General features: G+C 41.0%; 49 protein-coding genes, 2 tRNA genes and 4 pseudogenes (1 of these 55 running past the window's edge). 24 read left to right on the top strand and 31 right to left on the bottom strand.

Annotated elements, in window-relative coordinates; all coding sequences use genetic code 11:
- From EAE91_RS12490 to phoA, 5 genes and pseudogenes are all read left to right on the top strand, one after another.
- A pseudogene (locus tag EAE91_RS12490) lies at positions 1-454 on the top strand (nucleotidyl transferase AbiEii/AbiGii toxin family protein) (it extends 516 nt beyond the left edge of the window).
- Between the two features lie 791 nt (positions 455-1,245).
- The gene (locus tag EAE91_RS24220) at positions 1,246-1,404 is read left to right on the top strand and encodes a glutathione S-transferase family protein (protein WP_312150835.1); all 159 of its coding nucleotides are present in this window, start codon (positions 1,246-1,248) and stop codon (positions 1,402-1,404) included.
- A 256-nt stretch (positions 1,405-1,660) separates the two neighbouring features.
- On the top strand, positions 1,661-3,106 hold the full coding sequence (locus EAE91_RS12480; protein WP_214088775.1) for a 4-hydroxyphenylacetate 3-hydroxylase family protein: 1,446 nt from the start codon (positions 1,661-1,663) through the stop codon (positions 3,104-3,106).
- 325 nt (positions 3,107-3,431) lie between these two features.
- Entirely contained in the window at positions 3,432-5,000 is a 1,569-nt protein-coding gene (locus EAE91_RS12475) for an alpha/beta hydrolase-fold protein (protein ID WP_214088774.1), read from the top strand.
- 104 nt (positions 5,001-5,104) lie between these two features.
- Positions 5,105-6,547, top strand: coding sequence for an alkaline phosphatase (gene phoA, locus EAE91_RS12470; protein ID WP_214088773.1), 1,443 nt, complete (start codon positions 5,105-5,107; stop codon positions 6,545-6,547).
- Positions 6,548-7,399: 852 nt separating this feature from the next.
- Here the strand turns inward: phoA and EAE91_RS12465 are convergent.
- The 3 genes from EAE91_RS12465 to EAE91_RS12455 form a co-directional block, all read right to left on the bottom strand.
- Complete coding sequence (locus tag EAE91_RS12465; protein ID WP_040150420.1) at positions 7,400-7,627, bottom strand: phage major capsid protein; 228 nt, start codon at positions 7,625-7,627, stop codon at positions 7,400-7,402.
- A gap of 124 nt (positions 7,628-7,751) precedes the next feature.
- Positions 7,752-8,147: a DUF1240 domain-containing protein gene (locus tag EAE91_RS12460; RefSeq protein WP_214088772.1), complete on the bottom strand. Its 396-nt coding sequence runs from the start codon at positions 8,145-8,147 to the stop codon at positions 7,752-7,754.
- A complete protein-coding gene (locus tag EAE91_RS12455) occupies positions 8,144-8,323 on the bottom strand; it encodes a hypothetical protein (RefSeq protein ID WP_214088816.1) in 180 nt (59 codons plus the stop codon). The genes EAE91_RS12460 and EAE91_RS12455 overlap by 4 nt, the downstream gene beginning before the upstream one ends.
- A 590-nt stretch (positions 8,324-8,913) precedes the next feature.
- Here EAE91_RS12455 and EAE91_RS12450 point away from each other — a divergent pair.
- Positions 8,914-9,180, top strand: coding sequence for a DUF1435 family protein (locus EAE91_RS12450; RefSeq protein ID WP_214088771.1), 267 nt, complete (start codon positions 8,914-8,916; stop codon positions 9,178-9,180).
- Positions 9,181-9,242: 62 nt separating this feature from the next.
- Here EAE91_RS12450 and EAE91_RS12445 read toward each other — a convergent pair.
- The 3 genes from EAE91_RS12445 to rsmC all read right to left on the bottom strand — a co-directional run bounded on the left by EAE91_RS12445 (position 9,243) and on the right by rsmC (position 10,767).
- A tRNA-Leu gene (locus EAE91_RS12445) sits at positions 9,243-9,329 on the bottom strand.
- A gap of 69 nt (positions 9,330-9,398) precedes the next feature.
- A tRNA-Leu gene (locus EAE91_RS12440) sits at positions 9,399-9,485 on the bottom strand.
- 265 nt (positions 9,486-9,750) lie between these two features.
- Positions 9,751-10,767, bottom strand: a complete 1,017-nt coding sequence (gene rsmC / locus EAE91_RS12435) for a 16S rRNA (guanine(1207)-N(2))-methyltransferase RsmC (RefSeq protein WP_214088770.1) — start codon at positions 10,765-10,767, stop codon at positions 9,751-9,753.
- 127 nt (positions 10,768-10,894) lie between these two features.
- Here rsmC and EAE91_RS12430 point away from each other — a divergent pair, with 127 nt between their 5' ends.
- From EAE91_RS12430 to EAE91_RS12405, 6 genes are all read left to right on the top strand, one after another.
- Entirely contained in the window at positions 10,895-11,308 is a 414-nt protein-coding gene (locus EAE91_RS12430) for a DNA polymerase III subunit psi (RefSeq protein WP_214088769.1), read from the top strand.
- Positions 11,277-11,723, top strand: coding sequence for a ribosomal protein S18-alanine N-acetyltransferase (gene rimI / locus EAE91_RS12425; protein WP_214088768.1), 447 nt, complete (start codon positions 11,277-11,279; stop codon positions 11,721-11,723). The genes EAE91_RS12430 and rimI overlap by 32 nt, the downstream gene beginning before the upstream one ends.
- 156 nt (positions 11,724-11,879) lie before the next feature.
- Positions 11,880-13,469, top strand: a complete 1,590-nt coding sequence (gene prfC / locus EAE91_RS12420) for a peptide chain release factor 3 (RefSeq protein ID WP_214088767.1) — start codon at positions 11,880-11,882, stop codon at positions 13,467-13,469.
- Between the two features lie 322 nt (positions 13,470-13,791).
- On the top strand, positions 13,792-14,169 hold the full coding sequence (locus tag EAE91_RS12415) for a BON domain-containing protein (protein WP_214054008.1): 378 nt from the start codon (positions 13,792-13,794) through the stop codon (positions 14,167-14,169).
- A gap of 226 nt (positions 14,170-14,395) precedes the next feature.
- Positions 14,396-15,460 carry a patatin-like phospholipase family protein gene (locus EAE91_RS12410; protein WP_247983088.1) on the top strand — a complete coding sequence of 355 codons (1,065 nt, stop codon included), beginning with the start codon at positions 14,396-14,398 and terminating at the stop codon, positions 15,458-15,460.
- A gap of 4 nt (positions 15,461-15,464) precedes the next feature.
- Positions 15,465-16,238, top strand: coding sequence for a TatD family hydrolase (locus tag EAE91_RS12405; protein WP_214088766.1), 774 nt, complete (start codon positions 15,465-15,467; stop codon positions 16,236-16,238).
- A 145-nt stretch (positions 16,239-16,383) separates the two neighbouring features.
- On the opposite strand, the gene EAE91_RS12400 is transcribed toward EAE91_RS12405, so the two are convergent.
- The 9 genes from EAE91_RS12400 to EAE91_RS12360 form a co-directional block, all read right to left on the bottom strand.
- Positions 16,384-17,130 (bottom strand): SDR family oxidoreductase, encoded by a 747-nt coding sequence (locus EAE91_RS12400; RefSeq protein ID WP_214088765.1) that lies wholly within the window; start codon positions 17,128-17,130, stop codon positions 16,384-16,386.
- Between the two features lie 68 nt (positions 17,131-17,198).
- Complete coding sequence (locus EAE91_RS12395) at positions 17,199-17,651, bottom strand: cupin domain-containing protein (RefSeq protein ID WP_244868815.1); 453 nt, start codon at positions 17,649-17,651, stop codon at positions 17,199-17,201.
- A 72-nt stretch (positions 17,652-17,723) separates the two neighbouring features.
- Complete coding sequence (locus EAE91_RS12390) at positions 17,724-19,448, bottom strand: FAD-dependent oxidoreductase (RefSeq protein ID WP_214088764.1); 1,725 nt, start codon at positions 19,446-19,448, stop codon at positions 17,724-17,726.
- 57 nt (positions 19,449-19,505) lie between these two features.
- On the bottom strand, positions 19,506-21,167 hold the full coding sequence (locus tag EAE91_RS12385) for an FAD-dependent oxidoreductase (protein ID WP_214088763.1): 1,662 nt from the start codon (positions 21,165-21,167) through the stop codon (positions 19,506-19,508).
- 40 nt (positions 21,168-21,207) lie between these two features.
- On the bottom strand, positions 21,208-21,903 hold the full coding sequence (locus EAE91_RS12380) for a methyltransferase domain-containing protein (protein ID WP_214088762.1): 696 nt from the start codon (positions 21,901-21,903) through the stop codon (positions 21,208-21,210).
- Between the two features lie 27 nt (positions 21,904-21,930).
- Positions 21,931-24,366 (bottom strand): AMP-binding protein, encoded by a 2,436-nt coding sequence (locus EAE91_RS12375; RefSeq protein ID WP_214088760.1) that lies wholly within the window; start codon positions 24,364-24,366, stop codon positions 21,931-21,933.
- Between the two features lie 44 nt (positions 24,367-24,410).
- Complete coding sequence (locus tag EAE91_RS12370) at positions 24,411-25,199, bottom strand: class I fructose-bisphosphate aldolase (protein ID WP_214088759.1); 789 nt, start codon at positions 25,197-25,199, stop codon at positions 24,411-24,413.
- Between the two features lie 9 nt (positions 25,200-25,208).
- Positions 25,209-26,516 (bottom strand): 3-dehydroquinate synthase II domain-containing protein, encoded by a 1,308-nt coding sequence (locus EAE91_RS12365; RefSeq protein WP_214088758.1) that lies wholly within the window; start codon positions 26,514-26,516, stop codon positions 25,209-25,211.
- Positions 26,517-26,851: 335 nt separating this feature from the next.
- Positions 26,852-28,375 carry an MFS transporter gene (locus EAE91_RS12360; RefSeq protein WP_214088757.1) on the bottom strand — a complete coding sequence of 508 codons (1,524 nt, stop codon included), beginning with the start codon at positions 28,373-28,375 and terminating at the stop codon, positions 26,852-26,854.
- A 170-nt stretch (positions 28,376-28,545) separates the two neighbouring features.
- Between EAE91_RS12360 and EAE91_RS12355 the strand changes: the two genes are divergently transcribed.
- Positions 28,546-29,439: a LysR family transcriptional regulator gene (locus EAE91_RS12355; protein ID WP_214088756.1), complete on the top strand. Its 894-nt coding sequence runs from the start codon at positions 28,546-28,548 to the stop codon at positions 29,437-29,439.
- Between the two features lie 25 nt (positions 29,440-29,464).
- Here EAE91_RS12355 and EAE91_RS12350 read toward each other — a convergent pair whose 3' ends face one another.
- Complete coding sequence (locus tag EAE91_RS12350; RefSeq protein ID WP_214088755.1) at positions 29,465-30,121, bottom strand: phosphohydrolase; 657 nt, start codon at positions 30,119-30,121, stop codon at positions 29,465-29,467.
- Between the two features lie 355 nt (positions 30,122-30,476).
- On the opposite strand from EAE91_RS12350, the gene EAE91_RS12345 reads away from it, so the two are divergent.
- The 5 genes from EAE91_RS12345 (at position 30,477) to deoD (ending at position 36,633) form a co-directional block, all read left to right on the top strand.
- On the top strand, positions 30,477-31,742 hold the full coding sequence (locus EAE91_RS12345) for a NupC/NupG family nucleoside CNT transporter (protein ID WP_214088809.1): 1,266 nt from the start codon (positions 30,477-30,479) through the stop codon (positions 31,740-31,742).
- A 502-nt stretch (positions 31,743-32,244) separates the two neighbouring features.
- Complete coding sequence (gene deoC / locus EAE91_RS12340) at positions 32,245-33,024, top strand: deoxyribose-phosphate aldolase (protein WP_214088754.1); 780 nt, start codon at positions 32,245-32,247, stop codon at positions 33,022-33,024.
- Between the two features lie 73 nt (positions 33,025-33,097).
- The gene (gene deoA / locus EAE91_RS12335) at positions 33,098-34,420 is read left to right on the top strand and encodes a thymidine phosphorylase (RefSeq protein ID WP_214088753.1); all 1,323 of its coding nucleotides are present in this window, start codon (positions 33,098-33,100) and stop codon (positions 34,418-34,420) included.
- Between the two features lie 196 nt (positions 34,421-34,616).
- Positions 34,617-35,840, top strand: coding sequence for a phosphopentomutase (gene deoB / locus EAE91_RS12330; RefSeq protein ID WP_214088752.1), 1,224 nt, complete (start codon positions 34,617-34,619; stop codon positions 35,838-35,840).
- Positions 35,841-35,916: 76 nt separating this feature from the next.
- Positions 35,917-36,633, top strand: coding sequence for a purine-nucleoside phosphorylase (deoD, locus tag EAE91_RS12325; RefSeq protein ID WP_036811781.1), 717 nt, complete (start codon positions 35,917-35,919; stop codon positions 36,631-36,633).
- Positions 36,634-36,724: 91 nt separating this feature from the next.
- On the opposite strand, the gene EAE91_RS12320 is transcribed toward deoD, so the two are convergent.
- The 8 genes from EAE91_RS12320 to movA form a co-directional block, all read right to left on the bottom strand.
- Positions 36,725-37,879 carry a trans-sulfuration enzyme family protein gene (locus tag EAE91_RS12320; RefSeq protein ID WP_214088751.1) on the bottom strand — a complete coding sequence of 385 codons (1,155 nt, stop codon included), beginning with the start codon at positions 37,877-37,879 and terminating at the stop codon, positions 36,725-36,727.
- 18 nt (positions 37,880-37,897) lie between these two features.
- The gene (locus tag EAE91_RS12315; protein WP_214088750.1) at positions 37,898-39,265 is read right to left on the bottom strand and encodes a pyridoxal-phosphate dependent enzyme; all 1,368 of its coding nucleotides are present in this window, start codon (positions 39,263-39,265) and stop codon (positions 37,898-37,900) included.
- Positions 39,266-39,789: 524 nt separating this feature from the next.
- Positions 39,790-40,332 carry a GNAT family N-acetyltransferase gene (locus tag EAE91_RS12310; RefSeq protein WP_214088749.1) on the bottom strand — a complete coding sequence of 181 codons (543 nt, stop codon included), beginning with the start codon at positions 40,330-40,332 and terminating at the stop codon, positions 39,790-39,792.
- A complete protein-coding gene (locus tag EAE91_RS12305; protein WP_214088748.1) occupies positions 40,293-41,522 on the bottom strand; it encodes an MATE family efflux transporter in 1,230 nt (409 codons plus the stop codon). Before EAE91_RS12305 ends, EAE91_RS12310 begins: the two co-directional genes overlap by 40 nt.
- Positions 41,491-41,997 carry a hypothetical protein gene (locus EAE91_RS12300; protein ID WP_214088747.1) on the bottom strand — a complete coding sequence of 169 codons (507 nt, stop codon included), beginning with the start codon at positions 41,995-41,997 and terminating at the stop codon, positions 41,491-41,493. Before EAE91_RS12300 ends, EAE91_RS12305 begins: the two co-directional genes overlap by 32 nt.
- Positions 41,972-42,751: a multinuclear nonheme iron-dependent oxidase gene (locus EAE91_RS12295; RefSeq protein ID WP_214088746.1), complete on the bottom strand. Its 780-nt coding sequence runs from the start codon at positions 42,749-42,751 to the stop codon at positions 41,972-41,974. The genes EAE91_RS12300 and EAE91_RS12295 overlap by 26 nt, the downstream gene beginning before the upstream one ends.
- 3 nt (positions 42,752-42,754) lie before the next feature.
- Complete coding sequence (locus EAE91_RS12290; RefSeq protein ID WP_214088745.1) at positions 42,755-43,831, bottom strand: multinuclear nonheme iron-dependent oxidase; 1,077 nt, start codon at positions 43,829-43,831, stop codon at positions 42,755-42,757.
- 58 nt (positions 43,832-43,889) lie between these two features.
- Positions 43,890-43,967 (bottom strand): methanobactin-like peptide MovA, encoded by a 78-nt coding sequence (movA, locus tag EAE91_RS25230; RefSeq protein ID WP_434086436.1) that lies wholly within the window; start codon positions 43,965-43,967, stop codon positions 43,890-43,892.
- 219 nt (positions 43,968-44,186) lie between these two features.
- Here movA and EAE91_RS12285 point away from each other — a divergent pair.
- The 3 genes and pseudogenes from EAE91_RS12285 to EAE91_RS12275 all read left to right on the top strand — a co-directional run.
- Positions 44,187-44,701: pseudogene (locus EAE91_RS12285) on the top strand (transposase); the annotation flags it as partial.
- Between the two features lie 269 nt (positions 44,702-44,970).
- Positions 44,971-46,038 carry a hypothetical protein gene (locus EAE91_RS12280; protein ID WP_214088744.1) on the top strand — a complete coding sequence of 356 codons (1,068 nt, stop codon included), beginning with the start codon at positions 44,971-44,973 and terminating at the stop codon, positions 46,036-46,038.
- Positions 46,039-46,103: 65 nt separating this feature from the next.
- Positions 46,104-46,739 (top strand): hypothetical protein, encoded by a 636-nt coding sequence (locus EAE91_RS12275; RefSeq protein ID WP_214088743.1) that lies wholly within the window; start codon positions 46,104-46,106, stop codon positions 46,737-46,739.
- 95 nt (positions 46,740-46,834) lie between these two features.
- Here EAE91_RS12275 and EAE91_RS12270 read toward each other — a convergent pair whose 3' ends face one another.
- Positions 46,835-47,254, bottom strand: a complete 420-nt coding sequence (locus EAE91_RS12270; RefSeq protein WP_214088742.1) for a type II toxin-antitoxin system VapC family toxin — start codon at positions 47,252-47,254, stop codon at positions 46,835-46,837.
- The gene (locus EAE91_RS12265) at positions 47,251-47,505 is read right to left on the bottom strand and encodes a FitA-like ribbon-helix-helix domain-containing protein (RefSeq protein WP_214088741.1); all 255 of its coding nucleotides are present in this window, start codon (positions 47,503-47,505) and stop codon (positions 47,251-47,253) included. Before EAE91_RS12265 ends, EAE91_RS12270 begins: the two co-directional genes overlap by 4 nt.
- A 1,883-nt stretch (positions 47,506-49,388) precedes the next feature.
- On the opposite strand from EAE91_RS12265, the pseudogene EAE91_RS12260 reads away from it, so the two are divergent.
- From EAE91_RS12260 to EAE91_RS12250, 3 genes and pseudogenes are all read left to right on the top strand, one after another.
- A pseudogene (locus EAE91_RS12260) lies at positions 49,389-49,829 on the top strand (avidin/streptavidin family protein); the annotation flags it as partial.
- A gap of 335 nt (positions 49,830-50,164) precedes the next feature.
- Positions 50,165-50,629: an avidin/streptavidin family protein gene (locus tag EAE91_RS12255; protein ID WP_214088740.1), complete on the top strand. Its 465-nt coding sequence runs from the start codon at positions 50,165-50,167 to the stop codon at positions 50,627-50,629.
- Between the two features lie 109 nt (positions 50,630-50,738).
- Positions 50,739-50,930 carry a hypothetical protein gene (locus tag EAE91_RS12250; RefSeq protein WP_376744766.1) on the top strand — a complete coding sequence of 64 codons (192 nt, stop codon included), beginning with the start codon at positions 50,739-50,741 and terminating at the stop codon, positions 50,928-50,930.
- A 45-nt stretch (positions 50,931-50,975) separates the two neighbouring features.
- Here EAE91_RS12250 and EAE91_RS12245 read toward each other — a convergent pair whose 3' ends face one another.
- The 5 genes and pseudogenes from EAE91_RS12245 to EAE91_RS12225 all read right to left on the bottom strand — a co-directional run bounded on the left by EAE91_RS12245 (position 50,976) and on the right by EAE91_RS12225 (position 57,012).
- Positions 50,976-51,113: a hypothetical protein gene (locus EAE91_RS12245; RefSeq protein ID WP_214088739.1), complete on the bottom strand. Its 138-nt coding sequence runs from the start codon at positions 51,111-51,113 to the stop codon at positions 50,976-50,978.
- 79 nt (positions 51,114-51,192) lie between these two features.
- Entirely contained in the window at positions 51,193-51,684 is a 492-nt protein-coding gene (locus EAE91_RS12240) for a hypothetical protein (RefSeq protein ID WP_214088738.1), read from the bottom strand.
- 1,022 nt (positions 51,685-52,706) lie between these two features.
- Positions 52,707-55,226: pseudogene (locus EAE91_RS12235) on the bottom strand (hemagglutinin repeat-containing protein); the annotation flags it as partial.
- Positions 55,227-55,366: 140 nt separating this feature from the next.
- Positions 55,367-55,852 (bottom strand): hypothetical protein, encoded by a 486-nt coding sequence (locus EAE91_RS12230; RefSeq protein ID WP_214088737.1) that lies wholly within the window; start codon positions 55,850-55,852, stop codon positions 55,367-55,369.
- Positions 55,852-57,012 carry a hypothetical protein gene (locus tag EAE91_RS12225; protein ID WP_214088736.1) on the bottom strand — a complete coding sequence of 387 codons (1,161 nt, stop codon included), beginning with the start codon at positions 57,010-57,012 and terminating at the stop codon, positions 55,852-55,854. The genes EAE91_RS12230 and EAE91_RS12225 overlap by 1 nt, the downstream gene beginning before the upstream one ends.
- Positions 57,013-57,671 lie beyond the last annotated feature (659 nt).

Here is a 57,671-nt window from a genome sequence, read left to right as displayed (position 1 = left end):
GCAACTGACAGGAAAAGGACTGGCGGTTGAGGCGTTCCCCTGTGCGACGATTATCAGTACCCAAGCTGAAAAACTGGTAGCTATGTTGAGACGGACGGCTGCATTTATGCGTAATATTGATAGAAAAGATGACGAGTCATTGGTTCGCCATTTACATGATAACTACTGCATTGTGAATGCGAAAGGAACGGATATCCGTCAGCTTGCTAGTTTTGTACAGCAGACCATAGCGCAGGATATTCAGCGCTATGGCCGCCAATATCCTCAGTTCCAGATTTCATCGGTTAATGAACTGAGAGTTGGATTAGAAGAGTTGGGGAATAATCCTATCTATCGGCAACGTTATCAACAATTTGTGATCCCAATGGTCTTTGAACACAGTAGAATTCCCTGGGAAGAAGCTTACGATTGTTTTCGGCAGACGGCTTTATCTGTTCTGGATATGTTGAACTAAACTGGCTGATCGATGAACTTGTTTACATGGATATCGGTTATCGTTAGCAAAAAAGAGCTTTAAGAGATAAATTAGGTGTTTTTTGGTCAGCAATATAACCTGTTTCCCTATTCCCGGCAGACTAGTCAAAGAGATGCCCAAAAACGTATTAATCCTGTTTTCAGTGGATAAATTTAATGCCATTATCAGTAAGTAAAGTATGAATCGTAATTGGACTTACAAAACTACCGATCTTTATTCAAGAACTCGATGGTGATGTGAGTTAAATAGGTATTTATATTGTGATAGAATTTCTCGCCATATTTAAAGTATTGATAATCTGATCAATATCTGATTTGCTGGTTCTAAAACTGGATATACAAAGGCGCAGGGCTTTTGTATTGGAAAAGGTAGTAATCGAGATCCAGTATTTGTTCGTCTCTAATACTTTTTATAAAATTTTATTAACATCAAAATCCCCATTATCACGGATGCAAATAACAGATAGAGCAGAGGGATTAAATATCTGCCAATCATTTTCAGCAAGTTGTGATCTTAAATAATCAGCGAGATTGATCTGATAATCAATCATATTTCTAAATCCATTTAGGCCAAGAATAGCCAGAGGAATAAATAATTTTAATCTACCTAGTTAAATTATTAAATATTAGTATTGAAGGGAGATATAGAAAGATGATCTACTTATACACTGATAATTCTCCAAATGGATATAAAATCACATCATCGCCTAACGGAAGAGGCTTTCTCTACGCTGGAGTGATCGCCCCTTTTTAGCTGGAGAGGAATACTCCATTGCTGATATTGCCAATTTTGGCTGGCCCCATGTTACCAGAATTATTGACTTTGATTTTAGTCATCATAAATATTTAAGTACCTGGCATGATCGTATTGCTTCAAGGCCCGCAGTGCAGCGTGGGATTATGATACCTGAACCGGCAACCGGTCCTTAATCAGTTGATGGTTGAGATAGAGTAGTAGGAAGGTAAATCGTATACTTATTCATCAAATTAAGAGAGAGATCACAGATACTCAAGCAAATTTACTGAAATCTTTTATTGAATCATTGTGATTCAATCTATACTGGATACGTAGAAAATAATTAGATAGAAAAATTTAAATGGCAATGCCCGGCAATAGGGTAGGGAATTGCTATGCCTTTGAAGATCGATTTACCTAAAATTAATTCTATTTCGGAGGAAGTTGCTAATGTCTAAGACCGGTGAGGAATATATTGAAGGCTTGCGTGATGGAAGAACCATTTTTCTGAATGGAGAAAAGATCACTAATCACGTGGATCACCCTGCTTTTCGGAATGCAATTAGAACCGTAGCTTCACTTTATGATTATCAGGCAGCACACGCTGATCGGATGACGTTCGAAACACCTGGTGGTAAGCGTGTTGGTTTATGTTGGGAACTTCCTACTACCCGAGAGAAATTAATTGCCAGAGGTGAGGCTGCGTATGCCTGGGCAATGCAGAGTTGTGGCTGGCTAGGTAGAAGTCCAGATCATGTTTCTGCCGCTTTTACCGGAATAATGACTCATCTGGAAGTATTTGAGGAATATTCTAAGGATAGGGCTGAGGCATTGAAAAATTACTATTCATATGCCCGCGATAAAGATATTTATTTGGCTTTCACATTAATCAATCCACAAGGTGATCGTTCCAAAACGCCCAGTGAGCATATAAAAAACGAATTTCATACTCTTGGTGTATTGGAAGAAAAACCGCAAGGAATCATTGTTCGCGGGGCAAAGATGTTAGGAACAGCGGCCGTCCTTGCAGAGGAAGTGGTTGTTGGTGTGTTTAATCCACTTAAAGAGGGCGTTGATGATAAATATGCGGTGTCTTTTGCATTACCGCTGAATACTAAGGGAATAAAAATTCTTTCCAGAAAGTCCTATGAAATAGGCAGTAATAAATTTGACTCCCCTTTAGCACATCAATTTGACGAAAATGATGCGGTAATTTATTTCGACGATGTTTTTGTTCCGTGGGAAAGAGTTTTTGTGTATAAAAATACGGATATGTGTCGTCGGCAATTTCTGGCAACTGGCGCTGACGTTTTAATGGATGTTCAGGGTATGGCTCGGTATGCCGTTAAGCTACATTTCTTAACGGGTTTGGCCCATCAGCTTACCGAAGCTACTGGCGTCAATGAGTTTCCCGCTGTTCGTGAATCATTAGCTGAGCTGGCTTGCTATGCCACTAATATTGAAGGGTTGTTTCGTGGTTTGATTAGTAATCCTGATCGGCATAATGAATATTATATTCCCAATCGATTACAACTATATGCTTGCCAGGTTGCCTTACAATCAACTTATCCAAAGGTGATAGAAAGCATCAGAAAACTTTCTGGTGGTGGTGTGATTATGTTGCCGTCAAATTATATTGACTTAGCAAACCCGGAAATTCGTGACTTAATAGAAAAAACGCAATATTCAACCCTACTGGCACCCATTGAACGAGTTAAATTACTGAAATTAGTGTGGGATGCTATCGGTTCTGAGTTTGCATCACGTCATACTCAATATGAAATGTTTTATTCAGGGGCGCATTATGTTGCTTTGTCCCGTCTTTATGATGTATATGATTGGGATTTTGCTAAAAGTATGAGCCGGGGTATTTTAGATTCTATGGATGTTAGTTGAATTCTGTATTTAATTCTGATGCAACTAACCCGTTTTATTTTTATCAAATTTGAAGAGGCGGGATAGATTATATCCCGTTTTTTTGTTATTTAATCTTTTGAAAGATAGGATGGTGCGACTAATATCATATTAACATATTGAATTATTTATGTATCCACCCATAAATTATTTCGTCTTGTTAGAGAGTTGTTTTAATGAAAGTTAACACACAATTTATGCTATTAATAATAGTAATTGTTCTTATTATTAAATAAAAATTTAGTGCATGATTTGCCGTGTCAAAAAAATTGAATACCAACAATCAACAATTAAAGAAGAGAAAAAAATGAAAGTAAACATAATGATATGTGCTCTTATGGCTTCCTTTAATGTCTTTGCCTCTCAGTGTCATCAAATAAAATTTCAGCAAGATCAGCAAGCAATAGCCGGAAAATTTAATTCTCAAGGGGTAGCATGTATTGAGTTTAAAATTCAGGCTGAACATTATGTAAAAGGATTGACACTGGGTATGCAGAAATTGGTGGTGCAGAAGGGTAATCAACAACATATTCGTACGCTTCTCACTAATAGCCCGGTGGATGCTCGTCAGTCAATTGACTTTACTGTTCCTCAGGCAGGAAAATATCGATTGGCAGCCAAAGGTAAAGCAGGAGAGCCGTGGCAGCTTACATTGTCATTTCCACCTTATACTCCTAGGGATAATGATTATAGTCAGCCGCCAGAGAGTCCACGCCTGAAACAACTCCAAGTTGAAGTCGCGCAAGGAAAAGGTACCCATGCTTTCTGGCGAGAAATAACCCGTAAGGGTGCGCCGTTAATTGAAGATTATGATGATAAAAATAAGCGCGTCACTTTCCTGTGGCGTGGAGCGAAAGCGAATGTCTTTATTCTGGGTGCGCCGAGTGGCGATCACGATCCGATGTCACATTTGTCAGGTACTGATGTTTGGTTTCGCAGCTATATCGTTCCGTCAGATACCTTGATGCAATATAAATTGGCACCGGATTTGCCGCGAGTCGAAGGCACGGCTGACGAACAGCGTAGATCGATTTTGATTACGGCACAGGCCGATCCGTTGAATAAAAATGTAGTACCGGTTGTATCCGAAGACGTGTTTAACCATGATTCATTGCTGGCACTAAGACCAACTCTATGTGATATCGCACAATTTAAGCAATCGCCTTCTCATGGCGCGACTAAGCTTCATCAGCTTGAAAGTAAGATTCTGGGTAATAGCCGAGAGATTGCGATTTATCAACCGGTTACTCCGATGAAGCAACCCGCTATGTTGGTGCTGTTTGATGGGAAGATTTACCGTAAGCAGTACTACATTGATAGATTTTTCGATTCCCTGATTGAACAGGGCAAGATCCCTCCTATGTATGTGGTGTTTATTGATAGTCTGGATAGTGTACGCCGGAGCCAGGAATTGCCGCCCAATCCTAATTTTGCTGAATTTATGGCGAGTGAATTGATACCGTGGCTGGCCGGTCAAGGTATTAAAGCACCGGCAGAACGTACTATTATTTCAGGGTCCAGTTATGGTGGATTGGCATCTTCATGGGTGGCATTTAATCATCCTGAGTTGTTTGGCAATGTTCTTAGTATGTCTGGTTCATATTGGTGGGCTCCTCAGGGGGAAAAACCTGAATGGTTGATCCGTGAATTTGCCAAAGCAGAGAGAAAACCGCTGCGTTTCTATTTACAAGCGGGATTGTTTGAAACCCGTGTGGGGGAATTGGAGGGCATTTTATATAATAATCGTCGCCTGAAAGAGACGTTATTACAGAAAGGTTATCCAGTTGAATCCAGTGAAGTTTCTAGTGGTCATAATTATATTTCGTGGTGTGAAACCTTGTACCACGGAACCCGGTCGTTGGTAGCGAAATGGTGAGTTAATTCTATTTTCTTCACATAATTGTCACATAGTTTATTTAGTATCCCTTTATCAGATAACGATGATTTTTATTCCGATTGCGTTTTAATAAGGAAACCTTAATGTCGAACAAGTATACGAAAAGTTTGGTTGCAGTCGTGGTCTCAGCCTTAATTTCAGGTGTCAGCTTACCGGTATTGGCGGCTGATGATCAAAGTGCTAATCAAATTATGGCGGAAAGTCGGGCGGTAAAAGGTAATATTACGGAATTTGGTGGTGCTCGCCGTATGACTCAAAACCAGACTGAGGCATTAAAAGCAGCGATAAATAACCATAAAGCTAAGAACGTTATTTTGTTTATTGGTGATGGTATGGGGGATTCTGAAATTACTATTGCTCGTAACTATGCGGAAGGCGCGGGTGGATTTTTCAAAGGAATTGATGCCTTGCCATTTACCGGCCAGTACACTCACTATTCTCTGGATAAAAAGAGTCATAAACCCAACTATGCGACTGATTCAGCCGCTTCTGCCACAGCTTGGGCTACTGGTGTAAAAACCTATAATGGCGCGTTGGGTGTCGATGTATTTGGTAAAGATCATCAAACTCTGCTTGAGCTGGCAAAAGTGAATGGTAAAGCAACAGGTAACGTAACGACGGCAAGGATACAGGATGCAACGCCAGCAGCACTGTATGCGCATATCACTGATCGTGACTGTTATGGTCCACAAGAGACGATAAAAAAATGTCCAACTGATGCGCTAGAAAATGGCGGGCGTGGTTCCATCACCGAGCAATTATTAGTGGCTCGTGCTGATATCACATTAGGTGGAGGTGCCAAGTTTTTCGCTCAGAAATCGGTTGCCGGTGCTGGCAAGGATAAAACGCTGGAACAGCAGGCACAGGAGCAGGGTTATCAGATAGCTAAGGATGCTAAGTCACTGGCATCCGTGACTAGAGCGGATCAGAAAAAACCGCTGTTGGGCCTGTTCCATGAAGACAATATGGACATTTCTTGGGAAGGACCTAAAGCCGTTTATCACGGTAATATTGATAATCCCCCAGTGACTTGTAAAGTCAACTCGAAACGCAATCCTGATGCGCCGACGTTGGCTCAGATGACGGAGAAAGCCATTGATCTGTTAAAAGAGAATAGGAAAGGTTTCTTCCTACAAGTGGAGAGCGCTTCTATTGATAAACAGGATCACAAAGCTAATCCTTGTGGACAGATTGGTGAAACTGTCGCATTGGATGAAGCGGTACAAGTTGGCTTGAAATATGCGCGTAAACACGGTGATACATTAGTTATCGTCACCGCTGATCATGCTCACTCCAGCCAAATTATTGAAGCTCATATAAAAGCTCCGGGGCTGACTCAGGCGTTAATCACTAAAGATGGTGGAGTGATGGCGGTTAGCTACGGTACTTCTGAGGGTAAGGAACAAGAGCATACTGGCACTCAACTCCGAGTGGCCGCTTACGGCCCTCAGGCAGCCAATGTTGTGGGGCTGACTGACCAGACAGATCTGTTCTTCACGATACGTGATGCGATGCAGTTAAAGTAATTCGGTCAGATGATGTTTTGAGTAGTTGAGGAATAAAGAGTTAGGCCGGATATTATCCGGCCTTGATTTTTTTCTTTTTAATATATATTTTTCTCTCATTCTACCAGTGGAAAAATACGACTGCGAACTCAACAACGTTATTTAGAGATATAGTCTAGATTTGATGAATAAAGTAGTGATATGGAAAAAGCCATTAAAATCAGCGATGCAATTTTAAAGAAATAATTAGGTTGTATATAGCTACTTTGCATGTGTGCAAAATGTAAAGCCTTGCCTAATAGTGCCCATAAGCAGGAAACTGGATATAGAGTTAAAAGTAAAATTACCATTGAGGGTAAGTATATAGTTGGTAATTCGAAAGCATAAGAGGGAATAATATAAGAAGCCAGTACGAATGCTTTTGGGCTAAGTAATGTTGTTATAAATATGTCTTTGAGAGTTATTTCATCTGAGCAATCAGTGGTTAATGAGGATTTCCAAATTTTTATTGATAAAAAGGCAATGTAAATTGCAGATAAAATTTTTAGCAAAACATTAATCCAAGGGAAATATGAATAAATAAATGTTAATGTGAAACCTAAGATACTAACGGAAATTAAATATCCTAACATTACAATAATTATTGTTTTTTGTAATTTTTTCCAGTTTATCTTCAATCCAAAAGATAATAGGGAGAGCGTAAAAAAGTGTGGGGCATTTATGTAGCAAAGCAACTAAAGAAGCCACTTTAACGTATAAGTATTCATGGTCCGATAATGGGTAATAGTCCGGTTGAGTTGCCCACTTTACCGCTAAATAACTCAAGTGCCCCAGACTTTTTTATGCTCTCCTAGTTCGTCATTGCTGAGTTTTTTACTGGTCGGCTGGGTTTTTACCCGCCTGACTGCGTTCTTCATCAAACAAGGCTTCATAGCGGGCAATTTCTGTATTGAGCGTATCGGATTGGCTGCGCAATTCGTCGAACTGTTTGGCTTCCTCGGCAGTCAGTGAGCGCTTTTCGTCTTCGGCTTTGGTAAGCAACGAGCGCATTTGTTGGGTTAAATCGGTTTTATGTTGGTGTAATTCGAGTAGTTTTTTCATGGTGTTTTTGGAATAGTTATTTTCTTTAAAACACTATTTAACACCGTGAAAAATAATAAAAAAGCCTCTGTGATTTAGAGGCTAAACAAGGGGAAACATGAAGACAAAATATTTACAAAATTTTTCATTTACAAAGTAATAAATTTTTTACGTAGGTTGTTGGTGACATCCACGATATTTTATCACATGTCAAATAACCATCATTTTTTAACTTATAATCAACATAAAAAGAGATAGGTAAGCTAATGACAAATGATGTAATCATCAATCTACTCAGGTACTTAACAAGTATCTTGTTGTATTTAGGTAATCTATCAAATATAAAGAAAAAAATAGAACCTGATAAAGAGTAAAATATTATAGGGAAAGATAGAATACTTATAATAACTGCGCTGGAGAATGTTATTTCATCTTTCATTAATACTAATGAAACAGCAGATTTAATAATGAAGCACATCAGAAATGTAAGGAATAACAACAATATTACTCCACCCAAGGCTTTTAAATATTTGCTATTCACCTAATTCTTCCCATCGTATTAAAAAAATATTGTAAGTCTGCTTCCGGTGTTCTTGGCTTTCTCTTCATTTCTTCTTTAAATTCATGCTGGGGTTTTAGCTGATTAATCCCTACATTGCCCCTTAAAAAATCGCCCATATAACCATCCCAAGTGGGATTATATTTTTTATGTGTCATTCCTCAATTCTCCGTAGCACTCAATATCAAATTAATAATTGATTGACTTGTGTCAAGATTTCCGACGTAGCATCAATTAAGCAGGATATAACAACAATGCTTACCCATTCCAGCATGGAAAAGATCCACCTTTAAATTTGTGATGAATCTCTATTCTTAAGCAAAATCAGACAATTACTTAATTTTAATTTCAGTCTTACCATAATAAAAAAATTATGCACTAAATTTATTATCCCAGACTCATCCGGCTTTTATTTGCCTGCCAGAAATACCCCCTAAAAATCTTTTTCGCCTCCTTCGCTGTGCACCCTCTGCATAATTCACTGAACGCCTTGCTACATCTGGGTTTGCCGCAATTAATATGATATTCATTGACTGTAGGAGCTCTCCTATTAAGTGCTTGAGTTAGTGCTTTGTAATATTTTCGAACCACGATTTTTCAACTCTGTAGTATGTTGAATCGGAATAGTTTGAACTGGTGTCACAGGATATTGATTTGATCTGCCAGATTAGCAATTGCAACTGGCTTGTACTTCACACTTTTTTGTATATGATATTGGTAATCATTATCATTTGACTGGGTGCAAGTTATGGTCAGAATTAAAGACAGAGAGAGATCGCTTTTCTGGCAGGGCATTACCAGCTTGTGGGGCATAGGTTTATCTAGCCTGGCTGGCATGTTGTTCGTCATCGTTAATCCTGGAATTGAGCAGTTCAAAATTGGGGTGGTATTAGCGATGTTGCTGACGCTATTTATGTTGCTAAACCAGAAGTCACGTCATTTTCTGTTGATACCATCAGGGTTTGCTGTGTTGTGTGCTTTATTGGCTGGCATGCACCGGTTTGGCTGTTTTTGATGTTTTATCGCAGAAAGAATGGATGAGCAGTGCGATTATAGAAATATAGAAAATGAACAGATTGGTGCGAAAGGAGGGACTTGAACCCTCACGTCCGTAAGGACACTAACACCTGAAGCTAGCGCGTCTACCAATTCCGCCACCCTCGCAGGTACTGTCATTTAACTTTTTATTGCCTAACTTAATATTGGCCGAATTTAATCAGCGGTTGTCTGATTTGGTGCGAAGGGGGGGACTTGAACCCCCACGTCCGTAAGAACACTAACACCTGAAGCTAGCGCGTCTACCAATTCCGCCACCCTCGCAAATTCAGACACTATCAATCTGTTGATTGATAGCATGGAGGCGCATTTTAGAGGTTTTGTAGTCGGCGTCAATCATTATTTATTATATACCCGTCATCTTTCAAGTTGCCTCTTTGTTGGCTGCACTCACTCACCCCGGTCACATAGTTACCTATGCTCCCGGGGATTCGCTCCCTTGCCGCCGCGATGCATCTTGAAATCCATAGGGTATACTATGTTTTTATCAAAGATAACCTGTCCTTGAATCAAGGACAGGCTGAGTCAATTAGAATTTTTTTGTTGCTTGATAAACCTTGAATTTCCCTGTCTGAGCAATGACTTCATGAGTGCCAAAAGTTTTATCCAGTAAATCGGGATAAGGCAGGAAGGCATTGGCCACAATCCGTAATTTTCCTCCGGGTTTGAGGTGGTTGGGGGCTTGGCGGATTAGATCATCGGCTGCCAGTAAACTGGTTTTTAATCCATCATGGAAAGGAGGATTAGAGATAATCCAGTCGAATTTATCTTCAATATTGGAATAAACGTTACTGACAACCACATGACCTTCCAGTTTATTAGCTTTTAAGGTTGCTTTACTGGATGCAATGGCTGCGGCATTAACATCACTGAGAGTCAGTGCTAACTCAGGATTTTTCTTACCCAATACCGCGGCCAGAACGCCCGCACCACAGGCGATATCCAGTAACTTGCCAGAGAGAGGTTTGTCAAAGGTAGAAAGCAATAAACGGCTACCAACGTCCAGCTCATCCTGGCTAAATACACCCGGCAATGTATTCACTATGACGTTTTCCACTTGATAACTGTTCCACCAGTTATCTTGTTCGAACAGCACTTCGTGTTCTAACTGGCCGTAGAACAGGCTGCAACGACGGGCGCTGTCGATTTTTCGAAACGTCGCCATGCCTTCCATCAGTTTGTCTACACTGCGTACTCCGCTACGGTTTTCTCCGACAATAAAAATATTGATACCTTTTGGCAAAATAGAGAACAGGCTGCGTAATTGAAAGCGAGCTTCCTGCTTACTTTTAGGCCAATAGTAGATCAGGGTGTCACAACCCTGAGTAAATGCTTTTTCGGCTACCAGTCCAAACCAGGCATGATCACCTAGAGTGCGGATCAGTGATTGCCAGTGATGATATTGGTTAGTGTGCACTCGCACACTGGCAGCATCAATTTGGGTTGCCAATGTGTCCTGAATATCACCGGCGAAGAGCAGATGATGAGAGCTAAGTTGCTCACGGTGACGCAAAATAACTTCACTGGCGGGGGTTAACGCAGACATTTGTCTATAAGCTCCTTCATGTTCTGTGTCCAAGTATCAGGAATGATAAATCTAACACCTAATATTGGCGCAGATCGTGGCCTCTGATAACATATTACCGATTGTTTTTTACAGCAGGTAAATAGATATGGTAACCCGGCGCGACAGGTTATTAGCTCAACTGGGGATTACCCAATGGACCTTACGTAACCCAGCGGTTTTACAAGGTGAATTAGCTGTTCACTTACCTGACACCACCCGCCTGCTGATTATTACCAATGACCACATTGATTTAACTAATTCATTATTAATAGATATTTTCACCGCTATGGGGTTGGATAAATCCTCTGTTTACTGCATTACAGCAAATAATGTCGCAATGTTAGCGGAACAGGTTAAGTGCCCATATTGGTTGTTAGGTGTGGATATTACACTATCATGGCAGGGAATTTCTTTGAGAAGCCCGGCATTAAATGATTTATATTGTGATGGACAGGCAAAACGTTCTCTCTGGCAACAAATTTTTCAACATGAACAACATTTCTCTATTAACTCCCGCTGATCTCCCGTCCGCTTTTCTGGTTGAGAAAGCCAGTCATGCGTTTCCGTGGAGTGAGAAAACATTTTTCAGTAATCAGGGTGAGCGGTATTTGAATTATAAAATAGTGATTAATGAACAACTTATTGGCTTTGCGATAACCCAAATGGTATTAGATGAAGCAACCTTATTTAATATTGCTATTCACCCTGACTACCAAGGTAAGGGTTATGGTAAAGCATTATTAGCGTATTTAATATCAATTCTGCCGGGTAAAGGGGCGAATACCTTATGGCTTGAAGTTAGACAATCGAATCATTCCGCTATTAGGTTATATGAACAATCAGGGTTTAACCAAGTCTCTGTTCGTAAGCGTTACTATCCTACTGCGACAGGTAAAGAAGATGCCATCATCATGGCGTTGCCGCTGTTTGTCTAATAAGTGCTATAAAATTGATTGATTGTTTATAACACCAATTTCAGCGAAAATGAGCGTCAATTTTTCATTCACCCACGGGTTTGGCAACTGTTTTCCTTGCGGGGAAGCGTCTGATGTTGAATACAAGCCCGTATATAAAGCAGAAGATTGTTATTGATGTCAAATTCCCCTTTTCAGCAGGAAGTCGCTAAACGGCGAACTTTTGCTATCATTTCTCACCCTGACGCAGGGAAAACAACGATTACTGAAAAAGTGTTGCTGTTTGGACAGGCGATTCAGAAAGCTGGCACGGTGAAAGGTCGTGGCTCAAACCAGCACGCGAAATCTGACTGGATGGAAATGGAGAAACAGCGTGGTATTTCCATTACCACTTCTGTGATGCAGTTTCCTTATCAAGATTGTCTGGTTAACCTGTTGGATACGCCAGGGCATGAAGATTTCTCCGAAGATACTTATCGTACATTGACAGCGGTTGACTGTTGCTTGATGGTCATTGATGCCGCTAAAGGGGTTGAGGATCGGACACGTAAATTGATGGAAGTGACCCGTCTGCGCGATACCCCGATTTTAACATTCATGAACAAGCTTGACCGCGATATCCGTGATCCAATGGAACTGATGGATGAAGTGGAAAATGAGTTGAATATCGCTTGTTCTCCGATTACCTGGCCGATTGGGTGTGGTAAGTCTTTTAAAGGGGTTTATCACCTTTATCTTGATGAAACTTACCTGTATCAAACCGGAAAGGGCCACACGATTCAGGAAGTCCGCGCAATTAAGGGGCTGAATAATCCTGAACTGGATGCCGCGATTGGTGAAGATTTGGCTGAACAATTGCGTCAGGAACTGGAATTGGTGCAGGGTGCTTCCCATGAATTTGATCATGAGGCATTTTTGCAAGGTGAACTGACACCAGTATTTTTCGGTACTGCGCTGGGTAACTTCGGCGTTAATCACATGCTGGATGGTTTAGTGAAATGGGCACCTGCGCCGATGCCGCGTCAGACAGATGTTCGCGCAGTCTCCGCTCAGGAAGATAAATTTACCGGATTTATCTTTAAGATCCAGGCCAATATGGACCCTAAACACCGTGACCGCGTGGCTTTCTTGCGTGTCGTGTCAGGTAAATATGAAAAAGGCATGAAACTGCATCAAGTAAGAATTAAGAAAGATGTGGTGATTTCTGATGCGCTGACATTTATGGCGGGTGATCGCTCTCATGTGGATCATGCCTATCCGGGAGATATTATCGGTCTGCATAACCACGGGACAATTCAGATTGGTGATACCTTTACTCAAGGGGAAGATCTGAAATTTACCGGTATTCCTAACTTTGCTCCGGAATTGTTCCGTCGTATTCGTTTGCGTGATCCTCTGAAACAGAAACAACTGCTGAAAGGATTGGTTCAATTATCTGAGGAAGGTGCTGTACAGGTATTCCGTCCACTGACAAATAACGATTTGATTGTGGGAGCTGTTGGTATTCTCCAGTTTGATGTGGTTGTTGCCCGTTTAAAAAGCGAATACAACGTTGAAGCTTTATATGAACAGGTAAACGTCTCAACGGCACGTTGGGTTGAGTGTCATGACGCTAAGAAGCTGGAAGAGTTTAAGCGTAAGAATGAGCAAAATCTGGCGCTCGATGGTGGTGACAACCTGACCTATATTGCCCCAACGATGGTTAACCTAAATTTGACGGGTGAACGTTATCCTGACGTCAATTTCCGCAAGACGCGGGAACATTAATATTTTTAAGGCTAACAATGAGTTAGCCTTTTTCTTTACAAAAATATATGTAACACAAGAATAATTTATAATTTAGTCGGCAAGATCCGTCTTACTTTTATAGCGCTTTGCTTTATTTTCCTGTTATTATTTCCCCGGTCTTTACTGGATTGACGTTTTTATTTTCCGATTTTATTGGAAGTAATAACCTATTTTTTAATGCTAATGAGGATTGTGATTCTGTTTAGCTTACTTAGGTTATGTTGTGTAAAGAGATGTGTAAAGACAGCTTGAATGGCTTTATAGATTCAGAAATCTAACCGACAATTAAGGAAGGTATAGAATGAAGAATGTTAAATTGGCTCACTTGTTAGTGGCTATTGCCTTGGGTACCACTCTAGTTAGCAATAGTGTACTGGCGGAGGAGTCTTTTAAAAATAAAGCGACACAAGCACTCGACAGTGCTGGTCAGAAAATCGATGATTCAATGAAAAGCATCGATGGTTATATGGGTGATAGTGCTACCACAGCAAAGATTAAAAGTGAGTTGTTGGCAGCAAAAGGGATCAACAGTAGTGATATTTCGGTAAAAACAGAGGGGAGAATCGTTTATATTTCTGGTTTTGTGAAAAGCGAGAAACAATCCAGAGAAATTATAGAGATTATCGCTAAAGTGAAAGGGGTCAAGTCGATTCAAAACGGTCTGACTATAAAAAAATAATATATTTTGTTAATCGAATGGTTGTTTTCCATTCAGATAATTTTACGTTGTACTAAACCGAATAGTACTAAACCGGATAGCACTGACCGGATAGTACTAACCAGATATGCGCCCTCACCAGGGGTACTTTTACTAAAATATTGACCACGTAGCACCATAATATGATGACGGATAATAACTTTCCAAGTTATGCTCTCTATCCGTCATTTATTTTCTTGGGGGCTGTGTGGGGAAACGTATACCGATAACGTTGGGAAATATTGATCTGTTATCCTATAAATATAAGTCGTCTATTAAATCTGGAAAGGTTGCGCTTGTTTGTGAAGGTGGAGGGCAACGCGGCATTTTTACCGCAGGTGTGTTGGATGAATTTATGCGTGTCGGATTCAACCCGTTTGATCTACTGCTTGGCACTTCGGCAGGCGCTCAGAACCTTTCAGCTTATATTTGTGGGCAGCGTGGATATGCCCGGCGTGCTATTAGTCGCTATACAACTAATCCAGCTTTCTTTAACCCTTTACGTTTTGTACGTGGAGGTCATTTAGTTGATTTAGATTGGTTTGTGCAGACCGCTTTTCAGGACCTGCCACTGGATATCCCGGCAGCTTTACGTAAATTTGCGGCTGGATGTGAATTTTATACGTGTGCATGTCGTTCAGATAATTTTGAACCTACCTATTTTCAGCCTGATGAGCACAACTGGCTGGAAGTGATTAAGGCATCAAGCGCCATTCCTGGGTTTTATCGCAATGGTGTGACGATCAATGATGTTGTTTATTATGATGGTGGCATCAGTGACGCTATTCCGGTAGAAGAGGCGTATCGGCGTGGTGCTGATACTATCGTAGTGATCCGCACAGTCCCTTCACAGCTCTATTACACGCCTGATTGGGTACAACGAATGGAACGTTGGTTGGGAGATAGTGGTCTGCAAAAGATGGTACGGATGCTACAACAACATGCGAAAAGCTACTACCGCATCCAGAAATTTATTGAAAATCCACCTGATGATGTACAGATTTTTGAGATCTATCCGCCTGCGCCCTTAACTAGCAGTGCATTAGGTAGCCGTTTGCCGGCGTTGAATCGGGATTATCACCTTGGGCGTCGTTGTGGGCGCTATTTCCTGGAAACAGTTGGTCACTTATTTATTGGTAATAAATTTAGTTTTGCTAAGGATAACAACGATCATTTAAGCGGTAGCACCTTGTGCCAGAATGAAGAAAATAGCACGTTGGTTACGTTGCCGACTGACTTAGCTGCATTGTCAGAACAGATTGATAACGGATAGTTTGATGTTTATTGATACCCACTGCCATTTTGATTTCCCTCCGTTTTGTAGTGATGAACAGCAGAGCTTGCAACGGGCAGCACAGGTTGGTGTGGATAAAATTATTGTCCCTGCTATCAGTAGGGCAAATTTGCAACGGGTATCTGAGCTGGCTCATTCTTATCCAGCGATTTATGCCGCATTGGGTTTGCATCCTCTTTATATCGAACAACATCAGGAGGCGCATCTTGCGGATCTGGAACAATTTCTGAAACAGAAACATGAAAAGCTGGTGGCGGTTGGGGAGATAGGGCTTGATCTCTATATGACTGAACCGCAGTTTGAAAAGCAGAAAGCGTTGTTATCTGCTCAATTACGGTTAGCAAAACAGTATGAATTACCGGTTATCCTCCATTCCCGCAAAAGCCATGATCAACTGGCAGCGATCTTAAGGAGAATCAACCTTTGCCGTACCGGAGTAGTACACGGATTTGCGGGTAGTTTATCGCAGGCGGAGGCTTTTATCCGTTTGGGATATTACATTGGGGTAGGGGGGACCATTACTTATGAAAGAGCACAGAAAACACGTCGCGTAATGGCTGAACTCCCGTTAACGTCTCTTGTGTTGGAAACCGATGCCCCGGATATGCCACTTTTCGGCTTTCAGGGAGAACCTAACCGACCGGAAAGAGTTGCCGAAGTTTTTGCTTCGTTATGTGAGATTCGTCACGAATCTCCTGATGAAATTGCTAACCAGCTTTATCATAACAGTGTTGAACTATTTGGATTGGTTATATGATTGAGAGATTAAAAAAACGGTACCCCAACTGTGAGATTTAGTTCCCAATATTTGAGGTGCCGCTCATTTGCTAAGTAATCTTGAAAAATTTTATCCGTGTATTGCACAAACCAACGATACAGTTATTCGTAAAATCTGCTTTTATTTAAATATTAACCATACCGCCATCGATAATAATATCAGTTCCCAACAAAAACTTAGATTCATCTGACGCGAGGAAAACGGCTACATCTGCGACATCAGCCGGGGTTCCTAGATGCCCAGTTGGAATCATCGCGCTCACTTCCTGATATACACGTTGAGTATTATTTATCCCTAGTTTGTCGAATGCCGGAGTCATGATTGGGCCGGGGCTAATACTATTAACCCGAATCTGACGATCGACAAATTCCGCAGCCAAAGCACGTCCCATCGCTAATAAAGCTCCCTTGCTTGCTGAATAAGTCGCACTTGTGCCACTTTTACCAATATGACCACTCACTGAGCCGGATAAAATGACGGAAGATGGTCTCGCGAGAAGAGGGAGCAGAGATTGTAAGAGGAAAAACGGCCCTTTTAAATTAATCGACATCAGGCGATCAAAACCTTCTTCACTTTCTTCTTCTAATTTATGGCTCGTCACAATTCCGGCATTTAGGAACAGAGCATCAATCTGCGGCCAACGCTCTTTAATTGTATCCCTTAAGATGACTTGTGATGCCAAAGACCCTGCGTCACTGGGTATAACCCAAACATCCTTGCCAAAGAATCTCTGGGCAAAATCTAATGTCTCTGGATTGTTTCCAGTAATTGCAACATGAGCTCCTTCGGCATGAAATTTTTTTGCCGTTTCGAAACCAATACCGGTTGTTCCTCCGGTAATTAATGTATATTTCCCCGATAGTCTAAACATGATTGCTTCATTCCTCTTAGAAAATGCCTACTGGGATAGGCTTTTAATTGATGTATATCCTGCTAAATTCAAAGTTCTTCACGAACGGCAAGGCCCCAGTTTTGCAACATGGGGGCATTCTCACATGCAATATAAAGAGCCTCATCAGTGACACTGCTATTTGTATGTTGATGCCATGCCCACACAGGCACATATATCGCGTCACCGGCTTTCCATGAAACATGTTGCTCGCCAATTGATGAATATCCTTCGCCATTCACGATATAGATTATCGTTTCATAGCTATGTCGGTGTTTACGAGTGGATTCTCCAGGTTGTAATCCTCCTAATGTCATACTCAAAACTTTACTGGGTAAATTAACCATAGCTACTTTATGACGTCTTTCATTTGAGAAATTCAAATCTTGGCTAACGTCAGAATTCAATACATTTTCATGAATTAATTGCGTTGGTTTATCTTCAATTAATTCACCGGGAACTTTATTAAAGTCTCCAGAGGAGAAATAACTCTTTTTCACCATAATTACCTCTGATATCATCTCTTATGCCAAAATTTTTATTTTTTACTATTTTGAAATAACGTTAAAAACACTTTATTTTAAAAGTAACTTAGTCATATTTTCTGCCAGGCGCTTATCATGCTCTCTATTATCTCGGCAATACCATGCGATATGTCCATCAGGTCTGACAAGAACACAGGAGTTTTCATCAAAATGACAGCGACCATAAAAATCACCATAAATATCGTCAATTTCCTCGCCAGGACCAATAATATATGCATTTATTTTGCCAGCATGTTCTTGGTTATATTTTTCTACTGCTGAAATCCATTTCTTCCCCGCTATTCCGGTGAACAATGAAAATTTCCCATGACCAACTAAATTAATTGAGGATATAATTTTTCCCTTTTGGCTTAACCAAACATGTGGAATTCGTGCACCAGGTGTAAATGTAGAGTGATACATGAAAAATAGATCATCACTTTTTTCTTCTTCGTTAGAAATTTTTTCGTTCAAAATAGCTGCCGATCTATAGCGCTGATTTAGCTCAGCTCCGTGTCCATTAAGCTCATAATTCTTCAATCTTAATGCTTTATAAAATCTATTTCTTCTCGCTATACCAATATCATCATCAGCGGAAAGAAATTCTGCGGTAGAAATGGTAGGTTTATCCAGCCCCAATGAAAGACTCAGTTCTTGGCTTTCACTTATACTTTGCATTGCCCGGGCAACAACCGCTTTTCCTACTGGAACTCTCTCTTGACTATAAGTTTCTAACAATTCCGGTCCCGCATAGTGTTTAAGAACATAGGCAAGTTTCCAACATAAATTATAAGAATCTTGAATAGAGGTATTAGATCCCAACCCATTATTTGGTGGATGCCGATGAACAGCATCGCCAACACAAAATATACGTTGATTAGAATACTCTTCCGCATACATATTATTTACCGTCCAGGTCGATATCGACTTAATATCTATATCCACATCATAATCACCGATAAGCTTTTTAAGAATATTGACCGCATCATTCTCTGTAATTATGGGCGGTGGTTTAGCGATGTCGTAATTCCACACCCCTAACCACTCTTTCCACGGACGCACCATCCTTAATGCACCCAAGCCAATGCCACCAGAAATAGCCTCATTATTGAAAATGAGAAATAACGCTCCGGGCCGATGAGAAACTAAAGCAGATAGATCAGCGTCAAAGAAAATATTTATACAGCCAGCAAGATTCAATTCGCCTTTCATAGGCAATTGTGCATCGGAACAAACGTTACTTCTGGCACCGTCAGCGCCAATAAGATATTTAGCCCGTATTTTATATTCCCGTTTTTCTAAACGATCAAAAGCCGTTACCGTAATCCCCTGTTTATCTTGTGTAGCCTGTATATATTCTGACGAAAATTTAACATGTGCTCCATTTTTAATAGCTCGGCCAATCAATATCGGCTCAAGATAAGTTTGCGGTATATCACAGATACTAAATGGGCTCGCTATTTTATAGTCACCCAAACGTTCTGGATGCGCTCCCCATGATTTTATTCTCGCAATTTCGTTTCCTGCTAGCGTCTCGCAGAATATACTATTGCCCATCACCTCATTTAGTACCGAGCTCGCCATTAATTCATCACCAACACCAAACTCTGATAATATTTCTATTGTTCTCTGATTTGTTATATGCGCACGAGGTGTATTAGCCAACCACCGATGTTTGGTGATGACCATTGTATTAATCCCATAAGTACTCAGAAACAAAGCTGCTGCGGAGCCAGAAGGACCGCTACCTACGATAAGAACATCTGTCTCAATCATAATATTGTGTTCCGTATTTAATTCATGTTAATACTCATATCCCCGGAAAATCATTTCTTAATTACCTATAATCTTATCCAGTATTGAACCTATATTGTGCGGCACCTCATCGCCTTTCCAGGCAATATATTGGTCAGGACGTACCAAAAGGAGCCTTGCTTGATACAATTGCCAGGCATCACTACCGGAAAGATCAATAATCTTGATCGGAATTTTACGTTGATATGCCTGATCTAATAGTTCGGATACTGCTGGAAAATAGGCCCCTACCCGAAGTAAGCTAAATCCAGTGCCTAAAATATCGAATAGCGATATTCTTGTTCCTGGAGCGGGTGTGAGCCACAGGTGCGGTAATCGGCCTCCTGGCACATGACTTGGCTGATAATGAATAAAGTCATCATCCGGTATTGGCGCGCTATTAATAATATGAGGAGAGTGGTCATATCGGGCACCAAGTTCAACACCGATAGAAGAAAATTGATTGCGGAATGCACTTAGCTCAATTCCCATTTTTTTACGGGCCAAATTCCCTGCGAAATCTGCATCTTCTAGATTTGTCGGTATGGATAACGATGAGACCCGCTGAGTTAAAAAACGTGCGGCAGCGGTATTTCTCAATGCAATTGGACGGCGCTCGCTTTCATAAGAATCCATTAATGCATTACCTGCCCAACCCTTGAGAGACGCAGCAATTTTCCAGGCTAAATTGCTTGTGTCGTCGATTCCAGTATTCATGCCAAAACCACCGGTAGGAGAAAATAGATGAGCGGAGTCGCCCGCCAAATATATTTTGCCGTCAGAAAATCTTTCAGCGACAAGTGCCACGCCACCTTTCCATACCGAATTACTCAGAACGGATACTTCAATATCTGAGCCTATTCCTGCCTGAGCTATACGAATTAATTCCGACTCATTGATAGACTTTCCATGTTCACTCTGAGTCATAAGTAAAAATTCATCTTTGCCATCCAGGCTGATAAATAACATTCTCAACGTGGGCGAAATAATATTGTACATCCAAGACTTTTGGTCTTTTAATATCCCTTGGTGAAGTTCAGGGATACGGATATAACTGGATATCATGCCGCCAGTCAGAAAACCTATTTTGGCTTCAACTGTTCCTTCATATGCGATACCAAGCTTGGAACGAACAAAACTTTGCCCACCATCACAACCGATCATATAGCTGGTGTGCCAGACCTCATCGGAATGTTTTCCCTTAATACACTCCGCATAAAGTTTTACTTGATCTTTAAACTGGATAAAATCTTTAACGCGCCAGCCATATCTCATAGTGATATTTGGACGACTACGGGCATGCTGTAGTAAAAATTTTTCAACATACATTTGGTTGACCCGCATTAATGGCTCTGGAACGGGATCGGTTGAAACAGCATGTTTGAGTCTGGATATTTTCTGCATTCCCGACGGCATATTGATACGGGCGAGTTCCCATCCATTAAGCCGGGTAAAATATGATACATCCAAAGGAAACTCTTTTGGCAACCCTAATGCCCGAATAGACTGAGATATTCCTAAACGACGATAATGTTCCATCGTGCGAGCATTATGGGTATTACCCTTAGGGTGCCATCGAGTTTCCTCGTCCAAATTGAAAATAACGGAACGAATACCGTATAAATCCAGAAATAAAGCCAGCATTAAGCCAACGGGTCCGCCGCCGACGATGGCTACTGGTGATTCATTTTCTAAAGTCAAAATTAACCCTCCTTAACCATGACCCGTGGCAATAAACCGATTAGATTAAAGATGTCAGTTGGAAGATTTTATATATCTGTGCATTTTCACCTTTTCCTTTTTCCTCGTATAAAACAACATAGTTGTAGCCATGCTCTGAGAGTAACTCACTAAATGCGGCTTCATTGCCCTGGCTGCTAAACCCGATAAGTATCTTGCCCTGAGGATTAAGATATTTTCTCGCTTCCTGAAGAAAGCGTTTATGGGTTATATATCCTGGGTCGTAAAATGCATGATAAATTTCCTCGTTAAAAGAATAATTTTCAGGAACAAATAAAAAATTAGAGTTCCAGAAAATAATATCAAAACTTTCACCGTCTTTTAATATGTCAAATAAATCTCCATGCCTGACAGAAATTAAATTATTTACCCGGTGCCGAGTCACATTAAATAAGGTGTTTTTCACTGCCTCCTCGCTAATATCGGAAGCAACAACTGGGTAACACCCTTCTAGTGCTGCGGTAATAGCGGTCACTCCCGCACCACAGCCTAATTCTAAAAAAGAGCTATTTCGCACATAAGGAATATGCCGGGTAAAAATACCGGTGGACTGGAAATGAGTGGGAGGGAACACATTTTTATGAATGTTAAATAGCTTTCCCATACATTCAAACTCAGAAATACCGGAGGATTCAGCAAGAATCAGTTTTTGTTTTATAGTGTCGATAACCGGTTTTTCATAAAGATCTTCATTCACTGTAATTTACCTTCTCTATTATTAATGTTAATTAGTGGGTATGTAGCGAGTGATTTTTAAAATTCCATTTGGAATTTCTTTACTTGTTTCATATTCCTCAAGAATTTTAGGCAGAAGATCCCTTAATCTGCGTTTCAAAACCTTACCGGTTACGCCAATAGGAATTTGCTCGAAACTATTAACAACAATAACAATATATTCTCCAATAGAGTTCCCGATTCCATTCTTTTCCTGCATGAGTTGAAGAATTTTTTCTGCAACAATATCGACATCCTCAGCTAATTTCTTACTCAATAGAATCAATGCAACTAATGTTATTTTTCCATTTTCAGCACAAGGTAAATTCAATCCTATAATTGTTGCATCATATACACTTTCGATTGTCTGTATCGCCTCTTCCAGTTGAAGGGTATACAACGGGCCGTCAGGGGTATGAACAACATCAACCACACGATCAATCTGATAAAAAACATTGTCTTTGCAATATCCGACATCTCCGGTCAATAAATATCCATTTCGCCATGCATCAGCGGTTTTCTGGTGCTGTTTCCAATAGCCAGAAGTAATTGTTGGTGAACATACCGCGAGCGCTCCGACACTTCCTGGCGACATCTCATCACCAGAAGTCATGTCCACTATTTTGGCTGTGACGATATCAACAGGACGTCCAATTGAACGAGACGGTGCAATTTGATCTGCCGTGGATACACTTTGAAACAGAGCCATACCAAGTTCCGAACTGCCAAACGCATCGATAAAACGCGCCCCCGGCGAACCTACCAGTAAACGGCTAATATGACTCTGATGGGCTGCATCACCCATGCTAAACCAGCGTCGTACTGACGGGAATTCCGCATACGATACTTCGTGTTCCAGCAAAGAAACGTAGCTTTTGGGAAACGCAACAACCGTTGTAGGAGAAAAATCTTTTATCGCTTCTCTTACCGGTTCACCCTCTTGGCTACTAAGTACATAAGTTGGGAGACCATGCAATATAGCCGTTTCAAGGTGACTAATAGCAGAGGAGTGAGACTGCGGCAAAACAGTTAGCAAACGCTCGTCTGGTGATTCGATAAAACGTCCAAGCCTTGCACGTTTTCCCATAAAGAATTGACGATGTTCAAATTTTACCGCTTTAGGAACGCCTGTCGTACCAGAAGTATGGCTCAACATCAGTAATGTTGTATCCGCAGGAATATACGGCCACCAGGAAGGCAAGTTATATTCCACCTCGGTATTGAAATTTGAAATATTGAGAATTTCACATATATCACCGGCATTCCGTAAACTCTTTATCAGTGAATTATGATTAACAGAAAATTCATCGGTGACGAGTTTATTAAAACCGTTCTCTTTGATATAAGAGATGCCAATATCCGACGGCATCGCCGGATTAATTAACGCAATTGTGGCACCAATACTCGTGATTGCAATGTAATGCAGAAATGGGCCAATTCCATCTTGCAGACAAACAGCAACGACATCCCCGGTTTTAATCCCATTAGCCAAATACCAACCTGCCAGTTCACGTCTAATATTTGCCAAGGTATCCAGGCTGAATTGTTGGATATTACGTTGACTCGCTATGGTTATAGGTTTATCTGTAAAAATAAAATCCACATTCGGGGTACTACTTAGCGATAAACAGCGGTCAAGAAAATTACCGCTACCTAACATGTTATCATTACGCAAACAGAATAAATCACGTTCAGATAAAAGGGTCGTTACATTCGGATCTATCCCAACACTACTTTGATATATCTCATTTAGCATCGTCATCCGAAAACGTATTACTTCTGCACCAAAAGCCATCACTTCTGCCTTGCCGCGGGGGTTTCCTTCAATCATGCGATCAATAATTTTCCTCATCACTATGGCATGTTCTTCATCCTCCTCAACATGGATTTTGAAGAAATGCAATGCGTCATCAGGCGCTTTCATTGTTCGCAATGCATCTAAAACTGGACCATAAATCAAAGGCACGATTGCCTCGGCACCCAAACATAGAGCAGCGAGTCCCCTTAAAGAATTATCACTTCGGCAATGCTCAAACATAATATTAATCAATTGCTGAGTACTTTTAAGCATCGGATAACTTTTAGGAACCGCATTAATTGCCGCCATCGCCTTTTTATATAATTCTACGTGAGATATCTTTGCCGCATCAGTTCCTGTTAGCTCTTCCAGCAAATTATGCGAAAGAAGCGTAAAATCATTTTGATCAATTAAATTTCCCATCAACGAGCACAGATATCGGGTGAAATATTGTGAATAGTACTGGTGCTGGATCATGAATTTTCTGAGTAAATTCTGGTTGGCTTTCCCAGAACGGCAAGCCACCAAAAATACATTGGTATTAATTTCTTCCAATAACTCTTTAGAAAAAATGTCTTCCCATAATGGTGATAAAGAATAGCCTGTTTCTTTTTTAGGTTCGTTTTGAGTATTGATAGCGAGTTCCATGATAAACCCTTTTAGTCATATTCAACTGCGTGAAATCTATGATATCAAGCCAAAGATATTGATTCTGAATTTATACATTCATATAAATGGTGAAGCAGGGATTGTGGGTTGAGATTTTGAAAAATATTTCTACCAACACATAATCCGCAAGCTCCGGACGAAATAGCGGCTTTGGTATTATTAATCAGTATTTCGTCAGACGTTTTTTCTCCCCCGGCGAAGAAAATTTTAATATCAGAACCATGAAGTTCCACGATTTCTGCAATAGCGGATTCTGAGTCAGGAAAACCTATTTTTATTGCATCAGATCCCAGTTCGGTGACAATCCTGATAAGATGATGAAGCCTTTCCATCTTTATTTCTGACGACGCGGAAATAACTTTGTCATATAGCATTGTGAGTACAGGCAGCCCTGCTTCATGTGCGATATCTGTGACAGAGCCCAATATAGATAAATTGTGTTCGAAATTTGTTTCGGTGAAATTTACCTGTATAGAAACGGCATCTACACCGAGTTGAAGAGCGGCTTCTATACTCGCCACTAATATCTTCGTATCCGGTGATTCTGATATCGATGGCATGCCACTCATATGAAGAATAATACCTGTCGAAGGGCGCAACATTCCACGCAGAATGAGCTTTTCCAATACTCCTTTATGGGCCAGAACAGCGCTCACATAGTTGCTATTAATCCACGATTCAACCGCATAAACACTTTGTAAACCAGAGATGGGCCCCAGAGTTAACCCATGATCAATCGGCACTATTAATCCGCGGTTTGATTTGGGAAATAACAATCTGCTTTCTCTTAATTTTCTTCCGACGTATCCCATAATCATCACCTACTTTTCAATAATAGATTCATTAATCTTAATGCCAACATGACGACCAGGCTCGGTAATATAACCAAGCACCTTGTCTCCAGGTTTAAGTTCAGAGATGTTTAAAGGTTTTGCTTCGCTAGAGAAAATTCTCACATGCCAATCATCTTGCATCAAAACATTCACCCGTTTGTTCCCTGGAAACTCTGCTTCAATTAACCGAAGAGGGCGTTGTTCTATTTTGACGCGCCCAACCGTTATATGCCGTACTTCACCCTTCGAATTAACCGCCATTACCGATGAGCCGGCTTTTAATTCGCTCATATAATCTGTTCGGTTATTAAAGTTATATACATAGGAGTGTATCGCTCCGGCATTAATACGGAATGGTCTCAGTTCCATATAAGGTAGAAAGAATACTTCCGGGCAGCACAACAGGGCACCTTGGGAGGTACTACCTACCAGCATGCCTTCGTTCTCGCTGAATAACGTGGATGTATCAATACAAGCTCGATATCCCATACCGACAGGACGACTTTCTGTAATGATTCCGACTTGCAGTTGCAGTGATTCTTTTTTGTTATATGATAAACGATCGATAAAGTCGCTCATAACATCATGTTTATTGGGTGAGAAAATAACACCTTCAGCACCATATTCCATCACACCATAAGAGACTATTGCATCATCAACATCATCAGGATCGCTAATTTCTTTTAATAAAATAGTCCCGGTAGACTGTAATGATGCAATTACCAGCTCAAGAGGAATATTGGTTGGATCACGAAAAAGAATCCAAAGAAAATTGAATTCCATTCCTTCATTGATTGTTTTAAGCAGACTATCTTGATCATCAACATAACTTTCATAGCAGGTCGCAATAGACTCTGCTTTAAGTTTCTTCAAAGTGGCTATGTCGTTGGAGCAAATACATTTATTCGAGTTGGTATCAGAAGATTTAAATAAAGCAAAATGTTCGCTCTCTTTAAATTTATTAAGCTCTTCAAGTGTTCTCACTTTCAGAACTATTTGCATTCTTTTGGGTATTGCATTGATGAAAGTTGAAATATTATTTGGATATAAAACTATACCACTATAAAGAGAATTTATCACCCTGATGAAAATAGTATCGTCTGGCCTCTGGGCTGACAATTTTGCAGTATCAAACCAAATGACTGGCCCATTTAAATCTTCACGCTTGGAATTATACTCTTTGCCTGGACTATTTAATCTTATAGATGCCCTTTTGGCAATTATTTCAGACGTTTCAAAATTTTCAGACGTGATACTAACTGCCTCCTTTGGTACGCTAACGATATTTTTGCTCATATTCAAAATCCCCCGTAAAATATAAGATAATTTCTTCAATTGGTAATTTTTTTAATAAATAATAATAAATTGTTATCATATCTTCGGTTTTTCTCATGTCGATAAACACCCAAACTTTAAATTTTTATTTAATAATATTAAAAAGGTGTGTAATTATATTCTCCTGAATATGTTATTTATTGTTTTTCCAATGTGGGAAAATGTGTAGAAAAGTTTCACTCTGTGTTTAAGGGTATATAGATAGTGTCGGCATTTCTCCTGATGATAAAAGACAGTTTCTCAAATTACAGAATAATTAACATTTGTGATTTTATTATTAATATCAATTGTTTTTTCTATTTACTTTCACCGTGGGATTTTACTTTACCCAATAAAATAAACACTAACATTGCGGTAATTGCTGCCGCTACTGCAAGTGCAATGAATTGATATCGAAATGCTTCTTCGTATACCTTATGGAGCAATGACTTATCTAATGAAGGGGAAATAGCAACAGCATTACTTAAATCGCTCATTGCAAGACGTGTAGATATTTCAGATAAAATATCAGCCGGAATATTGCTTAATGTACTTAAACCCGAAGATATATGAGCAGAGAGAATCGCGCCTACCACCGCTAAGGCGATACCATCTCCCGCTAAACGGACAGCATTGAAAATTCCAGTCGCCATACCCGCTCGCTCTTTAGGTACGACACTCACCGCCAAACCGTCCATCAATCCCCAAGGCAGGCCAATTCCGATGCCGATAACCAACATTGGCCATAATCTTTCAGCCGTCGTATTGCCAGAGATCCCATAACCTAGCCAGAATAGGCCACCAGCAGCGATGAGAAGCCCCATACCTGAAATGACACCGACATTAATCCAGCGAGCTAATTGACCGGCAATAAAGGGGACTATTAGCAACGGCGCGGACAAGGTAATCATCATTTGGCCGGCTTCGAATGCGCTGTACCCTTCGACACCAATAAAACGTGCCGGCAATATAACGAGCAAGACAACATAAGCATAGGCTGGCGCGATGGCGAGAAGTTGCACACCGACAAAGCGCGCATTGGCAAATAACGAGAGATCTAACATGGGCCTTGAACGTTGTCGTTCAATAATAATAAATATGATGAAAATAATAATGGAACAGATCAGTGTTGCAAGCACCGTACTGTTTCCCCATCCTTTTTCCGGAGCCAGAATGATTCCATAGGTAAAAGCAGCTAAAGATGAGGTAAATGTTATTGCGCCGGGCCAATCCAGCCCTTCTGCGTCGGGATCGCGTGTTTCTCGTGCATAAATACTCACCAATATACTGGCAACTAATGCCACCAAAGCAGGTAGCCAAAAAACCCAAGGCCATCCTAACGAATCAATAAGTAGCCCGGCCAAAAAAGGACCAAAAGCTGCTCCTGCCCCAAATGTTGTGCCAATCAGGCTGAAAATGTGTGTACGTTGATGACCCTCAAATTCCTGAGTCAACGCTGCCATTGAACCCGCAAAGGCCGCCGCCGCTCCCAACCCCTGTATGAGCCGTAAAATATCAACCCAAAACACGGACGGCATATAAGGTATCGCCGCAGTAACAACAGCAAAGAGAAATAAACCGAATAGCCAGAGTTTCTTGCGCCCATGAGTATCGGCTAAGCTACCCGCAGCCATTGTTGCACTGCCATAAGTAAGAATGTAAGCGTTAATGACCCAACTCAGTTCTACCGCACTTCCACCAAGCGCTTTGTTGATCGAAGGCACCACGACGGCAGGTCCTGCAATGCTCAAAGGAATCACCGCGGCGGTAAGACAGGCAGTCAAGACCAGCGGCCCTTTATTTGCGCTTGATCCAATATTTACTTGAGATTTCATCACCATTTCGATTTTCTGCCCTGAGTACGTATGGCTTGTCGCTGTATAGCAGCTAGAGCAAGAGATATTTTATTTCATACTACAGATTCACTAATGGCAGATAAATAGGTCTATAATCATTTCTGAAGTGACTATTTTGTCATTAATCGTGATCTAAAAAAGCCCAGGAAATCCAGATGAATAGTTTGAGTAGATTCATGATTTTCATTCGTGTAGCCGAAGCTCGTAGTTTCACAGCCGTGGCCAATCAACTTGGGTTATCCCCTTCGTCCATCAGTAAAAGCATCTCCCGGTTGGAAGAGAAATTGGGGGTACGCCTGCTCCAACGTAGCACTCGCAGCGTCAGTTTAACGACAGAAGGCACTCTATTCCTTGAACGTTGCAAGCGCATCTTGGACGAAATCACCTCGGCAGAAAATGAATTATTGAGTTCTATCTCTGCACCTCAAGGCCGTTTGCGGGTGAGCCTGCCATTAGTCAGCAGCCTGATGCTGCCCGTATTGTCAGCCTTTACTGTACGTTATCCACAGATAGAATTGGATTTGGACTTTAGTGATCGACTCGTTGATGTCATTGATGAAGGGTTTGATGCTGTGGTGCGAACAGGAGAACTCAATGATTCACGATTGATGAACAAACGTATCGGATCTAGCCGTTTTTTATACGTTGGCGCTCCCAGTTACTTTGCACAATATGGTAAGCCATCACAACCTAAAGACTTACTCCATCACGCCTGCTTGATGCACCGGTTTCCAACAACCAATCTTTTGGAGAAATGGCCGCTATGCTTAGGAGAGTCTGGAGGGGATATACATCTTCAAGCAAAGATGACCTGCAATCATGTCGAAACACTACTTTACATGACACTGCAAGGTCACGGCATTGCCTGTTTGCCTGATTTTACCGTTAAGCAAGCATTGGCTAACGGTACATTATTAACCGTGTTGGATAAATGGTCTGATACTTCGAGTACTTTCCGTGTTCTATGGCCATCTAACCGCTGGGTACTTCCCAAAGTCAAAGTTTTTGTTGATTTCATGGTAGATAACTTATTCCCACAGGAGCGATAGGAATATTGATCAAAAAATTAATCCATTAAATTAAATCGCCTTTAATCTCGCTCGATAATTTACTCAAAAAGTCAACCAAATATTGGGCATTCGATTGTGCGATCTTCTTGCCCTCTGTGGTATTCATCTTTTCAGGGAGCTTCAATAATTTTGTCTGAAAATGATCGATTGTATAGGATTTGTCATCCAACGGGCGATTAAGCGCAAAGGGATCATCATGATGAAAAAGCCCCTGGCCGAGCATACCCGCTATGTAAAATACTCTAGCGATCCCAATGGCTCCTAACGCATCTAATCGGTCTGCATCTTGGAGTATCTTCGCTTCTATTGTTTTAGGCGGTAAGTTTGCACTGTAGCTATGGGTTAGAATGGCATGCTCTACCGAACTATAAAACTCTTTTGGGAACTCTGGAAATTCAATAGATAGAATTTCTACGGCTTCCTGTGCTGCAAGCTTTGAGGACTGTTTTTTCTCTGGATGATTCTTTGGTAATGACACGATGTCATGTAAATAACTTGAGGCAATGATGATTAAAGGCTCACCTCCTTCTTTCTCCATGATTCTTTTCGCATTATTTGCGACACGGATCAGATGCCCAATATCATGAGCATTATCATTAGAGTTTGCGAGTCGATATTTTAAAAACGCTCTTAAGCGCTCTTCTAATATATTGGCTTTCATTATTTTCACTTACTCAAAGATACAATATGTTATCTGTCTTCTGTCTTCTGTCTTCTGTTATCTGTTTCCTATCCTTTAATTACGCTTACCTGATAATTATTCCTTAATTGTCGATTATTTTGCCATTCCTAGATTAGATTATTCATTGCAGATTATTTTTGTAATTTGTGTGATTTGCATCACATTTATCATTTTTTTATCGCTTTTTTCAGTAGATATTTGTGATGTCAATAGCTTGTTCATTCTGATGACTGAGTATAATCAGCGCCGACTCATCGTCAGTGAATGATTTACGTTCAACTGGCATATTTAATTTATTATTAAGTGAACAGGGATTCTTCCAATGCAACTCCTTATGAGCCTGGTCGGGATGGCAGTGCTGATCTTGATCGCAGTACTCTTTTCCAGTAATTATCGTGCTATTAAACTTCGTACTGTTCTTGGTGCCTTTTTGATTCAGGTCGCTATCGGTGCTTTCGTACTTTATGTTCCCGCAGGTAAGAAGATATTAATAGGGATGTCTGAGGGAGTTTCCAGTGTTATCCAGTATGGTCAGAAAGGAATGGATTTTATTTTTGGTGGATTAGTTTCCCCCAAAATGTTTGAACTGTTTGGTGGCGGGGGATTTGTTTTCGCCCTGCGTGTACTGCCTATTATTGTTTTCTTCTCTTCATTGATTGCTGTGTTGTACTACATTGGCGTTATGCAGCTAGTTATCAAAATATTGGGTGGTGGTCTGCAAAAAATTCTCGGAACTTCTCGTACAGAATCTTTGTCTGCGACAGCGAATATTTTCGTGGGCCAAACTGAGGCACCACTGGTTGTTCGCCCTTATATTGCGACCATGACTCAATCTGAACTGTTTGCGGTAATGTGTGGTGGTCTGGCATCCGTTGCGGGTTCGGTACTGGCGGGTTATGCATCAATGGGTGTTCCTTTGGAATATCTGATTGCGGCTTCCTTTATGGCGGCACCAGGTGGCCTGTTGTTCGCGAAATTGATGGTGCCTGAAACTGAAAAGCCACGCGATACTGTTGATGCGATGTCACTGGTCGCTGAAGAGGAGCGTCCTGCTAACATTATTGATGCAGCCGCTTCTGGTGCCGCTTCTGGTATGCAATTGGCATTGAACGTCGGTGCAATGTTATTGGCGTTTGTGGCTCTGATTGCATTGTTAAATGGTATTCTCGGTGGTATCGGTGGTTTGTTTAAATATCCACAACTTTCTCTTGAACTGATGTTGGGTTGGATTTGTGCACCGATTGCTTACCTGATTGGTGTTCCGTGGAATGAAGCAACCGTTGCGGGTTCTTTCATCGGTCAAAAACTGGTTGTGAACGAATTTGTTGCCTTTATGAATTTCGGTGAGTATTTGAAACCGGATGATGTGGTTGCGGCTGCTGGTTTGCAGGTGCTGTCAGATCACACCAAAGCAATTATTTCCTTCGCATTGTGTGGCTTCGCTAACCTTTCTTCCGTTGCTATCCTGCTAGGTGGTCTGGGCGGTATGGCACCGAGCCGCCGCGGAGATGTTGCTCGTTTGGGAATGAAAGCCATAATAGCGGGCACATTATCTAACTTAATGAGTGCAACTATCGCAGGCTTCTTCCTGGCTCTGTAACGTTGTTGAAATAGGCAGGTGGGATAATCCCGCCTGCAATCTATTTTCCTACCGGTTTATCTTTAATTCGTGATGAAAAAGCCGCGCCTTCATACTCTTTGTTTATTAGACGTGAGTTATATTTTTTGTCGTGTATTATTTGATGATAAGTAAGTTGGATTTGCCGGTAAATCCCATGATAAATATAGTTTTATGTGATAAAAATCACATTTGAAATTATTATCTTGCAAATTACATGTAGTTAGTGTGATTGTTAGCACAATTTTTTGAACGTTGAAATGTTCAAATATAAGATATGCCAAATTTCAAGGATCAAGGCGAGGCTCGCATTAAGGACCATAAGCCGAAGAGAGCATAGTGCGGTGAAAAGGAATTCAATCGTCGTGGTAGGCATATTATCGCGACATCTTTAGGGAACAAGTCCGCTCGCCAACAAACAATCGTTTAACAGCATGTGTGGCTCTAGCAGAAGCTAGCCGCGATAATAACGTTGGAGAGTTTTATGACCGATTTAACCGCAGCAGCGCAGCGTGCGCTAAGTTTGATGGATTTAACGACACTCAATGATAATGATACCGATGAAAAAGTGACGGCGCTTTGCCATCAGGCGAAAAGCCCGGTGGGTAATACTGCGGCTATCTGTATCTACCCTCGTTTTATTCCTTTGGCACGTAAGGTATTACGTGAACAGGGCACGCCTGAAATCCGTATTGCAACAGTAACAAACTTCCCACATGGTAATGACGATATTGATATCGCTTTAGCCGAAACTCGTGCTGCTATCGCTTATGGCGCTGATGAGGTCGATGTGGTTTTCCCATACCGTGCATTGATGGCCGGTAATGAACAAGTCGGTTTTGACATGGTAAAAGCGTGTAAAGCTGCCTGCGCGGAAGCGGGTGTGCTGCTAAAAGTTATTATTGAAAGCGGTGAACTGAAAGAAGCCTCTCTGATCCGTAAAGCATCTGAAATTTCAATTAACGCGGGTGCTGATTTTATCAAAACGTCTACAGGTAAAGTGCCGGTTAACGCCACACTGGCAAGTGCTGAAATCATGATGAAGGTGATTCATGAGATGGGCGTGGGTGAAACGGTTGGCTTCAAACCGGCTGGTGGCGTGCGTACCGCTGAAGAGGCTGCCCAATATCTGGCATTAGCTGGTCATATCATGGGTGACAAATGGGCCGATGCCCGTCATTTTCGTTTTGGGGCTTCCAGCTTGTTGGGCAGTTTGCTAACCACTCTGGGGCATCAGAATCAAGAGCAAAGCAGCAATTACTGAGAATTGAGCACTGTATCAGTTACTGTATAACTGTCGAATTTTTCCCGATTTTAATCATGATTAGGAGAATGCTTTGTTTCTGGCACAGGAAATTATCCGTAAAAAACGTGATGGGTATCCACTGAGTGAAGAAGAGATCCGTTTCTTCATTAATGGCGTGCGTGACAATACCGTTTCCGAAGGACAAATTGCTGCGCTGGCGATGGCTATCCACTTCCAGGATATGGTGATGGAAGAACGTGTTGCTCTGACGTTGGCTATGCGTGACTCCGGTACCGTATTGAACTGGCAAAGCCTGAATCTGAATGGCCCGATTGTGGATAAACACTCAACCGGTGGGGTTGGTGATGTGACCTCCCTGATGCTTGGCCCGATGGTGGCGGCCTGCGGCGGTTATGTTCCAATGATTTCCGGCCGTGGTTTAGGTCATACCGGGGGGACGCTGGACAAGCTGGAGGCGATTCCGGGGTTTGATATTTTTCCTGATGAGCGGCGTTTCCGTGACATTATTCAGGATGTTGGTGTGGCGATTATTGGTCAGACCGATTCGCTGGCCCCGGCAGACAAACGCTTCTATGCAACTCGCGATATTACCGCGACGGTGGATTCTATTCCTTTGATCACCGCTTCTATCCTTGGCAAAAAACTGGCTGAGGGGCTGGATGCATTGGTAATGGATGTCAAAGTGGGTTCTGGTGCGTTTATGTCAACGTATGAAGCGTCACAGCAACTGGCGGAATCAATTGTTAGCGTGGCTAATGGAGCAGGTTGTAAAACGACCGCGTTGTTGACGGATATGAATCAGGTTCTGGCATCCAGCGCGGGTAATGCGCTTGAAGTTCGTGAAGCTGTTCGCTTTCTGACGGGGGAAAATCGTAATCCACGTTTACTCGAAGTGACAATCGCACTGGGTGTTGAAATGTTGGTATCCGGCCATTTGGCAACAGACCGTGAAGACGCACGCAATAAACTCCAGTCTGTCTTAGATAACGGTAAAGCAGCCGAAATCTTTGGTCGCATGGTCGCAGCCCAACAAGGCCCGACGGATTTCGTTGAGCGTTATGACAGTTACTTGCCAACCGCAGTTTTTAGCAAACCCGTATTGGCTGAACAGCATGGATTTATTGCGCATATGGATACCCGTGCTTTAGGCATGTCTGTCGTTTCCCTTGGTGGAGGGCGTCGTAAGGCAACAGATCGCATTGATTATAGTGTTGGGCTGAGCAATATCGTTGCTCTGGGTTCAGAAGTTAATGTCGGTACACCCTTAGCTATTATTCATGCCAACAATGAGAATGAATGGCAGGAAGCGGCAAAGGCAGTACGTAACGCTATCGTTCTGGGTACAGAAGCCAAACCAGCCACACCGATGGTTTATCGCCGAATTGGCGAATAATAACCCTACTTATTATTAGATAATGGTGACATTTTCGCATGGTTATACCCTATGGATTTCAAGATGTATCACGACGGCAAGGGAGTGGCTCCCCGGGAGCATAGCGAACTATGTGATCGGGGTGAGCGAATGCAGCCAACAAAGAAGCAACTTGAAAGATAACGGGTATAGCGTGATTTGACGCAGGAGAAAATTTATGAAACGAACATTCATCATGGTATTGGATTCTTTTGGCATTGGAGCCAGTGAAGATGCCGAAAAATTTGGTGATAAAGGATCTAACACCTTGGGGCACATTGCAGAAGCGTGTGCTCGTGGTGATGCTGATGTCGGTCGCAAAGGGCCTCTGTATTTGCCGAACTTAAGCCGTTTAGGTTTGGGGAAAGCGACTGAGGAATCCTGTGGAACTTTCCCTGTAGGCTTGGATAAAGACGCGGACATTATTGGTGCTTACGCTTACGCCAGTGAACTCTCTTCTGGTAAAGATACACCGTCAGGTCACTGGGAAATTGCCGGTGTCCCGGTGCTGTTTGACTGGGGTTACTTCAAAGATGAACAAAACAGCTTTCCGCAGGCATTGTTGGATAAACTGGTAGAACGCGCAAATCTGCCAGGTTATCTCGGTAACTGCCACTCTTCTGGCACGGTTATTCTGGATAAACTGGGTGAAGAGCATATGAAAACGGGTAAACCGATTTTCTATACCTCTGCTGACTCGGTATTCCAGATTGCTTGTCACGAAGAGACTTTTGGTTTAGATCGTCTGTACGAGCTGTGCGAAATCGCCCGTGAAGAACTGACTGATGGTGGTTACAATATCGGTCGGGTGATTGCGCGCCCATTTGTTGGAGACAAGGCGGGTAACTTCCAGCGTACCGGTAATCGTCACGACTTAGCTGTAGAGCCACCTGCTCCTACCGTGCTGAAAAAATTAGTCGATGAGAAAAATGGTGAAGTCGTTTCTATCGGTAAAATTGCCGACATCTATGCGAATGTCGGCATTACGCAAAAAGTAAAAGCGACTGGCATTGATGCACTGTTTGATGCAACGCTGGTGGAAATGGAAAAAGCGGGTGACAACACCATCGTATTTACTAACTTTGTCGATTTCGACTCTTCTTATGGTCATCGTCGTGATGTTCCGGGTTATGCGGCGGCATTGGAACTGTTTGACCGCCGTCTGCCTGAAATGCTGAAACGGGTGAAAGATGATGACATTTTAATCCTGACTGCCGACCACGGTTGTGATCCAACGTGGGCTGGTACTGATCATACTCGTGAGCACATTCCGGTGCTGATCTATGGACCAAAAGTACAACCTGGTTCATTGGGGCACCGCGAAACTTTTGCTGATATTGGACAGACAGTCGCTAAATATTTTGCACTGTCACCAATGGAATATGGCAAATCAATGCTCTGAACCTACTGACTGGCTGCTTTCGAGCAGCCATGTATGACTAAAATAACCATTAAATAAAAAAATAAGGAATTTAATTATGGCCACGCCTCATATTAATGCTGAGATGGGTGATTTTGCAGACGTTGTTCTGATGCCTGGCGATCCATTACGTGCGAAATATATTGCTGAAACTTTTCTGGAAAATGTGCGGCAGGTAAACGACGTACGCGGTATGTTGGGGTTTACCGGTACTTATAAAGGCCGCCCAATTTCTGTGATGGGGCATGGTATGGGTATCCCATCCTGTTCTATCTATGCGAAAGAGCTAATCACCGATTTCGGTGCTAAAGTCCTTATCCGTGTCGGTTCCTGTGGTTCAGTACGTCAAGATGTTCAATTGCGTGATGTGATTATTGGCATGGGGGCATGTACTGATTCCAAAGTTAACCGTATACGTTTTAAAGATCACGATTTTGCGGCGATTGCTGATTTCGATCTGGTCCGTAACGCGGTTGATGCGGCTAAAGCAAAAAACATCAATGTACGTGTAGGTAACATCTTCTCGGTTGAGCTGTTCTATACACCTGATCCACAACTGTTCGATGTAATGGAACAATATGGCATTCTGGGTGTAGAAATGGAAGCAGCGGGTTTTTACGGTGTTGCGGCTGAATATGGTGCCAAAGCACTGACTATCTGTACCGTTTCTGACCACATCCGTACTCATGAAAAATTGACCGCCGAGGAACGCCAGACAACTTTCAATGAAATGATTGAAATCGCCCTGGAATCTGTTCTGTTGGGTGATAAATAATTCTGGTTCTACATTTGCTTTTAATTGCATAAAAAGAACCGCTTTTTATTTAAATGCCAGCCGGTTGAGAAAATTGGCTGGCATTGCTCTTTTATTGAGCGGCTTTTTCCAACGCCTGAGCCAAATCGGCGATGAGATCCTCGGCATCCTCTATACCCACAGAAATACGTACCAACTGTGGTGTGATCCCAGAAGCAAGGCGTTTTTCCAATGGAATAGAGGCGTGAGTCATACTGAATGGTTGGCCGATCAGACTTTCCACTCCACCCAGACTTTCTGCCAATGTAAATAGCTTTAGCTCTTGAATTAACCGGCGGGCATAATCATCATCACCTTTTAAGTGAACAGAAATCATACCACCAAAGCCCTTCATTTGACGTTTCGCCAGTTCATGCTGTGGATGGGAAGCGAGGCCGGGATAGAAGACGGTCTCGATCTGAGGCTGTTGTTCCAGCCAGTGTGCGATCTTTGATGCGCTGTCAATGTGGCGTTGCATACGCAGCGCAAGTGTCCGTATTCCGCGCAGTACCAGGAAACTACTAAATGGATCGAGCACGCCGCCGACAGAGTTTTGCAGGAAACCAAGTTTTTCTGCCAATTCTGCATCTTTTCCGACAACTGCCAGCCCTGCGATCACATCAGAATGACCGTTTAAATATTTAGTGGCGGAGTGCACGACGATATCAAATCCCAAATCAAGTGGGCGCTGGAGATACGGTGAAGCGAAAGTGTTATCCGCCACACTAATAATACCGTGGCGTTGCGCTATTTGTGCGATAGCAGACAGATCAGCCAGTTTCAGTAACGGATTGGTGGGTGTCTCCACCCAAATCATTTTTGTGTCGGGACGAATAGCTGCTTCAAGGCCGGTAATATCATTGGCTTCCACGTAAGTGACACGCAAACCGGCAGTGCGGCTACGTACTCTTTCGAGTAGCCGATAGGTGCCGCCGTACAAATCATCGACGGCCACCACATGGCTATCCTTATCCAAAAGTTCTAGCACCGTAGAACTGGCAGCCAGCCCTGAACTAAAAGCGTAACCTCGGCTACCGTTTTCCAGTTCGGCTATCGCGCTTTCCAGAGCATCACGAGTCGGATTGCCACTGCGGGAATATTCATAACCAGTGTGCTGGCCGGGGGCTGATTGGGCGTAAGTCGATGTTGCATAAATTGCCGGCATTATTGCGCCAGTGTGATCCGGTGTATAGCCAGCGTGAACAGTTTTAGTATCAAACTTGGTCATAAAATCATTCCTAAAAAATCAATTAAGTTGCTGACGCCAGGCGTTCAGCACATCTGTGCGAGTTACCAGCCCAAGAAAGCGGCCATTATCGACGATCAGCGCCACATGTCCGGCGTCGAAAGTTGCCATCAATTGTTGCAAAGAAGCGTTCTTATCTAACGTTTTCACCTGATGAGTCATAGCGTGGCTAACGGGCAGACTAAAATTATGTGGATCAGCCTGCACGGAATGCATCAAATCCCACTCATCGATAATGCCGACTACTTGTTCTCCTTTCAGTACCGGTAGTTGCGAAATCTCATATAAGCGCATGCGGGTATGAGCGGTTTTCAACGTATCTTCTGGCGATATAAAAACCGTAGCGCCATCCTGATAGCGGTAAGTAATATAATCGCTGAGATCGTGCTGTTGCACACGCGATTGGAATCCCTGCTCCAGCATCCAATAATCGTTAAACATTTTTGACAGATACTTGTTTCCACTGTCACATGCTAGCGTAACCACACGTTTGGGGGTGGTTTGAGCACGGCAGTAGCGCAGTGCGGCGGCGAGCAAAGTACCGCTGGAAGAGCCTGCCAGCACACCTTCCTTTAGCAACAAATCACGGGCATTGGAAAAAGCTTCTGCATCACTGACGCGATATGCATGGTGCACTCGACTAAAATCGCCCAGAGGAGGGACAAAATCTTCACCGATGCCTTCTACCTGCCAGCTCCCGGCTTCACCATATTTGCCGCGTTCGATATAGTCCACCAAAATAGAACCATTTGGATCGGCCAGAACAAACTCAGTTTCCGGCGAAACTTGAGCGAAATAGCGGCTCAAACCGCCAAGTGTACCGCCAGACCCGACACCAATCACCACTGCATCGACATTGTGGTCCATTTGCTGCCAGATTTCCGGTCCGGTAGTGGTAGTGTGCGCTGCTGAGTTAGCTGGATTGTTGAACTGATCGATATAAAAAGCACCGGGGATCTCTTGCGCCAGACGCAGGGCATAATCTTGATAATACTCTGGATGGCCTTTGCTGACATCAGAACGGGTAAGACGTACATCGGTGCCCAGTGCACGCAGATGAAACACCTTCTCCCGGCTCATCTTATCTGGAACGACCAGAATCAATTTATAGCCTTTCAAGGCGGCAACCAGTGCCAATCCAATGCCGGTATTGCCAGCCGTGGCTTCGATAATTGTCCCACCAGGTTGAAGTAATCCCTGTTCTTCCGCCTGCTCGATCATGGAAAGAGCGACGCGATCTTTAATAGAGCCACCGGGATTTTGATTTTCCAGCTTAATAAATAATTGACATTGACCGGTATTCAGATGCGTTAACTCCAGCAATGGGGTATTGCCAATCATATCGAGAACAGAGCGTGATGTGGTCATATCATATCCAGATAATCCGTTGTATTCAGATAGTTATGGAGGATAACTCTGTATATGTATTTGTTTGAAAGAATGAATAGCAACCATATATAGCCAAAAGGAATATATTAGTTTTATTTTAGATGTGAAGAAGTATAGACGTTTAGATTTCCAGATTTATTAAAGTGTGAAATAAATAAAACCATTTAATTTACAGTCAGGAGCTAATCAGAATAAAAACGATGATTTTTGGAATAATAAAGTAGTTCACTTTTCAGACCGTTGACAAACCCCGTTATTTTCAATGAGGTTTGCCAACGGTCTGAGTTGATTAGAAATCAGCTTCAAGACTCTGTTAACTCTCATCTAATGTAGGAGTACCCCGACGATCTGAAAAATGCTATTTACACGGAAATTCTTCACCTAAATCCCTTATTGATAACACAGCAAGACGCGTATTCTGACTAATTTTCTCTTTATGCTTAATAGCGTAATCATCACATACTCCCCATATGTCGTTCCTTCCACAAAAAATCTTAGCTTAATCACCGGTTGTTTGCCACATTGTCTATTACTGTTTCAGATATTCCTTTAGTCATATAGTATTCATCTATCAGTTCACCATTTATAAATAGTGAGCTAGTTCTGATGCCAGAAAAAATAAAACCTGATGACAAATATAGCTTTATTGCCAATGTGTTTTTTATTGCAACGGTTAATTCAAGTCTACTAATTCCATTTTTCCGTGACCAATCTTGCGCTTTGTTGAGTAGGGTTCTTGCTATGCCTTTATTTCTATATTCTTTTTTTACTCCAAGAACAATAGAACCCAGATGCCTGTTCCTATTGAACACCCCTCTAGATATAACAATAAATCCAACAATGTTTTTGCTATCTTCGCATATTAACATTTGCCTGTCTTTTCCGAATCCTTTTATTATATTCGTCTGTTCTTCAACACTTGTTTTTCTTTCTTCCGGCTCAAGCAACATAAATTCCGATGTATTATCCAAATCATTAAAAAAAACAATGAGATTGTTTGCATCTTCTACGTTAACTTCTCTAAAAATAAAGATTTTTTTTTCCATAGCGAGTACCATATTAATGAGATTAGAGTATACAATATATTACTGCATACAAAAGTCAATAAGATTTCGAATGATGTCGGGCTAATTAATGTAGAGGTGACTACAAGTACAGTGGTAATGGGAATCACCTTAAGATATACAGATTTTGAATTTGGTGATTTGCTCCTTATTCTGTTAATAATAGATACGGAAATCAAGTCAAAGAATATGACTAATGCACAAATTATTATATCTATTGTTTCTGTTAGCGTATTGAATACCATCAAACTGATTAATGGTGAGACGGTTGAAAAGATAATAAGGTAAAATAAGTTGGTACCTATCGCTATATTTAAAAAATTGTTTTCATCACTTCTGTAATTTGTAGCCAATGAAATAACAGCAGAAAAGCCCGTGACAAATAGGTAATTCATAACCCCCATGTAAACAAATAATTTTGATAATTCTATGTTTGAAATTAATGTCGATACAAACCTTATTAAAATAGACATCAATATTACTAATGATGTAGATGTTAAAGCCTCATTTATTCCTATATTCACAATACCCTTAATGTAAGGTAAGTCAACTTTTTTCCATTTTATAAATTTTATTAATGGGATTGAAGATGAGATGGCCATGTATGCCCTTGAGATACTGATAGCAAGAGCAATAGAAAATATTAAATTACCAGTAAATAGGTATAATGCAATCATGGCGAATACATTTGTTAATATACTGAATGAGTTGACTTTTACCATGTACCTTTCTTGTTTTGTAGACTCTAGAATTGCGCAGTTAACAGAATATATACACAATGGTATAATGCCGATTGATAGTATCAATGCTATTTTTTTTGTTACTGTATGGTCACTGTAATAATGTATTGATATCACAGATATTAAAGTTATTAATAAGCCTGTTATCGTCCCTGTTATTAAAAGCCAAGTGTAGTTTTCGTAAGTGTAGTTTTTATTTTTAATGTCTGACTTTATATTAATGCCGATGAAAAAGGTACATGAAGCAACAACAAATATCTGAACCAATTGGGATGATAGTAAAAAAAATCCGGCATCGTCTGTAGACAATTGATATATTAGTGCGGTAATAATAAGTTGCATTGCCATGTTTAACATTCTACTCTTAAACATTGTTATCGATGGCAATATAATATCCTTGTCAAATATATATAATTTCTTTTCTTCTATCATGAGGTCCATCATCCATAATATCAATCTTAGCTATGTATAATTTTCTTGCAATTGACGCTTTTTTTGACTTTTTTGCTATAAACTTATATCCTTCTACGATCTTTGAGTATATTATTATCTCTTCTTTATCGCTTTTATCAAAATAAGTCCATTGGCTTGCTGAGAAGATTAACAAATCATTAATCATCTCATCTGTAAGGTGCTTTTTACTTTCATGTCTGAAAGATAAAAAGTATGCAAATATTCTCCAATCGAGATGATATTTCCTTTTGTTTGCCCAACGTATAAATTCTTCTACTTCTTCAAAAGAAACTTCAGCTTTAGATCTGCTCAGAGGGTTGTTTAGTACATTAGTTATGTTATAAATCATTAGCTTAGATAGAGAGTCTGATTTATTTTTTGGTAGTTCTAATGCGGATTCTCCAGTTACAACATAAGAGTAACAATTTCTATTGTCTGCATAATTCGATGTCATTAATCCAGTCTCCTAATACAAAATTATCGTCTCTTTCAACAGATAGTGATGTAAGGTTTTCCTTACTTTCTGTTCCCAATTTATTAAAATACTCTAATGAAAGATTAGATATTCTATCTGCATGAGTGTCAACCAAGAAACTAGGGAGTAATGATGTTTCTGCATAACCACCAATGTGAAGATGGTTCATTTCTATATCAAGCCATTCTTCAAATGGGGTTCCCGTGTTTTCTTGTGCAATCACAGCATTTGATATGTCAAACAAAAGTCCATTACCGCATTTTTTTGTCATTTCTTTAAAAAAATCTGGTTGTAGCTTGGCGTTTTCATCAAGTATTGAAGGGAAGTTTTCTAAATAAATTTTTTCGCCAATTATATCTTGCCAAAGGCTTACTGAATCGAAGTATTTATCTTTTTCAGAAGAGTAATCTATTTCACCCATTGTTGGTAAAGGATAGCTATTATGATAAAAAATACCAACATGATCAGATATATATATGGGGTTTAGTTCTTTTTGGAGTAATCTTATTCTTTTCCCTATACTCTCTAAATCTTGTTTGCTTCTGTGCATATATTTAGAGTTCATGATATGAAACGCTATCGGTAATCCTTTGCTTATGTCAAGTATTGAGTCAGGAGTGCACTGCAAAAAGTTATCTATTAATATCTCTATGAAATCGACCTTTCTTAGTGATATTATCTCCTTTAGAATGCTTAGTTCTCTATTTCCAGACCAATTGGTTCCTATTTTCATGATTCACCTATTCACAAAACTTTCGAATGATTTTAAGTAATGAACTGAATTTATAGTTTCATCTTCCTCTTCTTTTGTTAGGCATAGGTTTACTTCACTTTCTTCTATACTTAATATCCAACTAGATATAATCGACTCAATGTTTTCCGACTTAGCGATTTCAATTTCCTTCTTGTTTTTTATGGCTGCTAGCAGAGTTTTTGATAGGTATGATTTCGCATAATTGCTCATGTTGGTATTTGAGGGTTTACTTGTTTCTTTATTTTTTAATAATATTGAATTCAACTTTTCAAAGTCATTATTATAACCAGATAAGTTCTTTAACCAAGAATTTTCTGTGTGCTCAATATTTATATAGCAATTTTTTTTGATTAATTTGCTGGAAACTATTTTCTCAAAAGAATCCCAAACAATATGATGAACTCTTTCTGAATGTCCATCATGAAATGTCCCATCCTTTCCCTCAATTATTCCTGATAGATGAACTTCGACTACATTATCCCAATCTATCATTCCAATAAATATAAGAGGATCAACTTTTGCATTTACTGAATTGATGATTAGATGAGCTAGGTCAACTATTTGTTTAGAATTACTTTCTTTACTTATGTAATTCGCGCTTATTATCGCGTTAGAGATCTCACTTGGTTCACCAGAGTAAAAGTTTGAATTTTCTATCCATGTATCTATCTGATATGTGTGAGAAACCCTTTTTAAGAAATTTATAGCATTTCTTTCTTTCCTTTTACTTCTTTCATAATGGGGAGTAAAACCATACTTACCAATGTTATCTTTTCTACTTCCACACAAATGAAAACCAATGCTAATTGTTTTTTCTGTGTTGATTATTCGTGGCATAATGTTATTAATATAGTTACAGCCTGATTGAATATCTTCTGTTATTGCACTTCTGGCGATATGAAGAGAGAATTTTCCATTGTATCTTTCGAATGGAGTTCTTTTTTCTGCAACTGATAAAATATTGTATGCAGTAATCCCTAATTCTATCATCGATACTTTACTCGGTATGTGTATTTCACCGCTAAGAAAATTAGGATTAAAACCACATGCTATTCTCATGTCTGCTTCCTTATGTAGAACATGGCCAACCAAATTGGTTAGCCATACGCCAATATTTTTATTTATTGTATGAACCGCAGGTCATTTCTTTATCTTCAACTTCAACCTCAATTTCAACAGATGTTTTCTTTTGCATGTTTATATCCTCGATTTAGTTTTAAAAATGACTTTTCATAAAGTCACCCCACTATATAATTTATAATATTCACAGTGTCTTTTTATTTTCTTTTTAATTGTGATTTACATCACAATAAATGTTAATAATATGTTATGATCAGGTTATTGACAAAGTTATAATTTTTCACCCCGCAATTTGCTTTAATTAAGATCCGTTCACCAAATGGGGCTTGCCGCCATGTTAAGAACACCCCCTCTCCAGACTTTCCCACCAGAAACGTTCTTGTTTGACGAGCTGGTCCTTAAAAATCATTTGGTCCGTCAAGTCAATGTCGTCATTGATTTCGAATTTATCCGCGAATTAGTAGTTCCATTGTATTGCCACAATAATGGCTGACCGGCTATTGATCCAGTTATGTTGCTCAAGATGATGTTACTGGACTATTTTTATTTGGTATTTCCAGTGAACGCTGTCTGGTACAGGAAATTCAGGTTAATGTGGCTTACCATTGGTTTCTGCGCCTCGGACTGACAGAGAAGGTCCCCGATTCCTCAACCCTGAGTCAGAAATGTCGTCGTCGTTTCAGTCACAGCGAGGTCTTCCGGCAAATTTTTTACAACATTGTTGAGTAAGCGATTGCCAAGAGATTGGTCGGTGGACGGGTACTCTGTACTGACAGCACCTGTCTGAAAACCAGTGTCAATCGGCACAAATCAAGGAACGAACAGCGAGCTGTGCCCCCCTGTACTTATTAAAGCAGTATCATGGGCACCATTAGGCCCGTTTTTGTGGGTTGCTGAAAGTGAAAATACAATGCCTTTTGGTAGCAACAGTTCAAAATATCAAGCAGATAGAGTTGCTGATAACAAGGCTTTATTATTTTTATCTGTGGATGGGAGGATATTCAGTGTAGTAGGGTCAAAAATGGCATTTGGGTTAGTGTTCAGACCAGCTTAGTGAGAAAAAATGGACACAGCATTTTTCATAATGAAAAAACAAACCTCATTATCTTGAATGGGATTTGTCAGCGGTCTGTAAAGTAGTTCACTTTTTTTATCTTTCCGACCAGGAATATGACATAAAAGGGTTTATTGATAAATTTGAAGAAAATAGCAAATTTTTATGCAATGTTTTTTCTGCGATTGTGGGATTGCATATTAAAAGAATTTTTCTAAAAGAGCTTGAAGAGAATTATGAAATAGAACCTGAATTTTATAATTCACGAATTTATTTATCAGCAGAAAAATATGGTAATATAATTGATTCTTTTTATCCGCGTTTTTATTTCACTTGTCAAAAAGAGTTAGTTGTAAATTTACATAGAAAGGTCTTTAGAGTTGAAAAAAAAGTGAACTCATACAATGTGGGTTCATATAATACAGAAGAAATTCAATTGTTATTTAGAACTAAAGAAAATAATTTTCAGGTAACAGATAATATCAATACCAATGAACACTCTAAGAAAAAATTCATGCGATTTATGAAAGGATATCGAAATAGTAAAAATTATGTTCAAAACTTGATTATACAAAAAATAAAAGAACTATTAAATCATGCTGAGATCTCTTTTAGTGAAAGATATTTTAAAGCTGATTATGTCCTCCATGATTTTATCACGGTTAATAAAAATTTATTGCATCCTCTGGTATTAATAGATGCCAGAATTACAAAGGATTTTGCTGATAGTAAATCCAAAATGTTTTTGGAAAAAGAGATTAAGGAAGTATTTGAACTAAAAGAATTAACTTATTCCTCTGCTAAAGATTTTAATGCATTGGATAAAAATAAAAACTATTTAGTTCTCAATTCATTGGATGATGGCGCTAAAACCAGTATATTGGTCAAAGGTGAAATTAAAAACACGACATGGGATGCATTTAAGCATATTGGAGAAAAAGGAATAGAAGATGCTGAATTGGATTACTATTCGGAATTGAAATACTATAGGTTTAAAGCGCAAGTTGAAACAGTTATTCAGGGTATAGATTTAGATAATAATATTGTGGAAAACGATAAGGAGACCGGCCTGGAAAAACTGAGCAATAAAATACGTACAAAATCCAAAAGATCAAGAGTGAACTTTGGCTAAAAGAGAGAGTTTTCAAAGAGAAAAAAATTGAAAATATTGACCTTCCTGATTTAGAGATAACTCTTGTGTATATTAGGATTCCAGAAGAATATAAGAAAAATAAGGAAATACTGGCTTCAATAGTTGGTATTAATATTCATAATAAAACGCTTTTCATCAATGAGCATGCACTTGTAAAGAGTAAGACGGCCCTTGAGGAAAAATGCGAATTTATGAAGAAAATATCAAGTCTTTATAATGATTCTTTTTATTTATTTGATAATGTTGAAGAAATTTTTCTTGGCCGATATCACTCGGATAGAATTCCCAGGATCATCGGTAATCAGAAAATAGATAATATTGAGTATGCTTTGGAAGATGAAAATTTAGTAAATAGGGTATGTAATCCGATTGAAACAGTTTTGCCCTATTACTTAGCGCCTAAACAGAATAGCCAGTATGAACATATTTATCTTCAACCGAGGGGAGATGACTTATTGTATTTTGTATCACCATGTAATTCACCTAATCAAACGATTGCAAAAGAGAACTTAATTTACAATATTCTGACTATGGATAAAGAAGGCAAACAGATAAACGCTATGGAACAAAATATCACATCTATTTTCCTACGTTCTTTTACCAACGATATATTAAGGTTAAGGGAAGTCAGTAAAAGCTCTTTATTTGAGAAAATAGCTAAGATATACATTGAAAACTAGGTGGAAATTAAAAGATTTTCTCCGAAAAAGCGGAAGGATTACACCGGCGGCACCGAGGTTATGCTAAAAGTCACGGTGCCAAATAAAGTTGCCTGCTAATTCTCCCAGGGATTGATCACGTTCACACCAGCTGCCTCGAACGGGCTAACATCTCGTGTGGCAACTATCATGCCATTTGCGGCGGCAGTTGCAGCGATATATCCATCGGCCACGCTGATTGCCAAACCGGCGATCCGGGCTTTTGCCATAAGTTCACCATAAGATTGTGACGCTGACATGTCGAATGATAATACACGTCCTGTGAACAAGGGTAATACCTGCTTTTCCAGGTTCTCCTGCAATTTATCGCGGCGTTTCCCTATGGGCAGTGAAGCCAAACCAAAGCGCAGTTCGGCTACGGTTATTGCCGACAGATATAGGGTTTCAATCGGTTGTGCGTCTAGCCACTTAATAACACGTGATTCAGGAGCCTGACGCAGTGGTTCCGAAATCACGTTAGTATCCAGTATAATCATTTAAAATTCATTGGGTTAGCAGGGGTTTTGTCACGTATTTGCTCAATGGCTGTAAACTCCTCATCGGTTAACTTGGATTGGCGGCCAATCTCAGCTAGCATCGATCCTAACTTGATCCGACCTTCGGCTTTTACGGCTTCTTCCAGAATGGCGCGTACTTCGGCTTCAGCACTGCGGCCATGAATAGCAGCACGTACTCGTAAAGCACGGTGTACTTCATCAGGGATGTTCCTGACAGTCATCATTGCCATAATTCATCTCCTATATTTGCATACAATGCATTCAATATAATAAAATGAATACAGATTGGCAAGCAACCTCATAGATAAACGGGAGAGGGCCTTCGAGTTAAACGGAAACGTGTTTTATTCACATAGTTTATGAAGTTTTTCCTGTTTTCTGTGACTTCCATTTAATTAGGAAAAAAGTGATGAGTTATTTTCAAAAGGATTTTTACCATCATCAGCTAGCCTCTGAAAAATCTTAGTGTTTATATATCCCTGAACTGATTCAAAACATTTAACAGGATTAACCGGATTTTAAAAATGCTTTAAAAAATGGGTTTTGATCTTAATACCATCAGTTGATCTGTTACCTTCTATGGTTTTAAACCTGAAAAATAAAATACAGGAAAAGGAAAAACGAGGAAACTGAATGACAATTTAATGAAAATGGGGAGGATAAATGGGGGATATAAAACGTAAATACCATTCATTAAATCTTTTCTAGCGATCGTAAAATCCTTTTTATCGGTGGCTTATTTACTGCCATAACCATTTAAAAGCACGAATACAGAGAGATTAAATTTTTATATAACAGATTTATTTAACATAATAAATGCCACTTTTTAGCAGAGCGATTAATGACATTTAATCGAAATCCATTAACCATTAACGGCAAGTTAAAAAGAAATCAGCACGATAGGGAAAGTTTTTAATGAACTGAAAATTAGATATTTTCTCACCGTCATTTTAAGACTTAAGCTATAAAAATAATGCAATAAAAAAGAGATAAAACGGTTAATTTGGCAGGATTTAAGCTTTTTTAAAAAAGAGGGGCTATCCGAGAAAACATCAAGGGATATTTTTAATATCGTCAGGCTATTTACTGGCTGATTTATAAAAACCACTCAGGATTACCAGTAAAATAGAGCCAGTAAAAATAAAATGCAGAGAGGATAAAAATAATGGTTAAAACCTTATGCCGATTAAAACCGGAGATTAAAAAATGACTTTTAATAGTGGTTTAAAACCTGCCCATCATAAATCTTTTAGTGAAAAATAAGAAAAAATGGGTTTTGTTAATATTCATATTCCTGGAAAAAAGGTAGATAAACATATGAATAATTTAATCAAACAATCTATTTTCTCAAAGGAACCGACTTTAATAACGTTTTTAAATGGTATAAACTTTGCCATAAACCAGTTAAATAATCGGTAATAAAAAAGTTCAAGTGAATGATTTAACAGAATACAAGTCTGGTTAATTGTGGTGTTATTGTTTTTCATTTATTATGTAAAACTGTAAAATACGCTGGATTAAACGGCTTTACATTGTTTTAATCAGTCTAGCCTACGATTTGATTTAAACTATGCTGCTTTTTATGTCTTTAATGTGAACTGGGATTAAAATCAATTAACGCACATCATATTCAAAGATATTAAAACAATAAACTAATGTAATAAATTCAATTAATTCATGAAACTATTTTTAGATTAAAAAGAGTGATTTTTTATAAAATAAATCACACCCATAAACATATGTTTATCAAGTCAAATAGAATTTCATCAAACCGATACAGTGGATCTATTTAATTGATATTTGAACAGAACAAGTCTGATGTTTGATAATATTAACTAACTCGTGGCTCTGCTATGCATAGCCTCATAACAAGAAATTGTGATAAATGTATCACTATTTTGGAAAGTTATTTAATTTTCTTCAGAGAAATAATATGAAATATAGAAATACTTACAATTGCCATTACAACATTTAAGAATGTCCAATAACACTTACTTGATGGAGAGAATATATGCTACTTGAAAATATGTTTGAACTACTCAACGAAGCAGAAAAAGATGACGATCAAATTAACAAAATAGACATATCAGGAGAATGGTAAAACCAGCGTGGGTCTAGGATAATAATTTATCCATATGATCTGTCTACGACACCTGATGTAAGCTTATTCACAGGCCGATATTCCAGTAAAGTTGATAATACTGGTAATCCTACTCCTAGTAGTATTAATGGTAATGTTACAGGTCAAATCAAAGGAGATCTCATCATTTTTACTGTAAATTGGGATAAATACACTTCATTAACTACATGGGTAGGTCAATATAATCCTAGTGTTTTAGATGATAATTATCAAATACTTATGAAAGATAAACCAGAAAAAATAGTAGATCTAATCACTACCTTGTGGATGATGACTAGCCATACTAGTTCCTATACAGTAACAAAAAATTCAGAAAAAGTAGATTTAAAAGATTTAAAATTAGAAAAAGTATCTTCGAGGAAAGCAGTAATGAACTCCGGGACTGATACATTTTTCCGCAAAGCTAAAGATTAAAATCAAATTATTTTCTTCATAACCCCGTTATCATACGGGGTTTTATTACTTTCAATGTAGTGAAACATATTTAATCGCTAAAAAAATCAATGTTTCATTCCGACTATGGAAGAAAATAATTTTCTAATTAAATAAAACCATTTTGCCATTATTTATATAATAAATTACTCTACATAATATATATTTATCAGCGTGTCATTAGATTATAAATCCATATATATCAGCAAATTAATTTTCTTCAACAAAACAACACGAAAGATAAAAGATATGAATTATACTTATAATTGTCATTAAGACACCAAAAAAAGTTCAATCATACTTAGTGGAGAGGACCTATGTTACTTGAAGAAATAATTAGAAAATCTGTCGCTACAAAGAGAATGATCGGCTTAGATAACATAGATAGTAACAATGCAGACATATCGGGAAAATGGGCTAACGAACTTGGTTCTACAATAGAAATTATACAACCAAATAAAAGCGCATTTTTTACAGGTAAATATACTAGCGCTGTAAGCGCAGGAGGAGATTCAACAACAGGAAGTATCACAGGGAACATATGTGGAAACCTCATTGTCTTTCTTGTGAATTGGGATGAATATGCTGCGATAACTTCATGGGTAGGTCAAATTGATATAAATTCACCTTTCATTGTAACAACGCAGCCAACAACGGCCAAAAATAGTTTTCCAGAAAAAATTACTACCTTATGGATGATGACCAGTAGGCCTGATGATATTAAAGACCAATGGGCATCAATAAACTCAGGAACTGATACATTCCATAGAATAAACAAATAAAACTTAATCTCCCCGCCGCCGTGCGTTGAGGAATACTCAGAAAAAATGGGGCAGGCATGACGTGATGTAATCTACTGATAGCGCCAATAATTTCAGCGAAATCACTGCCATGCCTGTTCGTCAAGCTACTGTCGTGTTGACCAGAGGGGCATCACTGACATTGACTAGAAGTGGGCGATTTTTGCCGGGGCGGACTCAGGTTAAAAACAAAATAAAACGTGTAGATCGTCTGTTGGGGAGTGCGTCACTTCATAATGATATTCCCTTGATTTTTAACCGTATTATCTCGGTGTTAACCTGACAACTCTCCTTGGGCGTGACTGGGGTGGATATCCCTTCTGTACAGTCACGCTGTCGCCACTGAGCGTGGTGTCTGTGTCTGGCGTTCATGCACCTCATCGTGGGTTTCGACGGAGGATTTGGAGAGTAAGCCTTTACTGGTCTGTTTGCTGTGTTCTACCAGGTCTGATGAAGCAGTACCCACTACTTCTTCACGGAGAACTTCCCCTTACTTGTTGGGAGTCCAACTTTCGGGGGCAGTTCACTTGGCTTGGGATTCTCCATTAATCAAATTTCAATGAATATGCTTTAACAAAATCATTGTAAGTTTCATGTAGATGATAAAAATTTGCATCAGGTTCAGTTTTTAATACCTGATATCTCCCTACCAATTTCTCAAAAAGCCCCTCAGGTACAGGATATGGTTTAGGTTCATTTTGTGCGCAATAGAAGTAGAACAATGCCTTTTCTAATTCGGGAATAGACAATGCTTCAGTTTTATTGAGCAAGTAATCAAAAGCATCTTGCCAATTGGACTCCGATAACATCAAAAAATCCAAAGCAGTAGATTTGACTGGCTCACTATGCAAAAGATTTACGTTTAGAATTTCTATACAAAAATTCAAACAACATTCAGAATCTTTCAATAACAACTCGCCTAAATAATCTATCGCGTCGTCAGAAGGATCTTCGTATGAATTTGCATTCACATAGCCATGTTCAAGATAACTATTTAATCCTGCAATCAATTCAATAAGTTTTATTCTTGCTGTCATTTGAAAGTTCCTGTTTGAACAGTCGCTAACCTCTTCGAACCATCAGGCAAAATTGTCCAAGTTGCATAAACTCTAACCTCACCATTATTTCCTGAAATAACGACAGACGTTTTTCGGTTTTCAGGTGTAACGCTTTTTGCTGAATCCAGCAGTTTATCTATTATCATATGGTTATTAACTTTAGTATCAGGAAGACCTGCATTATTTAGCACCTTATTCATTTCTTGAGAACGCTCAACATTGTGAATTTTCTTCTCCAAAATAGATAAATTCGCCTTATTTTCTGGATTCTTAGCAAATTCCTTCTGGCTTTTAATTCTTAACTCTTTCAATGCATTGTATTCTTTTTTGAGCGCATCAAGATCACCCGCTGCTTTACCTCGCATATAAAGTTCGACTTTATCAACTGGTATCTTGGCATCACCTTTTACCGCAGTGATATGTTCTTTTCCATGCATATCCGGTAATGTTTTGATTTCAAACTTTTCATCTACATTTTTTACAAGTTGGTTATTAGGTAATGACTTCCCATCAAATTTACCTGTCGGATGTTCAACATTCGTTACCGTGCCTTGATTCTTCGGACTGTATTTCCCTTCGCCCACACTCCAGTTGCTGCCTTTCGCTATTTTATCCAGCGCTGAGCTATTTTCGGGTTTTACTGCCGATGATGTCCCTTTATTGGACTTCCCTGCCCCATTGAGTTCAGTCAACCCCTCAACAGCCCCTAACAATGCCCCTATCCCCATATTATATTTATAACGTTCCTGATCATTCGTCACAGGCTCAAGCTGCGCAATCGAATAATCAACCAACGCCTGACATTGGGCATTACAATCCGCTGCGTTTCGTTTCGCTTTTAATGCCGCCAGTTCCTTTTTCTGGTCATTCATGGAGATATTGGTTGTTTCCGCGAGTGCTTGGTTCTCCGCATCCTTTTGTTTCAACGCATCGAGTAACCGGGCTTTTTCATCCTCGGTTTTGGCTTTCGACGATTTATCCAGGTATTCCTCGATATCTTTCACGCTCAGATAGTTATTCTCAATCGCATTCTTCCTAGCCTGGGCCCCGGTGACGGCGCTGCCGGTGGAGTCACCGGCAATGCCGCCTGCCAGCCCTGCTGCCAGGGTAGAAAGAGTGCTGATGGTCTGTTTTTCCTCTTCACTTAAGTCACTGACTTTAGCATTTTCCCCGTGAATATGCTTCATCAGTTCTCGGGCGGCCAGTTCACCGCCCGCCGCTCCTGCCGCACCCGCCAGCGCATTGTTACCACTGACTTCGGCGGCCACTGCCCCCAGAATGGCATGGGCCAGGGTATTGGTGACGACATCGACCTTGTGAGTTTTCGGGTCGGTAGTCAGGTCTTTAATCACTCCGGCCAGGTAAGGGGAAGCGCCGCCTGCCAGTGCCTGACCAATATTTCCGCCCGCGAGTCCCTGAATGGCCGCGGTAGCCGCCTGTAAAGCGGTGTGGTATTTCCCACCGGTGCCCAGGCCAGACTCATTCAATGCCTGGTTATAGGCGGTTTTGTAAATCTGGTCTTTAATGAGTTCCGGGGTGATGTCGGTTTTACCTTTATCCTTCAGTACTTTTATGGCCGCTTCTCTATCCGGATTACTGATATTCTCCAGTTTGGCGTGGGCCGCTTTGGTGGCGATAATTGCTCCTTCAGTACTGGCGATGTCAATCACCTGCGCACTGATTTCGCCAATCAGTTGGGCCTGTTTCAGCCGTTGTTGCTCTTTCTCTTTGTCAAAGATAGGACTGAGAGCATTATTGGCGTGGTCGGTATCCCGGCTCAGGGTGGTGATATCCTGTTGCTGGTTGTCTTTATCCCGGATAATCAGGGTGCCGTCGCTGACCGCGGCGTGAGTGGTGCTTTGGTCATGGCCTTCCCGGTTAACGCCGCCCAGGGTATTGGCTGCCAGATTACTGAGGAACATGCCGCCTGCTGAGCCACCTGTGCTGATATTCACGCTGTGGTGTTCGGTTTTAAAATCCGCTTTGTTTTTGATATCGCCAAAGCCGAGAGTGCCGGTATCGAGGGTGTTTTTGTCTTTGTCTGCGGTACTGGCGATGACCGCGCCGTCAAGCTGGGTGTGTTCCCCCACTGTCACTTGATAGCCGCCTTGGCCGGCGAACAGTCCGGTCTGCTCCTGTACGGAGTCAAAGTTGCTGTGGATTTTGTCGCGGCTGGCGCTGAGGTTCAATGAACCGCCCGGTTGTGGACCGAGAGTAACACTGACACCGGCACTGACGTTCTGCTGCTTCATATCGTAGCGGTTGCTGTCCTGCTCGCTGCTGAGCGTCAGGTGGCGTTTGACGTCGGCGGTAATCTGTTCGCCGCTGACCTGAGCGCCTTTGAGCGAGGCATCCCGGCCGGCGTTGAGGGTGACGGTTTGCCCCGCATCCAGCGTAGTTTCGTTATGGCTGACGCCGTTGCCACTTTCACTGCCTTTACCGCGGTTAGTGCTGGCGGAGAGGTTGATACCCGTGCCCCCCGGTCCGGCAGTGAAACCGATGCTCAGTGAGCTGCCGCGACTGCTGTTTTTGCCGGTGGTCTGTTCGGTGTTCTGACTGGATGAGAGCTGGATATCCCGGCTGGCATTGAGTTGCAGGTCTTTGCCCGCCTGCAACTGGCCGCCCTGAATGCGGATATCGCCGTTCTGGTCTGGTGTGCCGGAAGCGGTGAGGGTGAGATTATCCCCAGTCATCAGGCTGCTGCCCTGTTGAGTGGTCTGGTGCTGTTTCAGCTCTGACCGGGAGGACTGGCTGCCGTAGGAGAGGTTGACGCCCACCAGATTGTTGTTGGCTTTGTCGCCACCGCCTTTAGCGTCGGCCAGTCGGGCAGCCTGGACTGCCTGTATCCCGTTAAGGGCGGCTTTGGTGCCCTGTAAGGCTTTGATACGGCTGTCACTTTCATTGTTAGCGGCTTGAACCGTTTGAACAGCGGAATTCAGGGCCCCGCCTGCGGTGCCGGACAGCGCTACGGTCAGGCCGCTTTGTTTCTGTTCGGTTTTGGTGATGGCGGTGTGACTGTTTTCCGCGCTGGTGATGTTAATGTTTTGACCGGAAAGTTGCATATCTTGGCCCGCCACGACATCACTGCCGTGAATGTTGAGCTGTTTTCCGGCGCTGAATGTCACACTGCCCTGGCTGCTGCCCACCGTGCTGCCTTTGTTGAGGTTGCTGTCGATATCGGTAGTGGATTTTTGGCTGGCTTTGCCGACGGAGAAGCCGATACCGCCGGTGCCCATCAGACCGGATTTTTTCTCTTGTTTGAAGTGCGTTTCATGACGGGCTTCATCAGCGGTGGTGATGGTGAGCTGATTGCCTGCGGCCAGATTAACATCCTGAGTGCCTGCCACGTTACTGCCGATGATGTTGAGGTCATTCCCGGCTTGTACGGTCACGCTGTCGCCGCTGAGCGTGGTGCTCTGTGCCCGGCGTTCATGCACTTCGTCGTGGGTTTCGACGGAGGATTTGGAGAGTAAGCCTTTACTGGTCTGTTTGCTGTGTTCTACCAGGTCTGATGAAGCGGTATCCACTTAAATGTGAGCGGATGCTTCCTGTACTTCTTCATGCAGAACTTCCCCCTACTTGTTGGATGTCCAACTTTCGGAGGGCAGTTCATTCAGGCTGGGATCTGTAATTAACATTTATATTTGAACTAGAATTAATTTCAAATCGGTTCTTTCGATATTAAAAATTCCTTTTCAAACAATGAATAACGACTATCCAATAATTCCTTAGTAAAATCATCTTCAGATACCAATTCATCATAGCGTTTCTTAACATTAGTAATAAGTTCCGCTGAAAAATGATCTCTGAATGGTGTATTGCTATATTCAAATAGTCCAATCATGGCTGCTCCTAATACAGGAGCAGCCAGACTTAAGACATTTTTTCGAACATAATTAAGGCTATATTCTTTGTTTAAATCAAATAAATGTAAAAGACATCCCGAATCAAGGAAAGCATCACCTACCTTTGGAGATTCTAAAATAAGCTTACAATATTGTTCACATAATGCCTCATCAACAGCGAATAAATTGATAAGTGCCTCAGACGCCTCATCTTCAGGATTATCAAAAGAATGAATATCAAGATAACCATTCTCTATATAGCTATCTAATTGTTTTTTTAACTTATTTGCATCTTTTTTCATCACTTTGGTTCCTTAAATCTTCCGGTTGTCACTGTAGAAAGACGTTTTGATCCATCAGGTAGAATTGTCCATACTGCTTTTATGCGAACAGATTCATCATTGCCATTTCTGCTTTTCAATACGATAGAAGTCCAACGATTTTCTGGTGTAGCCGTTTTCGCTGAATCGAGCAATTTATTCATTATCAATGTGTTATTTTCTTTCGTGTCATGAACACCTATTATCTCTAAATCTTTAGCCATCGTACGAGAACGACCAATGCCTTCTATATGCTTCTGAATTTTCTTCAATTCGTCTGCCTTAGAGGGGTCTTTAGCAAAAGCTCTTTGGTTATCTCTTTTCTCATTTATCAAGACCATTTCACGAGCTTTTAGAGCTTCTAAATCTCCAGCAGCCTTACCTCGCAACCATGACTCAATTTTGCTAACAGGAATGCTAGCATCACCTTTTATGGCAGTAATATGCTCTTTACCGTGCATATCAGGAAGTGACTTAATTTCAAAAGTCTTATTCGCATGTTTTACATTTTGGGTATTAGGTGCTTTTGACTCCCCATTTCTAGCATTACCCTGTTGATTTGTAGATGAGTTAGTCCCTTTTGCCTCTGCATTTCCAGTCTGGTTATGCGGTGTTTGCGCGGTTTCCGTACCCGAATGATTCCCCGGTTTAGTAGCAGATTCTGGGGTATCTTGTGACCGAGGCTTCTTCCCGGCTATCCCCAGCCCAATCATCCCGTTGCTGCCCACTTTCGGCATTACACCAAACTGCTCTGCGAACTCCTTGCCTTCAACAACTTTCTTTACCACATCTGGTAGCGACTGGTAAATCGCCTGGGCACTTTCCGTATTCTCCGCCTGTACAAAGCGGTTTAACTGCGCCATCTCCTCGCTACTGAGGCTAGAGAAGAATGAAGTCCGGTTCAGGCCACTGGCAGCGTCTGTTCCCGAGTTCATCATTTCCCAAACAGACACCACACAGCCCGGATTATGGGAACAGTCATCTGCCACGCCTTCCTGACGGTTTTTCTCGCTACGCTCCTTAAACTTGTCGTAAATTGTCTGCTTGTTTGCGCCAGTCTTTTCTGCTTCCAGGAGTTCTTCTTTCAGTTCGTAGACATCTTTGGCCGTCAGGAAGTTGTTCTCCACAACAACGCATTCCATTGCGACGTTGATTACCGGACACCGATTTTCCCAATGCCCTCAGTCAGTTACCACCCGTTTTTTCCAATGTGCGTTCACCGCCGGACCCAAAACCCCCTGACGCGCTTTTCGCCTCCAAAGGCCGGTTTTTCCCGCCGTGCCATTGTCAGTGTCGCGCCTTTTTCGGCAACGGGCGAACGTCGCCCAACTTGCTTGGGCGGCGGACGCCCGTTCTGCGGGCGCGGGCGGCACAGAGCCCGCAAGCGGCGCCCCTGCGACGCTCTGAGGCACTGTGGCTTCGGTTTGCGTATGACCTTGCATGACCACGCGGTTTTGTTTTGTTCAGGGAAGCCCCAGGGGGCTGCACGGGGCGGAGATGGCGAGCACGGGAATGAGCAAGGAGCCTGCGACTGCGAGCCGGGCGCAGCCAGTGCAGCGGGGTTGGGGCGGGGGGAAGTAAATAACGGAGGCCGTCAGGCCGACCTGCCTTCAGGGTTGTTGGCCGGACGTTGGCACGGCAGCTAAAGAAGAACACGGGTTTTTGCCGATGGCCGGCTCAGCGGCTGACAGCAGAAGGCGTCAGCCTTGTGCGCCACACCCTTCGATGCTAACCCGCGGGGGCGCAAGACATAATGCCAATTATACGCATTAAGCCGCTCATCAATGCTCAGGCGGTTGCC

Origin of the sequence: Photorhabdus noenieputensis, assembly GCF_018448935.1 — a bacterium.
GTDB classification, from domain to species: domain Bacteria; phylum Pseudomonadota; class Gammaproteobacteria; order Enterobacterales; family Enterobacteriaceae; genus Photorhabdus; species Photorhabdus noenieputensis.
The sequence above is the reverse complement of the archived record's forward strand: the minus strand, read 5'-3'. Positions and strand labels throughout refer to the sequence as shown.

Coding starts and splice junctions, on each gene's coding strand:
- EAE91_RS12480 (WP_214088775.1), top strand. CDS start 1,661: ATGTCTAAGACCGGTGAGGAATATATTGAAGGCTTGCGTGATGGAAGA.
- EAE91_RS12475 (WP_214088774.1), top strand. CDS start 3,432: ATGAAAGTAAACATAATGATATGTGCTCTTATGGCTTCCTTTAATGTC.
- phoA (WP_214088773.1), top strand. CDS start 5,105: ATGTCGAACAAGTATACGAAAAGTTTGGTTGCAGTCGTGGTCTCAGCC.
- EAE91_RS12465 (WP_040150420.1), bottom strand. CDS start 7,627: ATGAAAAAACTACTCGAATTACACCAACATAAAACCGATTTAACCCAA.
- EAE91_RS12455 (WP_214088816.1), bottom strand. CDS start 8,323: ATGACACATAAAAAATATAATCCCACTTGGGATGGTTATATGGGCGAT.
- EAE91_RS12450 (WP_214088771.1), top strand. CDS start 8,914: ATGGTCAGAATTAAAGACAGAGAGAGATCGCTTTTCTGGCAGGGCATT.
- rsmC (WP_214088770.1), bottom strand. CDS start 10,767: ATGTCTGCGTTAACCCCCGCCAGTGAAGTTATTTTGCGTCACCGTGAG.
- EAE91_RS12430 (WP_214088769.1), top strand. CDS start 10,895: ATGGTAACCCGGCGCGACAGGTTATTAGCTCAACTGGGGATTACCCAA.
- rimI (WP_214088768.1), top strand. CDS start 11,277: ATGAACAACATTTCTCTATTAACTCCCGCTGATCTCCCGTCCGCTTTT.
- prfC (WP_214088767.1), top strand. CDS start 11,880: ATGTCAAATTCCCCTTTTCAGCAGGAAGTCGCTAAACGGCGAACTTTT.
- EAE91_RS12415 (WP_214054008.1), top strand. CDS start 13,792: ATGAAGAATGTTAAATTGGCTCACTTGTTAGTGGCTATTGCCTTGGGT.
- EAE91_RS12405 (WP_214088766.1), top strand. CDS start 15,465: ATGTTTATTGATACCCACTGCCATTTTGATTTCCCTCCGTTTTGTAGT.
- EAE91_RS12400 (WP_214088765.1), bottom strand. CDS start 17,130: ATGTTTAGACTATCGGGGAAATATACATTAATTACCGGAGGAACAACC.
- EAE91_RS12395 (WP_244868815.1), bottom strand. CDS start 17,651: ATGGTGAAAAAGAGTTATTTCTCCTCTGGAGACTTTAATAAAGTTCCC.
- EAE91_RS12390 (WP_214088764.1), bottom strand. CDS start 19,448: ATGATTGAGACAGATGTTCTTATCGTAGGTAGCGGTCCTTCTGGCTCC.
- EAE91_RS12375 (WP_214088760.1), bottom strand. CDS start 24,366: ATGGAACTCGCTATCAATACTCAAAACGAACCTAAAAAAGAAACAGGC.
- EAE91_RS12370 (WP_214088759.1), bottom strand. CDS start 25,199: ATGGGATACGTCGGAAGAAAATTAAGAGAAAGCAGATTGTTATTTCCC.
- EAE91_RS12365 (WP_214088758.1), bottom strand. CDS start 26,516: ATGAGCAAAAATATCGTTAGCGTACCAAAGGAGGCAGTTAGTATCACG.
- EAE91_RS12360 (WP_214088757.1), bottom strand. CDS start 28,375: ATGGTGATGAAATCTCAAGTAAATATTGGATCAAGCGCAAATAAAGGG.
- EAE91_RS12355 (WP_214088756.1), top strand. CDS start 28,546: ATGAATAGTTTGAGTAGATTCATGATTTTCATTCGTGTAGCCGAAGCT.
- EAE91_RS12350 (WP_214088755.1), bottom strand. CDS start 30,121: ATGAAAGCCAATATATTAGAAGAGCGCTTAAGAGCGTTTTTAAAATAT.
- EAE91_RS12345 (WP_214088809.1), top strand. CDS start 30,477: ATGAGCCTGGTCGGGATGGCAGTGCTGATCTTGATCGCAGTACTCTTT.
- deoC (WP_214088754.1), top strand. CDS start 32,245: ATGACCGATTTAACCGCAGCAGCGCAGCGTGCGCTAAGTTTGATGGAT.
- deoB (WP_214088752.1), top strand. CDS start 34,617: ATGAAACGAACATTCATCATGGTATTGGATTCTTTTGGCATTGGAGCC.
- deoD (WP_036811781.1), top strand. CDS start 35,917: ATGGCCACGCCTCATATTAATGCTGAGATGGGTGATTTTGCAGACGTT.
- EAE91_RS12320 (WP_214088751.1), bottom strand. CDS start 37,879: ATGACCAAGTTTGATACTAAAACTGTTCACGCTGGCTATACACCGGAT.
- EAE91_RS12315 (WP_214088750.1), bottom strand. CDS start 39,265: ATGACCACATCACGCTCTGTTCTCGATATGATTGGCAATACCCCATTG.
- EAE91_RS12310 (WP_214088749.1), bottom strand. CDS start 40,332: ATGGAAAAAAAAATCTTTATTTTTAGAGAAGTTAACGTAGAAGATGCA.
- EAE91_RS12305 (WP_214088748.1), bottom strand. CDS start 41,522: ATGATAGAAGAAAAGAAATTATATATATTTGACAAGGATATTATATTG.
- EAE91_RS12300 (WP_214088747.1), bottom strand. CDS start 41,997: ATGACATCGAATTATGCAGACAATAGAAATTGTTACTCTTATGTTGTA.
- EAE91_RS12295 (WP_214088746.1), bottom strand. CDS start 42,751: ATGAAAATAGGAACCAATTGGTCTGGAAATAGAGAACTAAGCATTCTA.
- EAE91_RS12290 (WP_214088745.1), bottom strand. CDS start 43,831: ATGAGAATAGCATGTGGTTTTAATCCTAATTTTCTTAGCGGTGAAATA.
- movA (WP_434086436.1), bottom strand. CDS start 43,967: ATGCAAAAGAAAACATCTGTTGAAATTGAGGTTGAAGTTGAAGATAAA.
- EAE91_RS12270 (WP_214088742.1), bottom strand. CDS start 47,254: ATGATTATACTGGATACTAACGTGATTTCGGAACCACTGCGTCAGGCT.
- EAE91_RS12265 (WP_214088741.1), bottom strand. CDS start 47,505: ATGGCAATGATGACTGTCAGGAACATCCCTGATGAAGTACACCGTGCT.
- EAE91_RS12255 (WP_214088740.1), top strand. CDS start 50,165: ATGTTACTTGAAGAAATAATTAGAAAATCTGTCGCTACAAAGAGAATG.
- EAE91_RS12250 (WP_376744766.1), top strand. CDS start 50,739: ATGCCTGTTCGTCAAGCTACTGTCGTGTTGACCAGAGGGGCATCACTG.
- EAE91_RS12240 (WP_214088738.1), bottom strand. CDS start 51,684: ATGACAGCAAGAATAAAACTTATTGAATTGATTGCAGGATTAAATAGT.
- EAE91_RS12230 (WP_214088737.1), bottom strand. CDS start 55,852: ATGAAAAAAGATGCAAATAAGTTAAAAAAACAATTAGATAGCTATATA.
- EAE91_RS12225 (WP_214088736.1), bottom strand. CDS start 57,012: ATGGAATGCGTTGTTGTGGAGAACAACTTCCTGACGGCCAAAGATGTC.